The sequence below is a fragment of the candidate division WOR-3 bacterium genome, assembly GCA_039801085.1.
Lineage (GTDB): Bacteria > Hydrothermota > Tepidihabitantia > Tepidihabitantales > Tepidihabitantaceae > JAOABP01.
The window spans coordinates 230,686-286,683 of the sequence record JBDRTY010000002.1 but is presented as its reverse complement, the minus strand read 5'-3'; the positions used below and the strand labels follow the sequence as shown (position 1 = coordinate 286,683).

At 56.2% G+C, this 55,998-nt stretch carries 58 protein-coding genes and 1 riboswitch (2 of these 59 cut by a window edge); of the genes, 17 read left to right on the top strand and 41 right to left on the bottom strand.

Going from position 1 to position 55,998, the window contains the following annotated elements; genetic code table 11:
- The 13 genes from pilO to ABIK48_05580 all read right to left on the bottom strand — a co-directional run.
- Positions 1-465, bottom strand: partial view of a type 4a pilus biogenesis protein PilO gene (pilO, locus tag ABIK48_05640; GenBank protein ID MEO0021640.1) — the 5' portion only. 111 nt of this gene lie to the left of the window's left edge; 465 of the gene's 576 nt are visible here — the first part of the coding sequence; its start codon is at positions 463-465; its stop codon lies beyond the left edge, outside the window.
- A gap of 3 nt (positions 466-468) precedes the next feature.
- Positions 469-2,073: a type IV pilus assembly protein PilM gene (gene pilM / locus ABIK48_05635; GenBank protein MEO0021639.1), complete on the bottom strand. Its 1,605-nt coding sequence runs from the start codon at positions 2,071-2,073 to the stop codon at positions 469-471.
- Between the two features lie 23 nt (positions 2,074-2,096).
- Positions 2,097-3,227 (bottom strand): prepilin-type N-terminal cleavage/methylation domain-containing protein, encoded by a 1,131-nt coding sequence (locus ABIK48_05630; protein MEO0021638.1) that lies wholly within the window; start codon positions 3,225-3,227, stop codon positions 2,097-2,099.
- Between the two features lie 8 nt (positions 3,228-3,235).
- Positions 3,236-4,036, bottom strand: a complete 801-nt coding sequence (locus ABIK48_05625; protein ID MEO0021637.1) for a prepilin-type N-terminal cleavage/methylation domain-containing protein — start codon at positions 4,034-4,036, stop codon at positions 3,236-3,238.
- Between the two features lies 1 nt (position 4,037).
- The gene (locus tag ABIK48_05620; protein MEO0021636.1) at positions 4,038-4,580 is read right to left on the bottom strand and encodes a prepilin-type N-terminal cleavage/methylation domain-containing protein; all 543 of its coding nucleotides are present in this window, start codon (positions 4,578-4,580) and stop codon (positions 4,038-4,040) included.
- A gap of 67 nt (positions 4,581-4,647) precedes the next feature.
- Complete coding sequence (locus ABIK48_05615; GenBank protein ID MEO0021635.1) at positions 4,648-5,184, bottom strand: prepilin-type N-terminal cleavage/methylation domain-containing protein; 537 nt, start codon at positions 5,182-5,184, stop codon at positions 4,648-4,650.
- Between the two features lie 49 nt (positions 5,185-5,233).
- The gene (locus ABIK48_05610) at positions 5,234-6,130 is read right to left on the bottom strand and encodes a hypothetical protein (GenBank protein ID MEO0021634.1); all 897 of its coding nucleotides are present in this window, start codon (positions 6,128-6,130) and stop codon (positions 5,234-5,236) included.
- Positions 6,130-6,897: an ABC transporter permease subunit gene (locus tag ABIK48_05605; protein MEO0021633.1), complete on the bottom strand. Its 768-nt coding sequence runs from the start codon at positions 6,895-6,897 to the stop codon at positions 6,130-6,132. Before ABIK48_05605 ends, ABIK48_05610 begins: the two co-directional genes overlap by 1 nt.
- A complete protein-coding gene (locus ABIK48_05600; GenBank protein MEO0021632.1) occupies positions 6,890-7,852 on the bottom strand; it encodes an ABC transporter ATP-binding protein in 963 nt (320 codons plus the stop codon). The genes ABIK48_05605 and ABIK48_05600 overlap by 8 nt, the downstream gene beginning before the upstream one ends.
- An 87-nt stretch (positions 7,853-7,939) precedes the next feature.
- A complete protein-coding gene (locus ABIK48_05595) occupies positions 7,940-8,575 on the bottom strand; it encodes a prepilin-type N-terminal cleavage/methylation domain-containing protein (protein MEO0021631.1) in 636 nt (211 codons plus the stop codon).
- A gap of 164 nt (positions 8,576-8,739) precedes the next feature.
- Complete coding sequence (locus ABIK48_05590) at positions 8,740-10,035, bottom strand: biotin carboxylase N-terminal domain-containing protein (protein MEO0021630.1); 1,296 nt, start codon at positions 10,033-10,035, stop codon at positions 8,740-8,742.
- A gap of 6 nt (positions 10,036-10,041) precedes the next feature.
- Positions 10,042-10,599: an elongation factor P gene (efp, locus tag ABIK48_05585; protein MEO0021629.1), complete on the bottom strand. Its 558-nt coding sequence runs from the start codon at positions 10,597-10,599 to the stop codon at positions 10,042-10,044.
- 9 nt (positions 10,600-10,608) lie between these two features.
- The gene (locus ABIK48_05580) at positions 10,609-11,685 is read right to left on the bottom strand and encodes a Xaa-Pro peptidase family protein (protein ID MEO0021628.1); all 1,077 of its coding nucleotides are present in this window, start codon (positions 11,683-11,685) and stop codon (positions 10,609-10,611) included.
- 405 nt (positions 11,686-12,090) lie between these two features.
- Here ABIK48_05580 and ABIK48_05575 point away from each other — a divergent pair, with 405 nt between their 5' ends.
- The gene (locus ABIK48_05575) at positions 12,091-12,609 is read left to right on the top strand and encodes a nitroreductase family protein (GenBank protein MEO0021627.1); all 519 of its coding nucleotides are present in this window, start codon (positions 12,091-12,093) and stop codon (positions 12,607-12,609) included.
- Here the strand turns inward: ABIK48_05575 and rimI are convergent.
- Together rimI and ABIK48_05565 are read right to left on the bottom strand one after the other, a co-directional pair.
- Positions 12,600-13,022 (bottom strand): ribosomal protein S18-alanine N-acetyltransferase, encoded by a 423-nt coding sequence (gene rimI, locus ABIK48_05570; protein ID MEO0021626.1) that lies wholly within the window; start codon positions 13,020-13,022, stop codon positions 12,600-12,602. The genes ABIK48_05575 and rimI overlap by 10 nt on opposite strands.
- A 72-nt stretch (positions 13,023-13,094) precedes the next feature.
- A complete protein-coding gene (locus ABIK48_05565; protein ID MEO0021625.1) occupies positions 13,095-16,262 on the bottom strand; it encodes a S8 family serine peptidase in 3,168 nt (1,055 codons plus the stop codon).
- Between the two features lie 92 nt (positions 16,263-16,354).
- A riboswitch (cobalamin riboswitch) is annotated at positions 16,355-16,551 on the top strand.
- 26 nt (positions 16,552-16,577) lie between these two features.
- Here ABIK48_05565 and ABIK48_05560 point away from each other — a divergent pair.
- Positions 16,578-18,662 (top strand): TonB-dependent receptor, encoded by a 2,085-nt coding sequence (locus ABIK48_05560; protein MEO0021624.1) that lies wholly within the window; start codon positions 16,578-16,580, stop codon positions 18,660-18,662.
- On the opposite strand, the gene ABIK48_05555 is transcribed toward ABIK48_05560, so the two are convergent.
- Genes ABIK48_05555 through ABIK48_05545 form a run of 3 tightly spaced genes read right to left on the bottom strand, consistent with a single transcriptional unit; the run spans position 18,633 to position 21,191 of the window.
- Complete coding sequence (locus tag ABIK48_05555) at positions 18,633-19,937, bottom strand: peptidoglycan DD-metalloendopeptidase family protein (GenBank protein MEO0021623.1); 1,305 nt, start codon at positions 19,935-19,937, stop codon at positions 18,633-18,635. The genes ABIK48_05560 and ABIK48_05555 overlap by 30 nt on opposite strands.
- Before the next feature lie 2 nt (positions 19,938-19,939).
- Positions 19,940-20,770 (bottom strand): zinc transporter ZupT, encoded by an 831-nt coding sequence (gene zupT / locus ABIK48_05550; GenBank protein MEO0021622.1) that lies wholly within the window; start codon positions 20,768-20,770, stop codon positions 19,940-19,942.
- Entirely contained in the window at positions 20,763-21,191 is a 429-nt protein-coding gene (locus ABIK48_05545; protein MEO0021621.1) for a metal-dependent transcriptional regulator, read from the bottom strand. Before ABIK48_05545 ends, zupT begins: the two co-directional genes overlap by 8 nt.
- A gap of 80 nt (positions 21,192-21,271) precedes the next feature.
- Between ABIK48_05545 and ABIK48_05540 the strand changes: the two genes are divergently transcribed.
- The 3 genes from ABIK48_05540 (at position 21,272) to ABIK48_05530 (ending at position 23,211) form a co-directional block, all read left to right on the top strand.
- Complete coding sequence (locus tag ABIK48_05540; GenBank protein ID MEO0021620.1) at positions 21,272-21,697, top strand: formylmethanofuran dehydrogenase subunit E family protein; 426 nt, start codon at positions 21,272-21,274, stop codon at positions 21,695-21,697.
- 39 nt (positions 21,698-21,736) lie between these two features.
- The gene (locus ABIK48_05535; GenBank protein ID MEO0021619.1) at positions 21,737-22,186 is read left to right on the top strand and encodes an Hsp20/alpha crystallin family protein; all 450 of its coding nucleotides are present in this window, start codon (positions 21,737-21,739) and stop codon (positions 22,184-22,186) included.
- An 86-nt stretch (positions 22,187-22,272) separates the two neighbouring features.
- Positions 22,273-23,211: a PHB depolymerase family esterase gene (locus tag ABIK48_05530; protein ID MEO0021618.1), complete on the top strand. Its 939-nt coding sequence runs from the start codon at positions 22,273-22,275 to the stop codon at positions 23,209-23,211.
- Here the strand turns inward: ABIK48_05530 and ugpC are convergent.
- The 5 genes from ugpC to ABIK48_05505 form a co-directional block, all read right to left on the bottom strand.
- Positions 23,208-24,278 carry a sn-glycerol-3-phosphate ABC transporter ATP-binding protein UgpC gene (gene ugpC / locus ABIK48_05525; GenBank protein MEO0021617.1) on the bottom strand — a complete coding sequence of 357 codons (1,071 nt, stop codon included), beginning with the start codon at positions 24,276-24,278 and terminating at the stop codon, positions 23,208-23,210. The genes ABIK48_05530 and ugpC overlap by 4 nt on opposite strands.
- Complete coding sequence (accD, locus tag ABIK48_05520; GenBank protein ID MEO0021616.1) at positions 24,275-25,093, bottom strand: acetyl-CoA carboxylase, carboxyltransferase subunit beta; 819 nt, start codon at positions 25,091-25,093, stop codon at positions 24,275-24,277. The genes ugpC and accD overlap by 4 nt, the downstream gene beginning before the upstream one ends.
- Positions 25,094-25,171: 78 nt before the next feature.
- Entirely contained in the window at positions 25,172-25,447 is a 276-nt protein-coding gene (locus ABIK48_05515; GenBank protein ID MEO0021615.1) for an RNA-binding protein, read from the bottom strand.
- 207 nt (positions 25,448-25,654) lie between these two features.
- Positions 25,655-26,065 (bottom strand): large-conductance mechanosensitive channel protein MscL, encoded by a 411-nt coding sequence (gene mscL / locus ABIK48_05510; protein MEO0021614.1) that lies wholly within the window; start codon positions 26,063-26,065, stop codon positions 25,655-25,657.
- Positions 26,066-26,081: 16 nt separating this feature from the next.
- Complete coding sequence (locus ABIK48_05505) at positions 26,082-26,771, bottom strand: coenzyme F420-0:L-glutamate ligase (protein ID MEO0021613.1); 690 nt, start codon at positions 26,769-26,771, stop codon at positions 26,082-26,084.
- A gap of 85 nt (positions 26,772-26,856) precedes the next feature.
- Between ABIK48_05505 and murJ the strand changes: the two genes are divergently transcribed.
- Genes murJ through ABIK48_05485 form a run of 4 tightly spaced genes read left to right on the top strand, consistent with a single transcriptional unit; the run spans position 26,857 to position 31,153 of the window.
- Positions 26,857-28,434: a murein biosynthesis integral membrane protein MurJ gene (gene murJ, locus ABIK48_05500; GenBank protein ID MEO0021612.1), complete on the top strand. Its 1,578-nt coding sequence runs from the start codon at positions 26,857-26,859 to the stop codon at positions 28,432-28,434.
- Complete coding sequence (locus ABIK48_05495; protein ID MEO0021611.1) at positions 28,412-29,368, top strand: DUF5009 domain-containing protein; 957 nt, start codon at positions 28,412-28,414, stop codon at positions 29,366-29,368. The genes murJ and ABIK48_05495 overlap by 23 nt, the downstream gene beginning before the upstream one ends.
- A gap of 22 nt (positions 29,369-29,390) precedes the next feature.
- Positions 29,391-30,344 (top strand): PAC2 family protein, encoded by a 954-nt coding sequence (locus ABIK48_05490; protein MEO0021610.1) that lies wholly within the window; start codon positions 29,391-29,393, stop codon positions 30,342-30,344.
- A complete protein-coding gene (locus ABIK48_05485) occupies positions 30,344-31,153 on the top strand; it encodes a hypothetical protein (GenBank protein MEO0021609.1) in 810 nt (269 codons plus the stop codon). The genes ABIK48_05490 and ABIK48_05485 overlap by 1 nt, the downstream gene beginning before the upstream one ends.
- Here the strand turns inward: ABIK48_05485 and ABIK48_05480 are convergent.
- Positions 31,139-31,273: a hypothetical protein gene (locus ABIK48_05480; GenBank protein MEO0021608.1), complete on the bottom strand. Its 135-nt coding sequence runs from the start codon at positions 31,271-31,273 to the stop codon at positions 31,139-31,141. The genes ABIK48_05485 and ABIK48_05480 overlap by 15 nt on opposite strands.
- A 361-nt stretch (positions 31,274-31,634) precedes the next feature.
- Between ABIK48_05480 and ABIK48_05475 the strand changes: the two genes are divergently transcribed.
- From ABIK48_05475 to ABIK48_05450, 6 genes are all read left to right on the top strand, one after another.
- A complete protein-coding gene (locus ABIK48_05475; protein MEO0021607.1) occupies positions 31,635-32,546 on the top strand; it encodes a site-specific DNA-methyltransferase in 912 nt (303 codons plus the stop codon).
- Positions 32,530-33,603, top strand: a complete 1,074-nt coding sequence (locus ABIK48_05470) for a hypothetical protein (GenBank protein ID MEO0021606.1) — start codon at positions 32,530-32,532, stop codon at positions 33,601-33,603. The genes ABIK48_05475 and ABIK48_05470 overlap by 17 nt, the downstream gene beginning before the upstream one ends.
- A gap of 4 nt (positions 33,604-33,607) precedes the next feature.
- The gene (locus ABIK48_05465; GenBank protein ID MEO0021605.1) at positions 33,608-33,859 is read left to right on the top strand and encodes a hypothetical protein; all 252 of its coding nucleotides are present in this window, start codon (positions 33,608-33,610) and stop codon (positions 33,857-33,859) included.
- Positions 33,860-33,980: 121 nt separating this feature from the next.
- Positions 33,981-36,275 carry a glycosyltransferase family 39 protein gene (locus tag ABIK48_05460; GenBank protein ID MEO0021604.1) on the top strand — a complete coding sequence of 765 codons (2,295 nt, stop codon included), beginning with the start codon at positions 33,981-33,983 and terminating at the stop codon, positions 36,273-36,275.
- A 123-nt stretch (positions 36,276-36,398) separates the two neighbouring features.
- A complete protein-coding gene (locus ABIK48_05455; GenBank protein MEO0021603.1) occupies positions 36,399-38,858 on the top strand; it encodes a hypothetical protein in 2,460 nt (819 codons plus the stop codon).
- Between the two features lie 2 nt (positions 38,859-38,860).
- Positions 38,861-39,394, top strand: coding sequence for a FlgD immunoglobulin-like domain containing protein (locus ABIK48_05450; GenBank protein ID MEO0021602.1), 534 nt, complete (start codon positions 38,861-38,863; stop codon positions 39,392-39,394).
- A 53-nt stretch (positions 39,395-39,447) separates the two neighbouring features.
- On the opposite strand, the gene msrA is transcribed toward ABIK48_05450, so the two are convergent.
- Complete coding sequence (gene msrA, locus ABIK48_05445) at positions 39,448-40,449, bottom strand: peptide-methionine (S)-S-oxide reductase MsrA (GenBank protein ID MEO0021601.1); 1,002 nt, start codon at positions 40,447-40,449, stop codon at positions 39,448-39,450.
- 115 nt (positions 40,450-40,564) lie between these two features.
- Here msrA and ABIK48_05440 point away from each other — a divergent pair, with 115 nt between their 5' ends.
- Entirely contained in the window at positions 40,565-40,861 is a 297-nt protein-coding gene (locus ABIK48_05440) for a glutaredoxin domain-containing protein (protein MEO0021600.1), read from the top strand.
- A gap of 25 nt (positions 40,862-40,886) precedes the next feature.
- On the opposite strand, the gene ABIK48_05435 is transcribed toward ABIK48_05440, so the two are convergent.
- The 6 genes from ABIK48_05435 to ABIK48_05410 all read right to left on the bottom strand — a co-directional run bounded on the left by ABIK48_05435 (position 40,887) and on the right by ABIK48_05410 (position 46,416).
- On the bottom strand, positions 40,887-41,279 hold the full coding sequence (locus tag ABIK48_05435; GenBank protein ID MEO0021599.1) for a DUF5362 family protein: 393 nt from the start codon (positions 41,277-41,279) through the stop codon (positions 40,887-40,889).
- A gap of 104 nt (positions 41,280-41,383) precedes the next feature.
- Positions 41,384-43,342, bottom strand: a complete 1,959-nt coding sequence (locus ABIK48_05430; protein MEO0021598.1) for a carboxypeptidase regulatory-like domain-containing protein — start codon at positions 43,340-43,342, stop codon at positions 41,384-41,386.
- A gap of 49 nt (positions 43,343-43,391) precedes the next feature.
- On the bottom strand, positions 43,392-43,982 hold the full coding sequence (locus ABIK48_05425) for a hypothetical protein (protein ID MEO0021597.1): 591 nt from the start codon (positions 43,980-43,982) through the stop codon (positions 43,392-43,394).
- Positions 43,983-44,013: 31 nt separating this feature from the next.
- Positions 44,014-44,448, bottom strand: coding sequence for an OsmC family protein (locus ABIK48_05420; GenBank protein ID MEO0021596.1), 435 nt, complete (start codon positions 44,446-44,448; stop codon positions 44,014-44,016).
- 10 nt (positions 44,449-44,458) lie between these two features.
- A complete protein-coding gene (locus ABIK48_05415; GenBank protein ID MEO0021595.1) occupies positions 44,459-44,899 on the bottom strand; it encodes a c-type cytochrome domain-containing protein in 441 nt (146 codons plus the stop codon).
- A 47-nt stretch (positions 44,900-44,946) separates the two neighbouring features.
- Positions 44,947-46,416, bottom strand: coding sequence for a BPL-N domain-containing protein (locus tag ABIK48_05410; GenBank protein ID MEO0021594.1), 1,470 nt, complete (start codon positions 46,414-46,416; stop codon positions 44,947-44,949).
- An 80-nt stretch (positions 46,417-46,496) separates the two neighbouring features.
- Here ABIK48_05410 and mgtE point away from each other — a divergent pair, with 80 nt between their 5' ends.
- The gene (mgtE, locus tag ABIK48_05405; protein ID MEO0021593.1) at positions 46,497-47,888 is read left to right on the top strand and encodes a magnesium transporter; all 1,392 of its coding nucleotides are present in this window, start codon (positions 46,497-46,499) and stop codon (positions 47,886-47,888) included.
- A 39-nt stretch (positions 47,889-47,927) separates the two neighbouring features.
- Here the strand turns inward: mgtE and trmFO are convergent, their stop codons facing one another.
- The 10 genes in view from trmFO to ABIK48_05355 are tightly spaced (at most 50 nt apart) and all read right to left on the bottom strand, a layout consistent with a single transcriptional unit that may run on beyond the window.
- A complete protein-coding gene (gene trmFO / locus ABIK48_05400) occupies positions 47,928-49,214 on the bottom strand; it encodes a methylenetetrahydrofolate--tRNA-(uracil(54)-C(5))-methyltransferase (FADH(2)-oxidizing) TrmFO (protein MEO0021592.1) in 1,287 nt (428 codons plus the stop codon).
- On the bottom strand, positions 49,214-50,785 hold the full coding sequence (locus ABIK48_05395; GenBank protein ID MEO0021591.1) for a DUF4139 domain-containing protein: 1,572 nt from the start codon (positions 50,783-50,785) through the stop codon (positions 49,214-49,216). The genes trmFO and ABIK48_05395 overlap by 1 nt, the downstream gene beginning before the upstream one ends.
- 12 nt (positions 50,786-50,797) lie before the next feature.
- Positions 50,798-51,853 (bottom strand): tRNA 2-thiouridine(34) synthase MnmA, encoded by a 1,056-nt coding sequence (mnmA, locus tag ABIK48_05390; protein MEO0021590.1) that lies wholly within the window; start codon positions 51,851-51,853, stop codon positions 50,798-50,800.
- Between the two features lie 15 nt (positions 51,854-51,868).
- Complete coding sequence (locus ABIK48_05385; GenBank protein MEO0021589.1) at positions 51,869-52,162, bottom strand: zf-HC2 domain-containing protein; 294 nt, start codon at positions 52,160-52,162, stop codon at positions 51,869-51,871.
- Positions 52,163-52,191: 29 nt separating this feature from the next.
- The gene (locus ABIK48_05380) at positions 52,192-52,797 is read right to left on the bottom strand and encodes a sigma-70 family RNA polymerase sigma factor (GenBank protein MEO0021588.1); all 606 of its coding nucleotides are present in this window, start codon (positions 52,795-52,797) and stop codon (positions 52,192-52,194) included.
- 50 nt (positions 52,798-52,847) lie between these two features.
- On the bottom strand, positions 52,848-53,723 hold the full coding sequence (locus ABIK48_05375) for a hypothetical protein (protein MEO0021587.1): 876 nt from the start codon (positions 53,721-53,723) through the stop codon (positions 52,848-52,850).
- The gene (locus ABIK48_05370; protein MEO0021586.1) at positions 53,704-54,204 is read right to left on the bottom strand and encodes a SoxR reducing system RseC family protein; all 501 of its coding nucleotides are present in this window, start codon (positions 54,202-54,204) and stop codon (positions 53,704-53,706) included. The genes ABIK48_05375 and ABIK48_05370 overlap by 20 nt, the downstream gene beginning before the upstream one ends.
- Entirely contained in the window at positions 54,204-54,770 is a 567-nt protein-coding gene (locus ABIK48_05365) for a DUF4203 domain-containing protein (GenBank protein ID MEO0021585.1), read from the bottom strand. The genes ABIK48_05370 and ABIK48_05365 overlap by 1 nt, the downstream gene beginning before the upstream one ends.
- Positions 54,771-54,810: 40 nt before the next feature.
- Positions 54,811-55,440: a transaldolase family protein gene (locus ABIK48_05360; protein ID MEO0021584.1), complete on the bottom strand. Its 630-nt coding sequence runs from the start codon at positions 55,438-55,440 to the stop codon at positions 54,811-54,813.
- On the bottom strand, positions 55,437-55,998 hold the 3' portion of the coding sequence (locus ABIK48_05355) for a ribokinase (GenBank protein ID MEO0021583.1). It continues 362 nt past the right edge of the window; the window shows 562 of its 924 coding nt (coding positions 363-924); its start codon lies beyond the right edge, outside the window; the stop codon is at positions 55,437-55,439. The genes ABIK48_05360 and ABIK48_05355 overlap by 4 nt, the downstream gene beginning before the upstream one ends.

Below are 55,998 nucleotides of genomic sequence, written 5' to 3'. Positions count from 1 at the left end.
CACAAAATAGGGATAATCTCCCAGACCCTCAACAAACCTGCCGATATCCAGATACCGTCCCTGCACTGTTACCATAAACGGCACCGGCCTCACCTGGGCACTTGGACCCTCCTCTTGCAGCAATGTATCCAGTCCGGGCGGAGTTATCTCCAGAAAATGCACGCGCTTTGCCTCGGCTTCCCGGGCAAGGTCCCGGAAGAGGCTGAGCATCTGGGAACGGGGCACTACCCTTGCCCAGATTCCACTGATCTCGGTCTCCAGCTGCTCCTTGCGCTGCCGCAGTTTGGGCATCTGGGCAATTCGCGCCTTGGTCTCATCCAGCTGCTTCTGCAGCTCCCGGATTTCCGCCACGGTCTTCTGTCTTGCCCGAATCCGGGGTTGATAGAGCAGAAACCATGCTCCCACGCCGAGCAACACATAGATTATCAGACCGATCAGAACTACCCTTCTTTCAATTAGATTCATATGCTACTCCGTCACACATTGAATTTCAAACTCCAGCACCGTCTCACCCTGGAGACTGCTGCGGTTCTTGGAAACGAGCTGTACCTGTTTGAATGAGGGACTGCGCTCCAGGTCGATAAGAAACTGCGCCAGGTCAACATCCAGCAGATGGGGCTCACCGCTTACTACTCCGGTCAGTTTCACATTTGTCCGGTTGGTCAGGGTAAAGGTGTTCAGCTGGATGTTCTGAGGTACAATGGTGGAAATCTTCGCCATCACCGGCACCGCCGGCATCACCTCTCCCACAACACTGGTCAGCGCCTTCTGCCGGGCTTCCAGCTCCGAAATTTCCTTCTCCAGCTCAAAGTAACTTCGATTCTGCTCTTCAGTAGCCTTGATTTCATTCCTGAGTCGTGACACCTGTCCCTTGGAAATACCCGACCAGCCGGCAACGAGTATGTAACCGACGATCAGAACTCCCACCCAGAGAATTCCGCCCAGCGTCATCATCCTGATATCCCGGGCGACAAACTTGCCCGTCTTCATCTCCACCGGCAGCAGATCCACCGCGGTATGGTCATAATACAGACCGAGTGCCGCAACCAGCCGATGACCGATTTCCTCCTGAGGGGTTGTTCCGGGACGATAAAGACCGAAGTCCTTGAACGGATCAAAAATCTCCGTCGGAATCCCCAGGCTGGTCTGCAGATATTCCCGCAATCCCTTCAGTGCCGCTGTACCGCCACAGATGAGCAGCCGGTCCACCTTCTGTTCGCCGAATTCACGGCGGTAGAAATCAATCGAGCGGTTAATTTCCGCCACAAACCTCTCCAGCGCCGGACGCTGAAGCGTTGCCAGACGCTTGACCATGATTCCGGAAGGCAGCCGCTCAGTGGAATCCTCAGGTGGAATTCCGTACTTGCGCTTGAGCTCCTCCGCATCATAGGCGTCCAGCGCCAGCTGTCCTTCCTCGGTGGTAATTGCGACCGTCATTGCCTCGGTAATTGCATTGCCCGCGGTTGTCACCGTGCGTGCCAGATCCAGCCGTTCACCCTTCATAAAAATGATATCGGTAAACTCGGCACCGATATCCAGCAGACAGACAACCTCATCCGGACGGACCCGACCGTACTTCTTTACCGCCGCCTGCAGGGCAAACGGAATAACACTGATTGATGATGGTTCCAGCCCCGCTTTCCGCAGTGTCGAGATATGGTCGGAAACAATGTCCTTGCGCGCAGCGATGACCATCACATTGTCCTTGATCGCTCCTGCTTCCCGGACCGGACCGAGGGTCTTGAAGTCAAAAATGGCTTCGTCGAGCGTAAATGGCGAGTACTTGTCCAGCCGCAGTAGAATCGCATCCTTCAACTCCCGCCGGTTCATCTTCGGGAATGGCGCCTGACGAACACTCACCGAAGGACCGGATACAAAAGTGTAAACCTCACGCGGCTTGTAGTCCTTGATCAGTTCCCGCAGAATTGAGGGCACATCAAAGGCTTCGCCGATTTCCTTCAGTCCGTAATCGACGACCCGGCCACCCTCAACCTTGACAAATTTAACTGAATTCGAACCGATATCAATACAGAGGGTGCCCTTACCACCCCCGCCAAAGACTTTAGACGCCAATTTGCCTCCTTATGTCCAGAAAATTACCGCGGTCGGACACTGAACTCCGAACCATCGTTAAACCTCAACCGGAAAAGCTTGTTATAAATATTACTCGTATCCCCGCCAATCGGGGTCTTGGAAAAGTTATAAAAACTGAATTCGACCACTTCCTCCCCGTTGGGTGAAATCACAAACGGTCCGGGCATGATCATCAGTGAATCCCCCCTGCCGACACCCGGATTATATTCCCATTGCCGCTGTTCGTGATTGCGGATATAAAGCCAGCGCATATAGGCGCTGTCCGGCGCCTCAATGAAACTGATCGTCCGGACCGTATCCGGATTCTCACCCGGGTTCACAATCCAGATAGTAAATCCCGAACTGTCACCGGAAATTCTCGGCGTCCCGACCATCTGCAGATAATTCCGAAACAGACGGCTGAAACGGAAATCAACGACCGTCCGGCTCCGCGGCACGACGGTCACCCATTTGACAATGGAATCACCGCCGGGACGCCGGGCAATAATCTTGTGATTACCGATGGGAATGCCGCCATGGGTGCTGGCCGGGGTGAATTCGTAATAACCGCCGGCATCGGGCCGGGTAAAAAATGTCGTGCCGTTCGGCAGATAAAGGTAGATGCCGACCGTTGCCGCCTTATCGCCCGGCGGATTGTTATCGGCATCGGTAACAGTGCCGATAATACTGTTGTTGGTGAGATGAACAATTGAATCCACAATCCTGATGGTCATCGGATACTTGCCGTTGCCGACCGTGGCAATTGTACCGGTGGCGGGATTATAGGTATACGGGTTGCCCCAGGCATCGTAGCGGTAACCGACACTGTCCTGCAGAAACTCCCGGCGCAGATAAGGACCGCGCCAGTTGGGAGAATTACTCGTGTTTTCCACCAGCTCCCGCAGATCGTTGGGCAACCGCATCATATCACCATAAAATCCGAAATCAACCCGGTGACCATTCGCAGTTATCTCCGGATTGCCCACCATCGCATAGGACAGCTCCCGCATTTCCTTCAGCGTCTGGTCAAACAGCGACCGATCCCGGGTGGCATCGATCGTCCGGATTGCGACCGTGCTCAGAATTCCGATGATCAACAACACCACCAGCAACTCCATCAGGGTAAACCCCTGTGCCTTGGCTTGGCTTCTCATTTTCCACCTCACATGTTGTTCCAGTCCACATTCAACCGGACTTCAATTCCCCGCGCACCAACGCGTGGAAATACTGTCACCGCTCGGGTAACGGTATCACACCGCGGCGGTGGCGGATAATAGTGCCAGATCATCACCCTTAAAGTCTGGACCCCCTGCGGGACATCCCGGAACTCAAACAGACCGTTGGTTGCCGGTGTATAGCTGTCCCGGTACAGCACCCCCTGACGCGGGTACTCCAGCTGAACGGTAATCCTCGGCAGAATCGAATCCGGTGGTGGCACACCACGCTGGTCCACAATTGAACCGTCCACGATATTGTGCAGCAGGTCATTAACGCTGTAACCCAGCGGTTTGGTAATCCAGCGCTTTCGATCAACCAGTCCCCCGCCGCCGTAGCTGCGGAGAAACAGACTGTCCCGCTCAAATACAATCGTATCACCCCAGCCGTCAATCCGGTAGCCTTCCGGCGATTCATTAAAAGTTGACTTGATGTAAGGTCCGCGCCAGCGACTGCTTTCGGGCGGCGCAACCCAGCTGGGCGGATTCACCAGATCACTGAGCGTGCGGGGGAGCGCACCCATGTCGCCAACAAAACCGAAATCCGCCCGCACCCCTCCCACCACATAGTCCGGATCCCCGGTAATCACCTTTGCCAGCCGGTCCAGCTTCTGCCGGGTCTGCTCAAAACGGCCCCGCTCCAGCGTCACATCCCAGGTCTTGATTGCGGCGGTGAGAATCACGCTCAGAATCATAATTACTACCAGCAGTTCAATCAGGGTCACACCGCGATCAATTCTCCGCTTCATATCAGAACCTCACCCTGATATCGTCATTCTTGACCGCACCGGGCTGTCCCCAGAAAAGGCCGTCCGGACCGGCACTCATCAGACCGAGCGTCTCATTGTTTTCCACCCAGTAACGGTATTCGGTCCCCCAAGCGTCATACAGATAACCCATTTCGCCGTCTTCTCGGATATAAGGTCCGTTCCAGCCCTTCTGAATATAGGGGTCCCAGGCAGGCAGTGTTTCCTTGCCGACATACAACCGCTGGGCATAAATACCCTCAAACGGGTTACGGGTTGCCAGCTCAATCAGATCCCGCGGCAGTCTCCCCACATCCTGCTTGAAACCGTAACCGACCGCCTCACCGCCAATCCGGAGGTCCGGATTGCCCATGATCGCCTCGCGCAGAACATTCATTTCCTGTAAAGTGGCGGTACGCCGGGCATTGGTCGCCACCCGGGAGATCATTGTGGGAACAAAAAAGGCAAGGAGAATTCCAAGAACTGAAATAACGACCAGCAGTTCCACCAAGGTGAACCCGCGCCCTGAACTGTCTCTGGCGCTCACAAAAGTCATTATAGAAATCTCTCCTTCTCCTGTCAAGGACAAACACCTGTCCATTCTGCCCCCCTCATCAGTTGTGCAGCACAAAAATCACCGCATCGCCGTCGGCATCAAAATCCCGGATTGATGAACCGCTGTGGTCAATTCCCAACAGACCGTAATGTGTCGGATAGGCGGAACCGGGCGGGTCATAAACCTTGTAAACGATGTTGCCGGGGTCATAGCCGTAGACATCATTCGGACCGTATTCATCAGTATTACTGATTTCCGTGAGCTCATCATAATCCTCAGGATTGAACTCATCCGGATCCATCTCCTTGCCGCTGTAGGGATTGGTCGGCAGTTTGCCGATCCGGACATCATACTCTCCTCCGGGAAACACGCAGCCGTATCCATCCTCGTAAAAATCCTCGGCATAATAACCGAACTCCTGATGAAATACCTCAATGGCGGTCTGGACATTGTGCAGATTCATCTTCATTGCGGCAATCCGTGCCTGGTTGCGCAGTCCGGAAAATCTCGGCACTGACATTCCCATCAGCACACCCAGAATCATGATTACCACCAAAAGTTCCACAAGGGTAAAACCGCGGTTTTTGGGACACATAAAGTCTCCTTTGTTAAATAATAGTAATTCACATCATAGCTGTCAAGTTTTATCCTGAACCGCGCCGGCTGGGTGGTGTGGTTGTCCGGACCCTGTCACCGTCAAGATAAAACCGGCCGCCATAGGGCTCTTCGGGCAGGACCGGCAGGTAACCCCGCTGCTTCAACTCCTCAATACTGCCCGGCACCCGCTTTTCCTTTTCAATGAACTGGTTGACCGCGCGCTGAATTTCCGCCAGCCCCTCCTCCAGCTTCAGCCATTTCAGCTGCCGGACAATCAGCTCCTTCAGTTTTTTATTGTCCGTGCTGTAATACAGATCTTTCCACATCTCGCGGGCACTGGCATAATCACCGCTCCGGGCAGTAGCATAGGGAACCCAGCGTTCGATGATCGGCCAGGCATTTGGCAGCCGGGCAGCAACCTGAAACAGCCGGGCGGCCGCCTGATAGTCACCGATCAGGATGTAATTGATAAACCCGGCATCAAACGGCAGCTGCCAGTTGAGCGGATTTGCCTTCATGCCGTCGAGCAGAAAGCGCAGTGCCGCTGCCGGATTGTGGGCATCCCAGGCAAGGGTGATCGCCCCGAAGTGATAGGCGCCGATAAACCGCGGGTCGAGTGTGGTCAGAATCTCAAAGATATGACCCAGCCATTCGTAGCGCCGGTCAGTCTGCTGGTGCCGGCCGTAATAGTCAATTGCGGTCAGCCAGATGAAATCGGCAGCGAGCTCCTCATACTCAATCACCATCTCCCGCAGGGCAACTCCGGAGGGAAAATAGGCAAGCTCCTGCATCAGCCTTTCCCCGGCCCGGCGGCTGGTCGCATCAAGTGACAGCTGCAGCAGATAGATTCCGACAAACCCCCAGATCACCAGCACCACCGGCAGCAGGGAAACAAGCACACCGGGTCCCCGCGGCACCGGTCTGGTGATTTCAACCAGCTTCATCAGAAGTCCCGCCGGTTGAAGACAAAAATGGCAATCAGGAGCAGGGTGAAGGTGTAAACCAGCGCATAGGCAATCGACAGCCCCATTGCCAGCGGGTTGAGCGGTGCATTATGGACGACATCGCCCCGGATGTTGAAATTATTCAGATTGGGCAGGACATAATAGAGAAACATGCCGATGAACTTGACAATCGGTGCCGGACTGATTGCTGCCAGCTGGCGCAGCAGCTGCGTGCTGTGACCGATAAAGTAGACAACAAAGGTAAACACCGCACTGGCGATCGGTGTGACAAATGTGGAAAAGAGGACCGCAACTGCAGTCAGAATCGCCAGTTCAAAACCGGTCATCATCACCGCCCAGAGCAGACGCGGCTCCGGTTTGACTCCGGTCAGAAGCAGCACGAGATAAAATCCGGCAGTCATCAGCACCAGACTCACCCCGAGCACCAGCATCATCCCGCAGTATTTGCCGATGATGAACTCATAGCGCCGCACCGGCCGGGCAAGCAGCAGGTAAATCGTCCGCTTCTCCACCTCCCGGTAGACAATCCGGCCGCCGACGAGGATGGCAATCAGCACACAGAACAGCGTAATGGCGGAAAGCCCCAAATCCTTGATAATCTTTTCTGCCTCGCCCAGAGCCACCGGCTGGATCACCTTGGCGCTTGCCATCACAAGAATTGCAATCACAATCAGCGCCACCAGTACCCGATCCCGGACCGATTCCCGGAAGGTGTTAAAGGCGATACCCCAGATCCGGTTAAGCATTGCCCCCCCCGTTTCTGCCTGCGCCCCTCACCCGGGACATGAAAAACTCCTCCAGTGTCAGGGAACGGGGAATGATTGAGCGCACCTTCGCCTGTGCCTCGCGGGCAATCGCCAGTACCCGCTCCACATCCTCCTCACTCTTCACGGTCAAGAGCAGCAGTTCACCGGACTCAATTGAGCGCTCGGCGATCCTCTCCAGCCCCTTGCGGAATTTGCCACTGACGCCCTGCAGGGTAATCTCAATTGACTCCACCTCTCCGGTCAGAATCTCGCTCAGTCTGCCGATTTCCACCATCTTCCCGCCCACAATAATTCCCACCCGGTCGCAGATCATCTCCACATCCGCCAGAATGTGAGTTGAGAAAAATACGGTTTTCCCCTGTTCCCGCAGTCCGACAATTATATCCCGGAACTCCTTTCTGCCAATCGGGTCCAGTCCGCCCATCGGCTCATCAAGAATCACCACCTCCGGGTCATGAATCAGCGCCTGAGCAATCCCGATCCGCTGGAGCATTCCCCGGGAAAAACCGCGCATCTGCTGACTGGCCGCATGCTCCATCCGGACCAGCTTCAGCATCTGCCGGACCCGCCCCGGAATTTCACTGTAAGGAACACCGGAAAGCTGGGCGGTGAGGGTCAGAAATTCAACCGCGGTCAGATACTCATAGAAATAGGGTGACTCGGGCAGAAAACCGACCCGCCGTTTCACCCGGGGGTCACGCGGTGCCCGGCCCAGCACCGTGGCAAAACCGCTGCTGGGCTGTGCCAGGCCGATAAGGATTTTAATCGTAGTGGTCTTGCCTGCGCCGTTGGGACCCAAAAAACCGAAAATCTCGCCCTGTTCCACCTGCAGGTTAAGCTCGGAGAGTGCCTGCACCCGCTTCATCCGGAAACCGGTCCGGTAGGATTTGCTCAACCTGACGGTCTCAATTACCGGCTGATTAACCACCGCCACAGTCTGAGTATAAAAATTAATTCTGCTCAGGTCAAGAAAAAAGAAAAGCGGGGTGGATTCACCACCCCGCGCACTGCTCTTGGAGGATTAGTTGTGGAGCACGAAGAAGATGAAGTACTCCTCATCAGTCGGGTCATCGCACAGCGGGTCGAGGTCATACATCGGATAGGCGACATCGCGCCCGAATCCGTAGATGCCGTACTCCTGCGGAGCACCGAAACCGACATCCGGCACATAGGTGGCGATGCCGATTCCGCCCGGATACTCCGGTGTGCCACCGAAATCAAGGTACGGACACTCCTCATCATTGCCCCGGATCTGGGCGTTCTGGCCCGGCTCGAGCTCGCCGAAGAGGTCCAGGTAGACCAGGTCCTCCTCGTCCTTGTCCTCATCATTGTAGCGCCGGCCGTCATACGGGTTGACCGGGAAATTACCCGGCTTGGGCTCACCGTCGGTTCCAATCGGGTCACCACCCGGGAACCACAGACAGATCCCCGCCTCGTTGCCCGGATCCCATTCCACATCCTCACCCGGGTAGTTGCCGTAGTGGTCCACAGCATACGCCTCGAGCGCGGTCTGGATTACGTGCATGTTGTTCTTCACCGATGCACGACGGGCGCGCTCCTGGAACAGGACGAAGTTCGGGATGATCAGTGCCAGCAGGATACCGATAATCAGGATGACCACGAGCAGCTCAATCAGTGTAAAGCCGCGATTCTTCATGGTATTTGGCACCTCCTTTCTTTTTAGGAATAAACGAGACCGCAAGCCGCTACCGTTTATCTCTTTATAATAAAAAGAAGGTAAACACATAGCAGCTCGCCGTCTCAATTACATTATAACAAACTTATGATCCTCTGTCAAGCAGAATTTTTTCATCCCGCCGATCAGGAGATAACCAGACTGCCCGGCGTTCCGAAAGCCGGGCGCCGGAGCACCGCATTCAACAGATCGGTATTCGTCCGGATACCGCCGAAGTTCAGTTCCGCAAATCCCCGGAGCAGACGGCGGACCGCAGTTTCGAGATCCGCCCCCCAGGAAAAGAGATTGACAAGGAGCAAGTCATATTCACCCGGAATTTCATATCCGGGATATATGCAAGACTCCACCCGCAGGTGCGGACCGCCCGGCAGTAACAGCTCACGAACAATTCCGGTTGAAGGTTCGAAATCAGCATCCGGGTCCTCCGCCCGGATACCCGCTGCCAGTGCCCTGACCCCTTTGCCCGCGGAAATGGTCCTGTCCTTTTCGCCCGCCGCCACTTTTAACTGCGCGGCAACAATATCCATCCCGGTGATGATCTCTGCGAGTGGATGCCAGGGGCTGAGCTCACTGCTCAGCTGAAAAAAATAGGGGGTATTGTCCTCATCAATCAGAAACCGGGCCACAAGCGCACCCTGAAACTGCAACCGTTCTGCCAGCAGTTTTGACCAGCGGTACAGCCGGTTGCGCAGATTTCCGGGCAGATTCGCCGGGGAGAAAACAAGCAGGTCCTGCTCCCGGTGATAAAAACCGACCTCCCAGTCTGCCACCGCCTGAGAGAAAATTACCAGCACCTCGACCGGCCGGGTCCGGGACAGATGCCTCTCCAGATAAACCTGCTCAGTGCTGCTATGTGCCCGGACCTCGGCCTGGCACATCCGCACCTGATACTCAATATCCTTTTCCTTGACAATCAGGCGGCTGGAGCGCAGACTGCTGGCAACAGGTCTGACCACAACCGGCAGACCCAGCTGTTGGGCTGCGGTCACCGCCTGCGCCGGACTGCTGACCGGCTCCTCGGTTCCGGGCACAACCGGAATTTTCAGCTCCTGAGCCAGCCGGCGCTGTGCCAGCCGGTCCGCTAACAGCTGGAGCGTATCCGGACCCGGTCCGATAAACGCAATTCCCGAACTGATAGTAGCATCGGCAAACTCCGGATCCGCTCCGAGAAAACCCCAGCCCGGATGGAGCGCATCACAGCGGGTGATCTCCGCCGCTGCCAGGAGCCTTGATACATTGAGATAGGAATCCCGGAGCGGCGCCGGTCCGATGCATACCGTCTCATCGGCTAAAAGCACCGGCAGTGCGGTCCGGTCCGCCTCCGAGCAGGGAACAACACTCCTGATGCCGAGCTCCCGGCAGGTGCGGATGATCCGCAGTGCCGGAATTCCCCGGCAGGCTACAAGAACCTTCCTGAACACACCCCGTTATGCCCGCTCAACATAGGTGTTGGTGCGGGTATCAATCCGCACCCGGTCGCCGACCTTGATGAAAAACGGCACATCCACTACCAGTCCGGTTGACAATTTTGCCGGCTTGCCCCCGCCGGTTGCGGTATCACCCCGGTAATTGGGCTCGGTCTCCACCACCTCCAGCACAATGAAAATCGGCGGCTCAATCAGCATCGGCACCCCTTCAATATAGCCAATCTCCACCTCCACCCCTTCAGTCAGATAAAACACCTTGTCACCGAGCACCTCCCGCTTCAGGGCAAACTGGTCATAGGTCTCCATATCCATGAAGTGGTAACCGGTATCATCAGCATAAAGAAACTGACCCTTGCGCCGTTCCATCTCCACCGTTTCCAGCTTGATTTCCGATTCAAAACTCTCCTCAATCAGCGCTCCGGTGCGGATGTTGCGCATCTTGGTCAGCACCCGTGCCCGGCGCTGTGCGGTCCTGGTCCGGGCATAGGAAAGAACTTCATAGATTTCATTGTTGTATTTAATTAACAGACCGGTTCTGAAATCGTTTGGTGTTACCATTGCCACTCCTTAAATTATCATTAACTCCTTGTCTGCCTTGGTAAAATTGCGAATCCCGGTACTGGTAACCAGCACCATATCTTCAATTCTCACCCCGCCTTTTCCAGGCAGATAAACACCCGGCTCCACCGTTACCACATCCCCCGGCTCCAGTGTCTGCCGGCTGGTCCGGGCAAGAGCCGGCTGCTCGTGCACCTCCAGCCCGACACCATGGCCCAGGCTGTGGCCAAAAAACTGACCCAGTTGCTGCTGATTAAGATATTCTCTTGCTGCCAGATCCACAAACTTGCACGGCACGCCGGGTTTCATAACTCCGAGCGCCTCCTGCTGCGCCTGCAGTACCGCCTCATATATCCGTCTCAGCTCGGGGTCCGGTCTGCCCAGAAATACTGTGCGGGTCATATCGGCACAGTAGCCCTGATACCGGCAACCGATGTCAAATGTGATCGCATCACCTTTTTTCAACCGGCGCAGCCCGGCACGGGCATGAGGCTTGGCGCCATTCTCCCCCGATGCCACAATCGAAGGAAATGCGGGCTCGCCAAACCGCCGGAAATAAAACTCAATCTCCAGTGCCAAGTCCTGTTCAGTAATTCCCGATTTCACCAGCTTGAGCGCCCGGTTAAACGCCTGCTCGGTAATCTCCTGTGCCCGCTGCATTCGTGCCAGTTCGGGACGGCTCTTGCTGCGCCTCAGTTCCAAGACCAGATCCCGGACCGGAATCAGCCTGACCCCCTTGAGCTGGCGGCGCAGCATCCGGAACCTTGCCAGACTCAGATTACCCTCCTCCACCCCGATGCGCGGACTGGGTTTTGACCCCAGCATCCGCTTTAACTCAGCAACCGGAAACGAGCTGTAAAGATCCCGTTCCAGAATTTTTTTGTCACAGCCCCGGACCTCGGTTTTAATCTGCTCCTGATAACGGAAATCGGTATAAAAAACGGCAGCACGCCGGGTCACAATCATCATCCCGTTACTGCCAGTATAACCGCAGAGATAGCGGATGTTGTTCAAACCGGAAATTATGATTCCGTCCAGCCTTTCCCGGACGAGCTGTTTCTGGAGCTGGGCAATCCTTTTCTCCATCGGCTCAAATTTTATAACCCTGCCCGAAAATGTCAAATCCCTGCCTTGAGCTCAGGCAATTAATAACCTATTTAATATATAATGAGTTTCCTGCTTCCGCTCCATAATTCCATTTCGCCAAGATAAATTTTATCAATGAGTTGCAGAATTACACCCATTAAATGCCTGTCCACCCCGCAGTTCCCCCTACCGTTGACTCCGGGCTGTCTTTCAGCCCGGACTGTTAAGCGGTTAAATTTCCTCGACTTACGACCTTGCCCCTGCTGACCATTATCCTGTCACCAAACCACTGTTTCATCTTTCTGTCTCAGCAGTCTTTTACCCCTGACCCCTGATAACAGTTGACTTTAAGCCCGCCACTGTTAAATTTCACTCAGAGCAGGCACAACTCTGAAAGGAGGCGGTATGGAGTTTTATGAGGTAATTCGGAGACGGCTCAGTGTCCGTGCCTACAAACCCGACCCGGTGCCCGAGGAGGTTCTCAACCGGATTCTTGATGCGGGCCGGCTCGCACCATCAGCCAAAAACCTTCAGCCCTGGAAGTTCATCATTGTCCGGGATGAAAAAGTCCGGCAGGCGCTCGTGCCCGCCTGTCGCAATCAGAGCTTCATCGCTCAGGCGCCGGTGGTGATCTGTGCCTGCGCACTGCTCGAGCAGGCATGGAAGGGCATGGGCGGGTACTGGTCCGCCGCTGAGATTGATGTCACGATCGCGCTGGAGCATATCATTCTTGCTGCTGCCAGCGAAGGGCTGGGCACCTGCTGGATCGGTGCCTTCATTGAGGATGAGGTGAAAAAGGTGCTGGCAATACCTGAAGGGGTGAAACCGGTGGCACTCACTCCGCTCGGGCATCCGGCGCAGGAGCCCAGGCCCAGACCCAGAAAGGAACTGAAGGAGATTGTCTGCTATGAGCGCTACTCGTGAAGCAGCGCCAGCTCCATGATCAGCGCATCCTCGCCGTTCTCATAATAGCCCCGGCGGACATAGGTGGGTACAAAACCGAACCGGCGGTAGAAACGCTGGGCACCGGTATTGGAAATCCGCACCTCCAGAAACACACTTTCCGCCTGCTGACCGGTGGCAAACTCCAGTGCCCGCCTCATCAGCTCAGTCCCGATCCCATGATTCCGCCATTCGGCGGCAACCGCAATGTTGGCGATATGAACCTCGATCCTGCCCCAGGCAATCAGATAGCCTACAACCCGGTTCTCATTTTCCGCCACAATGCACAGACCATCCGGGCGGTGAATATCTGAAAGGAAAAAAGAGCGCCGCCAAGGGTTGGGAAATGTGGCATGCTCAATCTGCAGGACCTGATCCAGATCCCGCTCCTCCATGCACCGGATGGATATCATAAAAAATACCGGCGGGCAGGAACTGGGCGCCCCTGCCCGCCGGTCTTGTCAACCCTACTTCAGATAAACCGCCTTGGTCGTCATGATCTGCGCTTCGCTCTCCAGTCGCACCAGATAGACACCCTGCGCCACCCGGTTACCCGCATCATCCCTGCCATCCCAGAGCAGCTCATATCCGCCCGGCTCAAGCCGGCGGTCAATCAGCGTGCGGACCCGGCGTCCGGCTTTGTCATAAACCGCAACCCGGACCGCTGAGCCCTGATTCAGAAGGAAGTGAATCTGCAGCCGGCTGCGGAATGCGGTCGGCAGCATCCTGACACCGGTGAGAACCGGACCGGACATGCTTTTGGCTTCTGCCAGCCCGACCGAGGGTGCATCGGTAGTCAGCTTGATCGCCCGGCCCGGAACGAGCGGTCCGGCAGCCCGGTGGAAGGTATCGTTATAAACCACCTGAATCGCAATCGTCAGACTCGGATCCTGTTCCCCCACTGTAGCGCTTGAGTTCCAGTTCGCAGTCAGGTACTGATAGATCACCTCGGTATTACCGTCAGCAGCCGCCAGCGTGGTATCATAGAAGATGATCTGCATCTTGTCCCAGGAGTCGCGCGGGTTGTAGTAATGGACCGAATCCCACTCAACAATGAACCGGTGGTTTGCCGCATCATGATAATACCACACACCATTTCCGGTTGGCGGATACAGGTCATCCCACTTCAGACAGAACATCGGCGGCATCTGGCTGTTGGGCAGCGGGGTGTTGCTCCAGGTGGTTACGGTTGAATAACCCGGTGCGACCCAGCCGTTGGAGCAGATCGAGATCTGGGTGTAGCGCTGGCCGTAGAACTTGATCGGCCCGAATGCGGGCGGCAGGGTGATCTGGACCGTCTGATCATCAGAGAGGGTCAGCCGGGTACCCAGATTCCGGATTTCGACCCAGGAGAAGGTCGGCCGCTCCGCATACTCCGCATCAATGTCATCATAGGCATAGTAGAGCGCGGGCTGACGCGGTCCGTCCGGGATCGGGTCAATGGCGGTCAGCCGGCCAACTTCAATCCCGAAATAAACGGTCCGGTCCGGATAACCGGCCTGACTGATCCGCAGACTGCACGGAATCACAAACTCCCGCGGAATGGCTGCGCTTGCCCGCACCCGGAAATGATCCGCCTCATTCATAACCCACGAATCTGCCGGTACCAGACCGTAAACCGCGCTTGAATCCAGGACCTCAAACCGGGAATCAAATGACCGGAGCACCACCTGCACATCATAGGCGTTTCCCAGCCCTGAATTCACGAGCTGAATCGCAATGTCGCACTCCTCACCGGGATCAAGCTTGCCATTACCGCCGTCATAGGCATACACCGAATCGCCCGCCAGCACCGGTGTACCCACCTTCAGTTTCAGCGGTGAGGTCCAGATTGAATCCTGATCATCCCGGACCACCAGTTCAAAGTTGAGCGTATAACCGTTAACACAGGAGGTGTCCACCGTAAACTGGAATCCGGGCAGTCCGGAAAATGCGGTGTCGCCCGCAGGAATGGTGCCGAAGTTCTTGATCGAATCGGTAATCGTGATATGACTCGGGTCTGAGGTCCGCAGGATGCCGGTCACGCCACTTGTCGTATAGGTACACTGATTCTTCACCCAGACCGGCAGATTGATCGTCTCGCCCGGGTTGATAATCCGGTCATTATTGCCGCCGGCCGAATCATCCACAACCGCCCGGTGCAACCTGACCCCGAACGGCAGCGGTGTGTTCTCAATGCAAAGTTTGGCATCAATTCTGCCTGTGCCGTAGGTATTGTTCTTCGGCGGGGTTCCTCTGGGTACAACCGAGTACTGCATGATCGAATCGATCTGCTCCGGCAAGAGCAGCGGGTTCTTCTCCAGCATCAGCGCCGCCACCCCGGCAGCACACGGTGTTGCCATTGAGGTCCCGGACATCGCGACATAACCGCCGCCCAGCCGGCAGGAGATCACATCCACGCCCGGTGCGGAAAAGTCCGGTTTCAGCAGCCCGGGCGGATAGGCATAGTCATTATACGGCGGTACAGTTGACCAGGAGACCGGACCCCAGGAGGTGAAATAGGCATAGTTGTCCGTCGAGTCGGTGGCGCCGATCGAAATCGCACCGCCCAGACCGCCTGCCATCTCCGCCGGATGCTTCCAGGGACCGGGCACATCACCCGGTGTCCGGACATTGTCCGGCGGACTGCTCGAACCCTCATTACCGGCAGCGATGAAGTAGGGAAGCCCGGCAGCCGCGACATTGGTCACCGCCTGACGCCAGAGGGCGCGCCGCGGGTTCCAGGAGTGCTGCCAGCCCAGACTCATCGAAAGCAGGTGGGCATGATTCTCCGGCGAAAGCGGTGGCGCGACGCAGAACTCCATTGAGCGGAAGACCGTATTTTCCGCGATTGTATCCGGCAGTGGTGAACTGAGGCTGGTCTTGGTCCGGCAGCTCATGATTCTGGCACCCGGCGCAATGCCGGTCGTATCACCACCGCTGCCGTCACCGGCGTTGATCCCGCAGGTATGGGTGCCGTGACCATGGGAGTCCATCGGGTCGTTGTCGTTGTTCTCAAAGTCCCAGCCGTGATAGGGGTAGTTCGGGTCGGTCCACATCCGGTTTGCCAGATCTGAATGATTGTAATCACAGCCGGTGTCAATATTGCCGATCACCACCCCCTGTCCGGTATAGCCGTAGCTGTACCAGACGCTGTCCGCCTTGACCTTGCGCACATGCCACTCCCGGCTGTCAGTCCCGCCGGTAACATCAGCCGCGGGCTGCTGCGGTGCGAGCCCGAGCGCATTTTCGGTCGGAATCAGGTCCCACTGGACAAACCAGACATCAGCCCGCTCTGCCACCTTCAGAATCGCCTCGGAAACCAGTTCGCAGTAAACCGCATTCACAATCCAGAGCGGCGTGATGTTGCGTGCCTTGCCTTCGCGCTCCAACCTGGTCAGCTCCTGCAGCAGACCCTGCTGGGTCCGGGCGGCCAGCTCCTGCAAACCGCTGACCGTCACCCGCCAGCGTTCATCCTTGACCTTGATCGTCCGGATGATCTCCTCGCCATTAAACTGCTCCTTGAGGGCGATCACCACCGGCAGATATTCATTCTTGCTGGTGATGCTCATCCGCTCCAGCAGCAGCGGCTCAATCGGTGCTCCAGCCACGATTGTGACCGCCAGCACCAGCAGACTCACAAATCTACCGCACACTGTGCCTCCTTTTGATGTTTACTAACATCTTATTTAAAAAATTCCAACAATCAAGCATGCAACTGAATATTGACACTCCTGTTAACCCGGTTATAATGACCGCCGATCGTGGTCGACCCGGAAAACGGGTTGCCCGGGATCGGGCACAGGGAACGCCGTGAAAATCGGCGGCGGTCTCGCCCACTGTAAGCGGCACTTTAACTGCCCCATCAACGCCACTGGCTCCGGCTGGGAAGGCGATGGGTGCTGCCGTAAGCCAGGAGACCTGGCCACGGTCACAGATTCGGTTTAACTTGCGCAGAAAGGAGAACCGGAATGAACATCCTGTCCCTGATTTTAATCCTCACCGGCGTCAACCTTGACAGCCGGGTTATTGATGCGGTCACCGGTGAACCGGTGCCCTATGTCCAGATCACCGTCCTGCCTGAGGGCAGAACCCTTCTTACTGACAGCAGTGGATACTTCTCCCTGGAATTCGGCCCGCCCTCAGAATTGCTGACCCTGCAACTGGAACGCATCGGCTACCGCACCCGGGTATGGACCGGTGCTGCTGACGGTCTACCCGAACTGCTGTCACTTTTCCCGGTGGCAATTCCTGTCAGCGGTGTGACGAGCACCGCCACCCGGCTCAGAACCGCATTGCCCCTTGCCGTCCCGGTACAGAACCGGAAAATTGACCCGGTGCTGGCACCGGTAATGAACAGCCCGGCATTCCTGCTCAGTCGGGCAACCGGCATCCTCGTTAATGAATACGGCAACCTGACAACTCTGAATTTACGCGGTGCCGGTCCGGAACAGACACTCGTCCTCTGGGACCGCATCCGGCTCAATTCCAGTCTCAACAGTCTCACCGACCTCACCCTGCTGCCTCCAAGCCAGCTGGAACGGATTGAGATTGCGCGGGGCGGTACTTCCGCCCTCTATGGCACCTCAGCGCTGGGCGGCGTAATCAACCTGATAACTCCGGAACCGCGGCAGCGCCGGCTCGACCTTGATGCCGGACTTGCCTCATTCGGCACCCGCACCACCGCACTTACCGCTTCCTTTCCCGGTCCTGTCAGCTGGCTCACCTCCGGCGAATACTTTCACAGTGATAACCGCTTTCCCTACCCTGACACCACCGATTCAATCCGCCTCCGCACCAATGCCCAGCTCAGCCGCGCCACCCTGCTCGTCAAATCCCAGGCGGCACTGCAGGCAGGTCAGTCGCTGACGCTGGAAACCAATTTGGGTATCTGCCGCCGCGGTTCCCCCGGACCTGTCACCTTTCCCAGCGACAGCGCCCGGCTCGATGATGAACAGCTGCTGGTCATCGCCGGATATGACCTGCTCGAAAGTCCGGCAGGAAGAATCAGTGCACGACTTTACCACGGCCGGCGTAATGAACGCTATCACAACCCGGACCCGTATTTCACCGCCAGCGACACCCATAAACTGTGGAATACCGGAATAAATCTTAATCACGAATTCGATCGGGCATTCGGACCCGTCACCTGCGATCTGCTGACCGGCGTTGAAGCCGGTCAGGAACAGGCGCAGAGCACTACCGTGGGGAGTCCCACCCGGCTTAACGCCGCCGGTTATATTGAAAGCGGTCTCAGGAGCGCACTGTTTCAGCTCTCACCCGCACTCCGCTACGAAATCCTGCAGAACCGGCATCCGGATGCGGTTGCCACCATCGGTGCCCTCAGTCCCCGTCTGGCGGTGACGCTGACCCCGCACCCGCTCCTGAGCTTCTACTCTGGCGTCAACCGCTCCTTCCGCGCTCCCAGCTTCAACGAACTGTTCTGGCCCGAAGACCCGTGGACCCGCGGTAATCCCCATCTCAAACCGGAATGGGGAACCGGCTACGATGCCGGCATTGGTATCAAACTGCCCGGCGGCGCTCTCCGGCTTACCGCCTTTTACTCCCGAATTCAGGACCTGATTCAATGGGTTGCCGATACCAGCTTTGTCTGGCAGCCGGTCAACATCGCCCGGGTGCGGATTCGGGGTTTGGAACTGGAACCGGGCATTGAGTTTTCTCGCTTCGGCCTTGATGGCAATCTGACACTTCAGGAGTGCCGGGCAGAGAGCACCCTGATACCTTACCGCCCACCGCTGACTGGCAGCGCCAGTATCTGGCTGGAACCGCTGCGTTTACCGAAGACTGCGCTCCGGCTGCAGCTGAGCACAACCGGTGCCACAGCCCGCTTTGCCAATTCGACCAACACCGATACGCTGCCCGGTTACCTGATCCTTGATCTCGGCATCAGCCTGAATCATAAAATCAACCCGGTTTCCCTTGCCATCAGCGCCGGGGTTCAGAATCTGCTTGACCGGCACTACGAACTGATCCGTAATTATCCCCTGCCGGGCAGAAGTTTCTATCTAAAAACCCGGCTGACCGTGGCTCAATGAGGCTGAAGTATCGGCAGGAGACCGGCCGGCAGTGCGTATAATCGCAAGATAGCGATCGCGCACCGCCTGAAAATCGGCAAGGTAACGGGCGGGTACCGGCTCGGCGCGCGGGGGAATCACCTTGAGCGGATTAACTGGCTTGCCGTTCTGCCGGATTTCAAAGTGGAGATGAGGTCCGGTCGCCAGCCCGGTTGCACCGACATAGCCCACTGTTGCCCCCTGCCGGATGAATCTTCCCACCTTAATCCCTGATCCGTAGCCCGAAAGATGTCCGTATCGGGACACCAGGCCACCACTGTGCTTTATCTCCACCATCTTGCCATAACCGCCATTCCAGCGCGCCATGGTAACCACGCCATCAGCAATCGCACTCACCGGCGTCCCGCGCGGTGCCACATAGTCAACCCCGTGATGCGGCCTGACCACCCGCAGAATCGGATGAAACCGCATCCCGAAATAGGATGACACCCGGGCAAAAGACAGCGGAGACCTCAGTACTGTCTTGCGCAGCGACTGTCCCTTTTCATTATAGTAATCCCACCGTCCTGTGGGATCCTGGTAGTAGAAACCGTAGACATTGTCGGTCCGGCTCCGGTAATGCACCGCATAAACCCGGCCGAACCGGTAAAAACGGCCATCCACTTCCAGCCGGTCGGCAAGCAGTTCAAAGGTATCACCATTATTGCATTCGGTAAAGAAGTCAATGTCATAACGCAGGATCTCGGCAAACTCCACCACCAGCTCGGGCGTCCCACCCAGCTTCAGCAGTGAATTCCAGAGCGAATTTTCTATTGTCCCGCGGATCACACACTTGACCGTGTCCACCGGCCTGATAACCTTCTCGGCTGATACAGCACCGGTACTGTCAAACCGGACCGCATAACTCACCACCGGACTGGAGTGGTAATCAATCCCGCTGAGTTCCAGCCCCTGATAAATCAGCGTCACCGAATCGCCCGGTGTCATCCTGCGGAAATTGAAATCCGCCTTCCCCAGCGCATGATAAATCGCATTAATCCGCCCGGAGTCGATACACCACCGGCTCAAAAGTCCGGCGAGCACTTCCCCTTTCTGCAACCGGTCACCGCCATAGTAAGTGGATTCCGGGAAAGGAAGCAGCGGGGCACATACCGTTTGCACTCCGTCGTGCCGTTTCCAATTCTGTAATTTCAGTCCCGCAATAACGGCTAAAAACAGAACCACACCGCCGACGAGAAGAAAAATTACCCCGCGTCTGGGGGGATTTGACTTGGGCACCTGCTCGAAACCTTCCATAACTACTTGAACACAACCAGACTTGCCGCCATCAGCATCATCCCCGAAATAACGCCGGCGACACTCAGATGCTCATGACCGTAGGCGTAAGAACCGGGAATCAGCTCATCAAAGGCAATGAACACCATCAGCCCACCCACGCCGGCAAGCAGCAGATTCAGCAGCGCTTCGTTAAGAAATGGCATAAGCATTCCCGCCGCTACCAGGGCACCCGCCAGCTCGGCGGTTCCGGAAAGTGCCGACCAGAGCAGACTCCGCCGCCGGGAACCGGTAGCGCAGAACACCGGCACTGCCACGGAAAGCCCTTCGGGGATGTTGTGCAGAGCAATTGCTGCTGCGATCGCAATTCCCAGCTTGCGGTTCCTGATCGCCCCCGCAAAGGTCGCCATCCCCTCCGGGAAATTGTGGAGTCCGATTCCCAGCGCAACCAGCAGACCCAGCCTCAATAACCGTGTGGGCTCTAATGCCGGCTGCTGACCGTGACGATAACGCCAGCCTTTTCCGGGTGGTGCCGTTGCCATTTCCGGACAAGTCCTGGAATCGATCTTGTGCTCACTGATAAACTCATGCGGCACCGCCAGATCAATGAGAAACATCAGCAGGATACCGGCAAAAAATGCCGCAGTTGCAGGCACAAACCCGCAGTTGCTGATTCCTGTGCTCAGCAACTCGGCAAACGAGACAAACATCATTACACCGGCGGAAAACCCAAGGCTGAATCCCATGAATCCGCCTCCCGGTCGGCGCACCACCAGACCGATCAGACTTCCCAAAAATGTACTTACCGCTGCCAGCGCACTCAGAACTACCGCAAAAACGAAATTCTCACTCATCTTTCGTCCCGGGGCGACTGACATTCATTCTCGATATCAGCACCCTCAGCCGGTTAAGTGTCACCGGCGAAAGGCTGTGTTCCAGACGGCAGGCATCAGCTTCAGCGACAGCAGCGCTTACCCCTACGATCCGGCGCAGGAATGTCACCAGCAGCTGATGGCGCTGATAGACCGTTTCCGCCACCTTTCTCCCCGTCGGTGTCAGTTCCACGCCGCCGTAATGCTCGTGTCTGATCAGCCCCTTGCCGGCAAGGGCGGCAAGTGCCACCACCACTGAGGGACGACTCACCCCCAGCAATCCGGCAATATCCTTGACCCTTACGGTCCGGTGGTCCTTCTCCAGAATCAGAATCGCCTCCAGATAATCCTCCTGACTTTCTCCCAGAGACGAGGACCGGTTAATGTTAGGTGTATTAAACATTGTTAAAGCAGGCTAATTTTAACTGAATACCAGTTGAGGTCAACAGTTGCCTGTTACGGAAATCAAATTATAATCCATTAGTGATTAATACCCTGCTGCTGAAAAATGCCGCCCGGTTCCACGGCCATCTCGGACCCTGGCTGATCATCGGTCTCCGTGCCGGCATTTATGCCCGGCGCCGGTTCAAGTGCTCTCCATTTCATATCTGCGCTACCGTATTCTGCCCTCCGAAACCTCCGGTCCGGTGTGTAATTGATGGCGTCCAGCTCGGTGCCGGTTGCACGATGGGCAAAGGCAACATCCGGCATCAGACCGCCCGGCGGTTCTGCCGGATTCATTTCTCTGCTCCGCACGGCCGGCAGGTGAAACTTTCCGTGCGACCGGAAATTTTCAATTCAATGGTCAATCCCCATCCCGATCAGGTAAAACAACTGGCACTCGAGGTTGCCCGTATGCCCCTTGAGCAGATTTTTACTGTGAAACCATATTCAAAACCGGCGGTCTAAATAGGTGAAAGCAGAAACTAAAATAAGGAGGTGATGAAAATGGCAAAGCATCTGACGACTTGGGATCCGTTCCGGGAGATGGTGTCACTCCGGGATGAGCTGGACCGGCTCTTTGACTCGGTATTCGGACGCCTGCCGCGGGAGCGGGGAGAAACCTACTGGGCTCCGCCCTTGGATATTGAGGAAACTGAGGATGCCATCGTCGTCCGCGCCGAACTGCCGGGAATGAATAAGGAGGATATCAAGGTCAGTCTTTCCGGCGACACCCTGACGATCAGCGGTGAACGGAAATTTGAGAGTGAGAAAAAGAGCCGGACCTACTACCGTCAGGAGCGGGTCTACGGCAAATTCCAGCGCACGGTGACGCTCCCGGCAGAGGTCGAGGGCGACAAGGCAAAGGCATCCTACAAGGCAGGTGTCCTGGAGCTGGTCTTGCCGAAGTCCGAGAAGTCCAAGGCAAAGGAGATCACTATCGTTGCCGAGGACTGATTTCCCGGAACTGCAATCTAAAAGACGCCCTCACGGGCGTCTTTTTATTTCTTGATTACCGTCACAAAAGATAGTAAAGTGAATTAATGAACAGCGGTATATATATAACGATTTTTACCCTCCTGGTTCTGCTTTTACTTGCAGGTATCGGCCTGGCGGAAAGAACTAAAACCCCGCTGCTGTCAGGTGATACCCGGGATTCAATAATCCATAATGGCATCAGACGCCGGTTCCTGGTGCACCTTCCGGGAAACCTTTCTCCCAACCGGCCGTTACCTCTGGTATTTGTCCTGCATGGCGGTGGTGGCACGCCCGCTTCGGTTGCCCGGCTGACCGGCTTCAACCGGCTGGCAGATTCTGCCGGATTCATCGTTGTCTATCCGGAGGCGGTTAATCGTCACTGGAATGACGGCCGGGATGTGCCTAAATACCGCTCCCAGCGCGAAAACATTGACGACGCCGGCTTCATTGCTGCATTGATTGACACCATCGGCGGCAGGCTGCCGATCGACCGCTCCAGAATCTATGCCTGCGGCATCTCCAATGGCGGTATGATGTGCCACCGGCTCGGCTGTGAAATTGCCGACCGGCTGGCTGCCATCGCCACCGTTGCCGCTGCCCTGCCCGAAAACCTTGCCCACCGGTTTCCGTTATCCACGCCCCTGCCGGTACTGATGTTCAACGGCACTGCCGATCCATTTGTACCCTATGATGGTGGTCAGGTGGGAATTGCCGGACCCCGTGGTCGGGTACTGGGTGTGGAGGCAACCGTCCGGTTATGGTCAGAAACAAACCGCGCTACCAGGATTCGAATCGAAAGCCTGCCAGCGACTGAGGACGATAAACCGGGAATAATTTGCCTAACCTATACCGGCGGTGCCGAAGTCATTCTTTATAAAATAATCGGTGGTGGTCATGTCTGGCCCGGCGGCAAGAAGCGGTCCCGCCATTATGGTCCCCACATTAACCGTCTCAATGCCACTGCGCTCATCTGGGAATTCTTTTCCCGCCACCGCCGGGACTAATTCAGCCGGCTGCCGGAATCGGCATCAAACAGATGGATTTTTCCAGGATCAAAATTCAGCTGCACCCGGATTCCGGGACCCGGTGCTGCGTGCGGGCTGGTGCGCACAATAAAACTTTCCCTTTTCAGCTTCAGATAAACCAGCGCCTCATTCCCCAGCTGCTCATTCACCTCAACGATCGCCGACACCGGACCGGACTGGTCGATCCGCACATCCTCCGGTCTGATTCCCAGGACTACCGCCTGCTCCGGCTTAACCGCCCCTGCCACCGCTGCGGGCAGTTCGATCGTAAAACCGGGACTCACAAACCGCAGGGGAGAGGACTGAATTACACCGGTAACCAGATTCATCGGCGGTGAACCGATAAATCCGGCAACAAACCGGTTCACCGGCCGGTTGTAAAGGGTAAGCGGGTCCGCAACCTGTACCATTCGCCCCGCATTCATTACCCCGATCCGCTGTCCGAGTGTCATCGCCTCCACCTGATCATGGGTGACATAGATAATGGTTGTCTGCAACCGCTGATGCAGCCGGGCAAGCTCTGCCCGCATTCCAACCCGCAGCTTGGCATCCAGGTTGGAAAGCGGTTCATCAAACAGAAACACCTGCGGCTGCCGGACAATCGCCCGCCCTACTGCCACCCGCTGCCGCTGACCGCCGGAAAGCTCTGCGGGTTTGCGACTCAGCAGCTCCTCGATGCCGAGAATTGCTGCCGCCTCCTCTACCCGGCGTCGGATTTCGTCTTTCGGTAACTTTCTGAGCTGCAGGGCAAACGCCATATTCTCATACACGGTCATATGCGGATACAGCGCATAGTTCTGAAACACCATGGCGATATCCCGTTCCTTGGGCGCGAGATCGTTCACCCGTCGCTCCCCGATATAAATCTCACCTGAATCCGGATCCTCCAGCCCGGCGATGATCCTCAAGAGCGTCGTCTTGCCACAGCCTGAAGGTCCGAGGATAACGAAAAACTCCCGGTCATTGATTTCCAGATCAACTCCATCAACCGCCACCATACCGCGCCGGAATGTTTTTGTAACCCCCTTTAACAAAACCCGGCTCATAGACCTTTACGCCGGTGCCACAGAACCGAAAGAATCCGCACCACCGTCTCTTTCAGATTCCGGCGGGGGACCACAATATCCACCAGCCCGTGCCGGAGCATGAACTCCGCCCGCTGAAAACCCGGCGGCAGTTTTTCGCCGATCGTATCCTCAATCACCCGCTGACCCGCAAATCCCAAGAGGGCATTCGGCTCAGAAATGATCACATCCCCGAGCGAGGCAAATGATGCCATCACCCCGGCAGTGCATGGGTCAACCGGAATCGCAATGTAGGGCACCCGGGCCTGACGCAGCAGTCCCAGCTCGGCTGAAGTCTTTGCCATCTGCATCAGCGAGATGATCCCTTCCTGCATCCGGGCACCGCCCGAAGTGGCAACGATGATCAGCGGCCGGGCATCATTTCTTGCAAGCCGGATCGCCCTTGCTACCTTCTCGCCGACCACCGAACCCATACTGCCGCCGATAAAGCCGAAGTCCATCACTCCGAACACCACCGGGATTCTGCCGCACATGCCCCGGCCATAACTGAACGCATCATTCCTGCCGGTCTTCTGCCTTGCCTTCCGGAGCTTTTCCGGATACTTCGGAAACCGCAGCGGATCCCCGGCAATCAGCTCCGCATCCAGCTCCTCCCAGGAGTTCTCATCAAGAATAATCCGGATGTACTCCTCCGGGCCGATCCGGAAATGATAGCCGCAGCGGTTACAGACATGAAAATTGGACTCCAGGGTCCTGCGGTAGATAATTTCACCGCACCCGTTACAACGCTGCCACAGGGTGTCGGCCGGTTTTACCTTGGATTCACCTTCGGGCATGGATTAGTATAAAAACGGGGTTCCCGCCAGTCAAGGGAGAACCCCGTCTACTCTGCGACCTGCGCAGCAGTTCGCTGACTACCTTGAGCCGCGCGGCGGACGCTCAGTCCGGGCGCGTGCCTCATTGACCGTCAGCTGCCGGCCGTCCATTTCCGTCTGATTCAGAGCGGCAATGGCGGCAGCAGCCTGTTCGTCGGTAGCCATTTCCACAAAGGCAAATCCCCGAGAACGCTCGGTAAATTTGTCTTTGATGATCTCGACCGAAGTCACCTCGCCATGCTGACCAAAAAGGTCGCGCAGCCGGTCTTCGGTAGCGCTGAATGGGAGATTTCCCACAAACACGCGCTTACCCATTTACATACCTCCAGTAAGGTTTGCGCTTGGGAAGCGTTACAGGCTACGCACAAACTCGCCGTTTATGGCGGGAACCGACGCAGACCCTAACGGACCACAAGCATAATCTCGGGCACTAACCTCGGACCGGTTTTAGCCCGTATCAAACCGGTCAATTACTATAGTAACAGAAAAAAGCCGGCTGTCAATAAAAATTATTTGCCGGTTTCATCCGGTCCGGGATTTAAGCAGGTCCCGGATCTCAGCCAGCAGTCGTTCCTCGGCTGACGGCGCCGGTGGCGAAGGCGGAGCGGCCGGCTGCCGCTTTTTCAGCATATTCACCGGTTTGACGATCATCAGAAAGATTGCCAGCGCAATGATCACAAAGTCAACCACTGTCTGAAGGAACCGGCCATAGCCGAGCACCACTGCCGGTTTGTCCCCGCCTGCTGCCTTGAGTGTAACCGCCAGGCTGGAAAAATCCACTCCACCGAGCAGGAGCCCGATTGGCGGCAGAATCACATCCCCGACCAGCGAAGATACGATCTTCCCGAACGCCGCACCGACGATGATACCGACCGCCATATCGATCACATTGCCCCGCAGGGCGAATTCCCTGAACTCGCGAAAAAAGTTCATACTACCCCCCTCTGTTTTACTTTTTACCTTCGGGCCGCAGAATCACAATCGGAGTGAGCTCATTCCCCTGACCGGCCGGATTGTCCCGCATTACCTCCTCAACCAGACCGGCATCCAGACCGGCGGATGCGCCCACCACCGTGCAGCCGAAGATATCATTGGCATCCACAATTGCGACCGGACAGCCGAGCGCAGTCGCCAGTTCCTGCGCCACCCGGTCCGGCTCCTTCGGACCGAGTATGACGCACTCATAAAATTCCGGCACGCCCGAGGTATGGGCGGCATCAATCATCGCCACCTGCCTGCCCGCCACCCGGTAGAAATCACCGCTTCTGCCCCGCAGTTTCCCCCAGAAACCGGCAGCTGCCGCCCGCAGGATCCTTGCCAGCCCGACCTCATCAATGGCACACTGCATTGACCAGGGCGAGCGCAGTCCGATCCCGTAAGGCACCTTCTTGACAAACCGCCACAGCAGCTTCGCCCAGAAACCGGGTCTGATTTCGGTAATCGGAATCGCCCGGCCCTGGACTGCGGCGACCGGACTCTCAGCAATCGTCAGGATATCGCCCGGCTGAAGCAGCGGGCCCGCATAACGCCGGACCTCGGCAACCAGATCATCACCCTTATTCAGCACCCTGGTCTTCACCGGAATCCGCTCCACCCGGCCCCGGCTTGTCTCAATTACTCTCGGCTTCTCTCTGGGCATGGTTCAATATAATATAATTCTAACCGGATGCAACCGCCGCATTCCCGATTTGCCTTTCCGTGCCCGGCAAATTATACTCCACAATATGCCGGAACAGTCAACTCCGGATAGCCGGAAATTCACCCGCCGCGTCGGGCTGTTCACGCTCGGCACACTCATCTCCCGGCTCGGCGGTCTTGTCCGGGAATCGGTCTTTGCCTGGCTCTTCGGTGCCGGGCTGGCAACCGATGCCTTCAATGTCGCCTTCCGGATTCCAAACTTCTTCCGCGACCTGTTTGCCGAAAGCGCCCTTTCCGCCGCCTTTGTGCCGACACTGGTTCAGACCAGGCGCGACCGTGGTGCTGATCACGCCCGCCGGCTTGCCGCCAGCCTCTTCAACACAATCACCATTCTGCTTACTCTGATTGTCCTTGCCGGCATTATCCTGGCACCTCAGATTGTCAAACTCATCGCCTGGGGCTTCAGGCCGGAACCGCAGAAACTCCAGCTGACCATCAGTCTGACCCGGATCATGTTCCCCTTTCTGCTCTTTGTCGCCCTCGCCGCCTGGGCGATGGGTATCCTCAACGCCTCCGGCTCATTTTTCGTCCCGGCGGTTGCACCTGCCGTCTTCAACCTGATTTCAATTGCCATTCCGCTGGCTGGTTGGCAACTGCTTACCCGGCTCGGCATCCATCCGATCACCGGCATGGCATACGGCGTCATGCTCGGCGCCCTGTTTCAGCTTCTGATTCAGGTCCCGAAACTCCACGCCCTCGGCTACCGCTGGCAGCCGGCACTTGATTTCCGCGATCCGGCACTGCACCAGGTTTTCCGGCGCTGGGTGCCGATGGTCCTTGGTCTGGCAACCTGGCAGATCAACTTTCTCGTCAATACCTTTCTCTTGACATTTCTCCCTCAGGGTTCGGTAACCTGGGTCAGCTATGCCTACCGGATCCAGCACCTGCCTGCCGGCCTGTTCGGAGTTGCCATCGGCACCGTTGCCCTGGCCCAGCTCTCCCAGACCGCCACCAGCCGGCTGGATGAGAAACAGTTCAGCCACGGCCTCAACCTCGTCTCGGTTCTGACCCTGCCCGCCGCCGTCCTCCTTTTTGTCCTGGCGGTCCCGGTTGTCCGGCTCATTTACCAGCACGGCCGGTTCACCCCGCAGGACACAACCTGCACCGCTCAGGCGCTCGCCCTCTACGCCCTCGGCATCTGGCCCGCGGCGGCGGTGCGCAACTGTGCTGCCGGCTTCTATGCGCTGGGCAACACCCGCACCCCGGCACTCATTGCCCTGCTTGTCGTTACGGTCAACATCCTCTTCAACCTCATCTTCATGCGTTTCATCGGCTTTCGCTCCTTTCCCCTTGCCGCCTCCTGCACTCAGCTTTTGAACTTCAGCCTGCTCCTCTATCTTCTGCAGCGGCGCCAGCCCGGTCTGATCCAGCCCCGGGTTTATACCGTATTTCTCCGCACCCTGGGCGCTGCCCTTCCTGCCGGCATCGCCTCCCTGCTCGTCGTCCGGCTGCCTGCCAGCACCATCCGCGCCGGCATAACCGGACAGCTGGTTGAAGTTCTGCTTGCCGGCACCGTGGGCGTCATCATCTTCTATCTCCTCACCCGGCTTCTCCGGCTCTCGGAGGTCCAGGATGCTCTCAATGCCTTCATTCACCGCCGCTGACCGGACCTGCCGCAACCAGGCGATTGACGCCTTCCGCGGCACCCTGCTCGCCCTGATGATCATCTTTAACTATATCAACCAGTTCACCGGTCTGCCCCGTTTCCTCTGCCATGCCCCGCCCCTTTGCGGCATCACCCTGCCCGACCTCGGCTTTCCGATGTTCCTCTTCATCCTCGGCCTGGTCATCCCCGGCACGCTCTGCCGGCGCCGGCAGACCTGCTCCTCACCCCGGCTTGTGCTCCGCTTCCTGAGGCGCTATCTGCTCTTCATCCTCTTCGGCATCGCCGGCAACCTGCTCCTGCGTCAACCCCTCCTCACCCACTGGTCGGTTCTCCAGGCGATCGGCACCGCCGGCATCATCTCCCTGCCCTTCATCTTCCTCAGACCGGCAGTCCGGCTCGTTGCCGCCCTCCTGCTGCTCCTTACCTTTCGTCTCCTCACCCTTGCCGGCTACGGGCAGTGGCTGCTGGCAAACGAGACCGGCGGGCTGGGCGGTATTCTCGGCGGAATCGCCTGGTCCGGCGCAATCCTCTTCGGCACCTTCATCGGTGAAAAACCGGACGACAACCGCCGCACCCTGCTCGCCGGCATCACCCTGGTTCTTGCCGGACTGCTGCTCACAGCCCGCATCCCCCTCTCGAAACCGCTCATCACCCCCTCCTATCTCCTCTTCACCACCGGCATCAGCGCGCTCGGCTTTCTCCTTTTCTCGCTCCTCGACTGCCACCTCCGCATCCGCCCCCGGCCGCTCATCATCCTTGGTGTCAATCCCCTGCTTGTCTTCATGCTCTCCGGTGTCCTGTCAACCCTTGCCGCCGGCATCCTGCCCTCACCCTCTCCAATCGGCCTGGCGCTCATCACCGCCACCATCCTGCTCCTCACCTGGCTTCCCGCCCTCTTGCTCTACCGGAAAAACTGGTTGATAAGACTGTAATTTCCTGTTAAAATATTATAGTATGCCGGTAAAGTTCTATTCCGAAAAAAGGGTGCACGCACCACTGCTCATTGCCTGCTGGCCCGGCATGGGCCATGTCGGCATCCTCGCTGCCAGCTATTTGCGGGTCAAGCTCGGCGGTGAACCCTATGCCGAGATTGACGCCACCCCCTACTTCCTGCCCGACTCAATTGAGGTCCGGGACGGCATCGGCACCATCCTCCCGCCCCCGCGCCAGACCCTCTTCTATGTTGCCGAACCGCCGCTATTGATTTTTGAAGGTGAAGCCCAGATCGCCGGCGAAGCCGGAATCAGAATTGCCAGCGAACTCCTCGATGTTGCCCAGCAGGCGGGCATCGGCACCGTCTTCACCGGTGCCGCCTTTGCCACCGCCATGAGCTACCGCCAGCCCTCAAAGGTTTTCGGCGTTGCCACCGATGAAACGATGCGCCAGCGCTTCATCAGCCTCGGCATTGAACCGCTCAAGGAGGGCAGAATCTCCGGCCTCAACGGACTCCTGCTCGGCCTGGCAAAATCGCGCGAAATCCCTGCCGCCTCCTTCCTCGCCACCATGCCCCAGTATGCGATTGAAGCGCCCAACCCCAAAGCCTCCAAGGCGATCATCGAAGTCTTCCTCAGAATCCTCAACACCACGATCGACATGACCGAACTGGATGAGCGCATCCGCGAAACCGACCGGATGCTCGGCGAATTTGAACGCCGGGTCGCCGCTGCCCTTGAAGCACTGCGCCGTAACGAGGAACCGGAAGATGAGGGCGAACCGGGCGAAAGAACCGAACCGGCAGAAAAACCCGAACCCCACGAACTGATGGCACACATCGAACAGCTCTTTGAAGAAGCACAGCGCGACCGCTCCAAGGCCAGGGAACTCAAGGAGGAACTGGACCGCTGGGGACTCTTCCATTTATACGAAGACCGTTTCCTTGACCTCTTCCGCAGAAAAACTGATGAATAATGTCTGAAACGGTCCGTCCCCTCCTCGACCGCTTCTTCTCCCTTTACCTGGAATGTGACCTTGCCAAAGTCACTCCGGGCCGGGCACTGGTCATACCCTCCAACCGCCGCGAACTCCCCGAACCCCACTACGAAAACCCCTTTGCCCTCTGGCTGATTGCAACCGGCAGCCGCTGTGTCATCTCAGTCCAGCCGGCACTGGAAACACCGCTCAGAAAACTGTTCGCCCGCATGCCCCTCACCATCTTCCACCTTCCCGAAGGCAGAAGGATGATTCTGGAGACGGTTGCCCGCGCCCTCAATGCCTCCGGCCGGGTCAGCGCCTTCTCCGGACCGATCCTCTTTGCCACCCGCGCCACCTTCCGTGCGGTCGAACTCTACCCCTGCCGCCCGCTCACCACCGCCGACATACCGGCGCTCCGGAACGCCGGACTGTACGACACCTGCCTTGACAAAAGCATCGCCGAGGGCACCTGCTATGCGGTCTTTGAAGGGGACCTTCCGGTCTCGGTTGCCGGCACCTGGGAGGTTCCTCACCTCCAGGACCAGATTGCGGAGATGCTTGTTCCGGGAACGATTCCGGCAAAACGGCGCGAAGGCTACGGCAAAACCTGCCTCTCCTTTGCCACCAGGGCGGTGATTAAGTCCGGCAGGATACCGGTCTATCTGACCTCTGACCTCAACCCCGCATCGATTGCCACCGCCCGTGCGGTCGGCTACCAGCCCTATGGCCGACAGTTCCGGCTCGAGATCGCCACCACCGAACCACCACCACCCGCATCCAGCCTTCCACCATCACCAATATTTTAAATCATCATCACCACCAAAGCTGTTATAAACGGTTATAAAGCTCATATCATCCCCACAAATACCACAAATATAAAAAAATAAACGATACAAACAACCACCATAACCGGAAACAGATGCCATTTCCCGGCATAATCTAAAACATAACCGCTAATAAAAACAGCAACTTACATTCCCAACCCCTCTGCCGTCCCCACCGCAACTAAACCCCTGACCTCCACCGTATAGGGAACTGCCGGGGGGATACCCCAAAAATGAGAAGACCAATTTTGTAATATATTCATATTAAAAATCTTAAATCAATTTTCCCGCTAGAATCGTTGCTCAACTGTTAAATTTATCATGATTGCTGACTCTAATAATTTAATGGCGCAATTAAAACAGCCTGTTTTACACTGCCCCATTCATGCTCTTGCCCAAATTTTAACTGTGGGCAGATTGACATCTGTAAAACAGACTTGTATAATCCCAATAACAATCAAAGATGGACATTAAAACTAAGAATAATACCGTTTCCCCAAAGTTTGAGTTTGATCACATTTACCCCAAAACCCATCATAAACTAATCATCGGCAACTGTATGGCAATGCCCGAAATCCCCGACCAAAGTGTGCATCTAATGGTTACATCGCCACCTTATTTCAATGCTCCATTTGATTACAAAGGGTTATTTAAAAACTATGGCCAGTATTTGGGGGTACTCAGAAGAATGGCCAAAGAAACTTTTCGCGTACTCCAAGAAGGTCGGATTGCGGTGTTAAACATTGATGACATGCTTGTTAACGGCGAAAAATTTCCCATTGTCGCTGATGCAATTAAAATATTCCAAAGCGTTGGTTTCCGATACCGAGACCGGATCATTTGGAAAAAACCTGACGGCTATTTGCGAATTAGCCGAAGAAGTGGCGTAATACTGCAAAATCCATACCCCATGTATTTTTATCCCGACAACCTGCTTGAAAGCATTATTATATTTCAAAAAGGGAAATTTAATTATCAAACAATACCTCGTGAAATCAGAGAAGCATCGCGGATCAATTTAAAAGAATTTTCTGATAACAAGTGGTACATGACTCTCTGGGAAATGGTAAATGTCCTCCCCGGCTCTCCCCTTGAAAAGGAAATTGCCGCCTTCCCAGAGGAACTGCCCTACCGAATTATCAAACTCTTCTCTTATGTTGGTGAAACCGTGCTTGACCCATTTGTCGGCAGTGGAACAACAATGAAGGTTGCACGGCAGTTGGGTCGTAATAGCATTGGAATTGAAATCAAGAAATCGCTTTTACCGATAATATCAAAAAAGTTAGGTTTTTCAGGACAAATGACAATGGACCATCATGGTGATACATTTGAAATAATAATACGCAAAGGCGGAAAGTATGGATGTATCAGCTGAAATCACCGGACTTAAATATAAACCTTATCTTACCCGTGAATTGAAATCTTACTTGTTTCAGAGTATTGGCGAAGCGTTAAAACAGCAGGGCGCTTTCCTCATTACATTCAAAAGCCAGAACCAATTAGCGGTCAGCTGGTGGGTTTCACCAAAACGAACCCGCTCTTATCCTTATGCTCGCGTATATGATACATTAAGTTTCCCGGGTCGCAAGATTACCATAATCCCGGTTTACAAGGATGAGGGTGCTGATGGTGACCGGGATTTTCTCCAGTGGGATACCGTTTCCTTGATGAGTCTTTTAGGGGTTTATGTTATAATCTCCTACTATGATAATGCAGAACGCAATATAAATTACAAAAATAAAATTACAAACCAGCGTTTTGCAATAAACCACATCCTCCGAGAAATTAACAAACTTCTATCATATCAGTCCGATGCCTTGCACTGGAATTTAGAACAGCTGGAGCAGGTTGGCATAATTGCACACCGCGCATTAAGAGCATATAAAACAATATCTGAACAAACTGGGGTGCAGATGCACTCAACAGAAAGCGCGCAAAAAATAATTAGTGAATTAAGTAGGGGACGGGAAAATTTCATCGCTGCATCACGGACCAAGGCTCAGCATGCTCAATATCGAGAAAGCGTAACTATTCAACCCAAAGAATCAGTTTCTGGCAAAAAGGCAACATTGACTATTAGAAATTACCTTGGGGGGATGTATTATTTCACCTGTGATGAAGTTGAACTCCGTGACAGAAAAATACGGTTGATTGAATGCAAGCACAGCCGTAATAACGTTATTCCATCTATTGACGACATCAAGGATGGGTTATTGAAGATGATTCTTCTTGTGAATCTTAAAAATGTGCGGATCGGGGATCAAAAATATCTACCGTCCCCTATGCTTAAACTAACAAGCGGTTGTCAATTCAAACCTCAAGCACTTAAGCCGCATCAGCGCGATATTTTAAAATTACTAAAACAAGAGGCACAATCTAATAACTTTAGCATATTGTTAAATGGCAAAAATCTCAGCCATCTCGCAATTTAAAAAAATGAAAACCTTTCAGGTCCTCTTTTTTGACCCCGAACAGCCGGTTCCATGTTATTATCTGATTGGTGAGGTCAAGGCCGATTCGACCCAATCGGTGATCAACAACCATCTTGACGAGCTCACCGCCGCAGTCCGGCTTCAGCTGCGCCTCGGTCCGGATTTTCCGGACAGCCGGATTCGCTGCGCACTCTATCTGGTGGATTTTGAGAATCTGACTCCGGTTCCGGCGGTCATCCCGGTTTCCGGCTCCTGATTTGATTCTGACCGGCTGCCGGCTATAATTCCCCATCGCACGCCATCAGGAGAAAAAAAGACAGATTGCGCCGGCGGGAAGCACCGCACCAACCCGGCTTTCTCGCGCACTGACCGTCGTATTGCGGATACCAGCCGGCATCCTGGGCGGTATCTTTATCTTTCTTGCCGGACTGAACAACTACACCGGCAAACGCTGGCTCTGGGGTGACCACTGGCAGCTGACCGGACTGCCGAGCGTCTTCTTCCGCCTGCCCGGAATGAAACCGGATGAGGCATACTACTTCCCGGTGCTCTGGCTCGTTGCCGGACTGCTGGTACTTCTGCTCCTGTTCGGACTGGCTTTCCCCGGTTTCCGCCGGGCGCTCATTGCTCCATTCCGCCGGCTCGACACCGCCCTGCCGTTTGTCCTTGCCCTTGCCCTGCTCCTTTTCAGCCTCTACCCGTTTGACTTTGATACCGCCAAACAGCATGAGACCGGCGCCCAGCTGGTGCTCTACCTTTCACTTGCCAGCGCCGGCTTTGCGCTCCTGCTCTTTGCCCTGTATCCCGGACTGCGGTTTGCCGACACACCCCTCAACCGGCTCTACCGCGGGCTGATGAACCTGCCTGCCCGCCGGTTTCTCCTGCTGGTTTGCCTGCTTTTTTTGGTCCTGACCGGTCTGATCTCCTGGTTTGTCTTTGAACATTTGCCCCATGTTCAGGATTCAATCTCCCAGCTGTTCCAGGCGCGAATCTTTGCCACCGGCCGAATCCATCTGACCTCACCACCCTTTCCCGACTTCTTTGACTACACCCACATCATCAACAACGGCCGGTGGTACTCCCAGTATCCCTGGCTCCACTCCTTTCTGCTGATGCTCTTTGTCTTTCTGAAAGCGCCCTGGCTACTCAATCCGCTCCTCGGCACCTTGACCCTGCCGGTGATCTATCTTCTGGGAAAGGAGCTTTATGACGAACGCACCGGCAGGCTGGGCGCGCTGCTGGGCCTCGCCTCGCCCTTCATCTTCAACATGTCCTCGGAGTACATGAACCACGCCTCAGCCCTGCTCTTTGCCAGCCTGTTTCTGCTGTTTTTCTTCCGGACGCTCCGTCAGTCCTCGCCCCTCAATCCGCTCCTTGCCGGCAGCTGTCTCGGGCTGGTTGCCAATATCCGGCCCTATACCGCACTGGCGCTCGGCGTGCCGTTTGCGATTTACAGCCTGATAATCTTTTTCCGCGCACCCCGACGGTATTTCCTCCGGTTGCTGATTCTACTTCTCGCCACCTTTGCCCTGACCAGCCTGGTGTTTGTCTACAACTGGCTTGCCAATGGCAGTCCGACGCTCTTCGGCTATGTGGTCAAGTGGGGTCCGGGGCATGAGATCGGCTTCGGCCATTCGGGCTGGGGTCCGCCGCACACCCCTTACCAGGGACTGATGAATACCGGCAACAATCTGAACCTTTTGAACAAGTTTCTCTTTGAACTGCCCTTTCCTGCCCTGCTGCTCATCCTCATCCCACTTGCCCGTGGCACAAAGAACAGAAATGACCGACTCCTTTTTGCCACCTTCCTTTCCCTGCTTGTCGCCTACTTCTTCTACTGGTTTCACAACCTCTGCTTCGGACCGCGCTTTCTTTATGAGTCCTCAGCCGCACTCCTCCTGCTTGGAGCCCGCGGGCTGATAACCCTGCCCGAACTGCTGCACCGGACCTTCGGTCTGCCGGCAGAAAGAACCGCCCTGCACCGGTTCTTTCCCCGCGCGCTGGTGCTGTGCCTGCTCTTTCTTGCGGGAATTGCCCTGCCGCCGCTCTGGCGCGAGTATCATACCTACGGCGGGGTGAGCGCGACGGTGCACAAAACGGTGAAGCGGGCGGGCCTGAACAACGCACTGGTCTTCTGTGATCATTTCGGCAACGGATTTTCCTATAACCGGCTGACTCTTGACGGACCGGTGGTCTACTGCCGGAACCTCGGCATCTTCAATCCCGCCCTGACCCTGCGCTATCCGGACCGGCGCTGCTACTTTGCTAGACATGACACCCTGATTGAGCTCAAGGGGCTGAAGTATGAAGGTTCTCCGCTGCATCAGACCCTGCTCCAGCTCTGCCGGCTGCTCGAGGACCCGGAACTGGTCCGGCGCTATAAGACGATTATTATCCCGTTTGCTGACCTGCCTCTGCCAGTGGACACCGCCGGCTTCGGCGACAGGATCACCGACTTCCGGACCGTGTCCCGGGAAATCTTCCAGCAGCGGAAAACGCTCCGGGATTATACACCGGCGCTGGCGCTCTGGATCTTCAATGACGAGCGGGAGCATCTGCAGATTTTCTCGATGATGGATGATCCCGAGCATTTCATCGCCGGTGGGCTGAAATTCACCCTCAAGGGTGTCGCCGCCACCAACCTCGGTGCGGTCTACGACATCCGGGAGTAACGCCCCCCCAAAAAATATTGACAACCGATTTTAGAAAGATATATTTCCATGGTTTGGTCAGACTCCCCCCTGACCAGAGGTGAGTAAGGTAAACCTTAAAACTAAAAACCAAAAGGAGGTGCTATGCACATAAAAATGATGCTGGCACTCATGCTCACCCTGATCGCGGGTATCGTCCAGGCGGGTGAGCCTTCGGCAGTAGTGCCCGGTTCTCAGGCTACCGTGGGCAGAGAGCCGCTGATCGCTAACACCGATGCGATCACCATTCCCCGCCTGCTCTCCTATCAGGGCCGGCTGACCGACAGTCTGGGCAATCCGGTCCCGGATGGCAACTACCAGCTCACCTTCCGGCTCTACACCCAGGAGACCGGCGGCACACCGTTCTGGACCGAGGCACAGACCGTGCTGGTCCGCAACGGGCTGTTCTCGGTGCTGCTGGGTTCAATCACCCCGATTACCTCTCTTCCGGATGCGGGAGTGCTCTATCTCTCGCTCCAGGTGGGTGCGGGTGCCGAGCTGACGCCGCGGCTGCGGATCGTCTCCTCTGCCTATGCCTTTCTGACCGAGCGGGCGGCCAACGCCGATCTCTTTCAGGGCCGGGACACGACCTACTTTGCCCGGGCGAATCACACCCATACCTATGTTGACAGTGCGGGTGGTGCGCAGCGGGTTGGCGGTTACACCGTTACCGGTCTGGATGGCCGGTATGTGAACGAGGGACAGGCAAACTCGGTGACGAGCGGGATGATCACCGACGGTCAGGTGCAGACTGCGGATCTGGCGGACAATGCCGTTACCTCAGCAAAGATTCAGGATGGCACGATCACCGGTGCCGACATCAACCAGATGGGTGCCACCGTCGGGCAGGTACTGAAGTGGACCGGCTCGGCCTGGGCACCGAGAAATGACAGTGTCGGGACCGGCACTGGTGATCAGGACTGGGTCCGCGAATCTCAGGACTCGGTGCTCTTCACCATCCGGTATCTGGGCATTGCCCGGGGTGGTGCCGGAAATGTCCTGCATGGCTTGGCCCGCAACACCCACATCAACTTCGGCGTCTACTGCACAACCGGGACGAGCGGCTACAATATGATGTACTCCACCGTTCTGGGCGGTATCAATAACGCCGCCAAGGGCAACCACGCTCTAATCGGCAACGGCCTCATGAATTCAGCCCGGAACACCATGTCCACGGTGGTCAATGGTAACCGCAATATTGTCAACTCGATGTACGGCTTCGTCGGCAACGGCTATGGTGATACCGTCACCGGCTATCTGGGCGGTATCCTCGCCGGTCAGGGCAACGTCGCCGGAAACGATGACGTTGACACCGCGGTAATTGTGGCTGGTGGTTACCGTAACATCGCAACCGCTCCCTACGCATCGATTCTCGGAGGCCAGAACAATGTTGCCAGCAATACGGGCGCAACCGTATGTGGTGGCAGTAACAACACTGCCAGCAATATTGGGGCATTCGTCGGCGGCGGTGGGAACAATTCGGCACAGGGCTTGAACTCCACTGTTGCTGGCGGCGGTGCAAACATTGCCTCTGCCGTAAATTCAGCCGTCTGTGGCGGATACCGAAATACCGCCAGCGGTGGTGATGCCTTTATCGGCGGCGGTCGTTGGAATACCGCTAGTGGCACCGAGGCGGTGGTTGCCGGTGGCGACAGCAACTCCGCCCCTGGTTCCTGGTCCGCAATCGGTGGTGGATATAACAACAGAACTAACAACAACTATGCCTGTATTACCGGCGGTGCCAACAACAACGCCTTCGGCTCGTATTCAGCCGTATTGGGGGGCAGTTCCAATCTCGCCAGCGGCAGCTGGTCGGTGGTTGCCGGCGAGCGCAATACTGCCAGTGGTATGAACTCGGCGGCTCTGTGCGGTTTCGCGTCAGTTGCAAGTGCCTCAGGTGCCGTTACCTGCGGCTGGTGTGACACCTCGGCAGCTCCTTACAGCTTTACCACCAACTACGGTTCCGTAGTGCCTTTCGGCTACAACAACTCCGCCGCCTTCAACGGCCAGACCGCCACCGCCTCCAACCAGCTCCGCTGCGGCACCCTGTCCAAGGCAGGCGGCAGCTTTACGATCGACCATCCGCTTGACCCCTACGGCAAGATCCTCAACCATTACTTCGTTGAGGGTCCGGAGATGCTCAACATCTACCGGGGTGTGGTGACCCTTGATGCCTCGGGCAGAGCCGAGGTCAACCTGCCCGACTACTTCTCCGCACTCAACCGCAACCCCCATGTCCAGCTCACCGGCGTCGGCACCTCAGAGGTCTATCTCCTTGAGGATGTAAAGGGCAACCGGTTTGTCATCGGCGGCAGACCGGGCACCAGGGTCTACTGGCTCGTGACCGGTGAGCGGGCTGATGTCTCAGCCGAGGTGATCAGAAGGCTGATGCCGGTGGAGCAGAAAAAGACCGGTGCGCTCGCCGGCCGGATGCTGGATGATGAGTTCCTCTCCGGCTGTATGGACCAGCTGGAGCGGGAGGGGAAGGCGGACGGCATCAACTTCCGCACCGCTGCCGGCAGAACCCGGTATGAGCAGATGAAAGCTCCGAAAACTGTGAGGTAAAGATGAAACGGCTGCTTTTGGCACTGGCGCTGGGGGCAGCGTTCCTCTCAGCCCAGCCTTACCGGTGTGACTGGCAGGTGGTGGCAGGTAGTGGCGGAATTATGAGCGGTAATTACCGCTGTGGTGCCACCATCGCTCAGACCGCTACCGGCAGGATGACCGGTACGAACCTGCTGGCGCTTGTCGGCTTCTGGCAGCCGGAGCCGGCGGTCGGGCTGGAGGAGCACCGCGAACCGGAGCAGCAGACGGTGACACCGCTTGTAACCCGGCTCGATCCGCCGAAACCCAACCCCTTCCAGCGCCGAACTGTGCTCCGCTACTCGCTGGCAACACCCGGACCGGTCAGTCTGCAGATCGTTGACCTCTCCGGCCGGGTGGTGCGGACACTGGTCAACTCGGTACAGATGCCGGGGGTCTACCGGCTGACCTGGGATGGGGCGGATCAGACGGGTCGGGTCCTTGCCGGCGGTGTCTACTTCTGCCGGTTCCGTGCCGGTGAGCACCGCCAGACGGTGAAGCTCCTCCTCGGGCGCTGAGGCGTCAAAAGGATAAAAACCAGACGGGGCGGTTTTTCTCCGCCCCGTCTTCTTTATTTGTTGCCGGAACTGAAGGCGGAATAGCCGTAGAGTGCCAGCTGCTCCTCGGGAATGAAGCGCAGGGCTGCCGAGTTCAGACAGTAGCGTCTGCCGGTGGGGGGCGGACCGTCATCAAAAAGATGACCGAGATGGGAGTCGGCATAACGGGACCGGACCTCCGTCCGGAGCAGATTATGACTCCGATCCTCACGGGTGACGATATTTTCCGCAACCAGCGGCTGATAGAAGCTGGGCCAGCCGGTGCCGGAATCAAACTTGTGCCGGGAAGAAAAGAGCGGCTCGCCCGAAACCACATCCACATAGATGCCGGCCCGCTTCTCGTTCCAGAACTCATTATTAAACGGCGGTTCAGTTCCCTGCTCCTGGGTCACCCGGAACTGAAGCGGGGTAAGAATCTCTTTCAGTATCTCAGGTGCCGGTTTGCGGTAACCGCGCCAGTAACCGGAACGCTCGGGAAAAAGCCGGAAATAGGGATGCTTCTCCCAGACTCTGTCCACATAAACCGGTCTGCCTGAACTCTGATGATAGGAGTGAAACCGCGCCGGACATTTGCGGTAGAAATCCTGATGATACTCCTCCGCCGGATAGAATTCACCCGCCTGCTGAATCCGGGTGACAATCCGCTTGCGGAAGATCTTCGCCGCCTCCAGGCGCCTTACCGCCTCCTCTGCCAGCTGGCGCTGGAGTGAATCCTGATAAAATATCGCGGTCCGGTACTGGGGACCGCGGTCGGCAAACTGCCCGTCATCATCGGTCGGATCAACATTCTGAAAGAATATCTCAAGCAGCCGTTCATAGCCGATCTGTTCCGGATCATATTCAATCCGCACCGCCTCGTAGTGACCGGTTCTGCCCGAGCATACCTGATCGTAAGTGGGATTGCGGATTGAACCGCCGGTATAGCCGGATGTCACCTGGAGCACTCCGGGGAGTGATTCAAACACATACTCCAGACACCAGAAACAGCCGCCGGCAAACAGCGCAATACCGCTCATCATATTTTATTAGACCGGCAACCGAATTGTTCAGGTTCCGAAAATCAATTTTATCTTGACTTGGGTCACCTCGTGGTTAATTTTGAACAAAATATCCTGAGCAAAAGGAGGTAAAATGGAGTTTCACATCTTTGCCCGTGAAGGCTGTAAACTTTGCAGCAAGGCACAGCAGGTTCTCGCCCGGCTGGGACTGCCCTATCAGGTGCGCTATGTTGACGGACCGAACGCTACTGTGGAAAATCTTGCCGACTTTGCCTATTACGACTGGACCGACAGCCCGCCGCTGGTCGTGGCAATTGAAGGCGACCGGGTTCTTGCCCGCTGGGACGGTGAGACCATCGGCGATGAGACAAAATCCTGGCACCTGACGCTCGAACGCTGGCTCGCCGAACAGCGCTCCTCTGCTGAATAAAGCCGGTTCCGACAGTTCCCGGATTCTAATCCCGGAAACGTTCTATCAGGCTGGGAAGGCTGATCACCCCCAGAATTGCCAGCAGACCAAGCACCATCAGCGCCAGCGCCACCACCGCCAGCGAGATGATCATCATCACCCCGTTGATGATAAAATAGAGTTTCAGCTTACTGGTAAACTCCGCCAGCGCCTGCTCATCACCCTTTTCCCCATACTCACCCGCCCTGTTCGCTGCACCGTTAAGAATAATGCCCAGCCAGATCGGCAGCCATGCCCAGAAGATGCCGAAAAGCGTCAGCGCCTGCAGAATCCCGGCAACAATCTGCACGATCCCCAGGAGCTTGAGCCAGCCTTTCATCCCCTGGATGTTGGATTTTATCCGGTCCGCACCGGTAATCGAACTGATACTCGCTTCCATTAACCTCCTTTCAGTTCAGCATAGGTAATTTCCCCTGACTGTCAAACTTGGCATAAAATTAAAAGGGGGCTCAATATGAGCCCCCGTGATCCTGCACGGCAGTATTACTTACCCAGTTCCCCGATAACAACAAACTCCACCCGGCGGTTAAGCGCCCGGCCTTCGGGAGTGTCATTCGGTGCCTTGGGCATGCTCTCGCCATACCCCTTGGCAATCAACCGGGCCGGATCCACTCCCATCTGCTGGACGAGATAATTGACCACCGCCCAGGCGCGCTGTTCGGAAAGCCGCTGGTTGTATTCATCCGAACCGACATTGTCGGTATGTCCCTGAATCTCCACCCTGATCGTCGGATTTTCCTTCAGGATGTTGTAGGCAGCCTGCAGCGCCTCCTGCGATTCTGGGAATCTGATCGTCGCCTTGTTGAAGTCGAAGTATATCCCCTTGAGCGTTACCGTTGTTCCCACCTTGACGAGTGCGAAGTTGTGGGTCGCCGGTTTGCCCTCCTGGAGCACAACTGCTGCGGACTGATCAATGTAGCCCTCCGCCTGGGCAGTAACCGAATAGGCGCCGACCGGCGCTTCAATGACATAAACACCGGTACCCGGTTCACTGTTCACCTCAGTAATCGTGTTACCGGTCGTTGCATCCCGAAGGATGATTCTGGCGGCGAGCGGCTGTTCGCTGCCCCGGTCGATCACTGTGCCGGTCAGAACCGACTTGACCGTCAGCGGATTAAGGGCAAATGTCTGACTGGTGATCTGATTTTCCCGGATCTGGATCGTAACCGTAGACGGGAAATAGCCTTCCGCACTGGCGGTGATCGTATAGGTGCCCACTGGAATGTTGTCCTTGCGGAACGCTCCGGTGCCGGGATTACTGCTCACCGGCTCAATACCGCCCTCAGCAAATGCGATTGTTGCTGCCAGCGGCTTTCCGGTCTTGGCATCGGTAACCGCACCGGCAAGCGTGCCGTAGGTCACCAGCGGATAAAGTTCAAAGAGCACCGGCTCTTTCGGTTTCGTTTCAACATTGACGAAAGTCTCAAGCTGTCGGTAACCATCGGCGGTCACCCGGACCTTGAGGACACCGGTGGGCAGTTTCTTCAGCAGGAACAGCCCGCTGGCATCAACGGTCAGCGGCTTCAGCTTCGGATTGTCCGGAAATTCCACCAGCGCTGCCAGCGGGGCACGGGTTGACGCGTCAATCACCTTGCCCGAAAACTCGCCGTAAACCACCGGCGCCCTGCGGAAGAACGGCGTGGCAACATTAAGACCGAAGATCACCTCATTCGGAACACCTGAGCTCAGACTGAAGGTATAGCCCAGCGAAAGTGCCAGACCGCGCCGGCTGCCGAATGATACCCCAGGCGTCAACCGGACCAGTCCGTTATCGGTATCAAGGATACCGTTCGAGTTCGGTCCCTGCCGGGAGGTCATTTCGGCAAAGATCGCCAGCCCCTCAGCTGCCAGTTCCAGCCCGGCACCATAATTGGTCCAGGAGCCGGATTTGCCATAGTTCAGATGAAGATTGGGCAGCGAGGAAACAAAATCCTGAAACCGCAGGGTTGCCAGACCTGCCCAGCTGAAGGTATCAGCTGAAATCGCCTGCGGGTCGATCCAGTTTCTGGTCTGATCCCGGAAGATGAAAGTGTAAGATGCCATACCTCCAAGTTTCAGCACCGGCAGATAAGGGATAGAAAGTTTGGCACCCGCCTTCAGATCGTGCAATCCCATATCATAAGGCAGGTCACCGGAAAACCCGGGTGCGTACTGGAAAATTCCGCCCCAGGTGGCAAAAATTTCTGCTCCCACATACCGGGATGAAATCGGAGTATAATGCAGGGTCGGTGCCAGCAGGTCCCCAATATAACCTTTCTTTGAATCTCCGACAGTGTCAATATAGGACGGATTCCTGCCCAGAAGATGCAGCGCCACATTCAGGCCCGCCTCTTCGGTCTGGGCATCCTGAACCCGGAAAAGGCCTCTGCCACCGCCAAATCCGGTATAGGCAAAAGCAGAGACCGCCAGCAAAATTAAAGGTAATACTGTCAGACGGCGCATCCAACCTCCTTTGAGTTTGATTTAACTGCTGCGACTGATAAAAAACTTCTTACTGTCCGATTCGGGTCGGGTCGTCGTAGAAATCCGCAACCGAAACTTCCATCTTGTTTACCGCCTCGATCGGCTTGCCCGAGGCATCATCATAGCCGGAGAATTTAAGCGTTGCCTCCAGAACCAGATAATCGTATCCGGAAAGATATTCTTCCTTATACCAGGCGGAGAAAAGCTCAAACGAACCGCTGACGATTTTCTTCCCGGTCGGATCAGCCTGCACTACCACCTTGCACGGCACGGTAATATTAGGCAGCGGCTGGTAAAGTTCATCCCCACCGATGCGCTTGAAGGATATGGTTACCTTCTCCACATGTGCCTGATAGGGTGTCCAGGTCGGCAATCCCGGCCCGATTTCCACATACTGGAATTTCACTCCCACAACATCAATCGGCGTAACTTCAATTTCGGTTATAGTACCTTCCTCATCCCGCTCCTGTCCGTAATCTACCAGATCGGCATAATATGGTGAATCCACTGAAACAACCCGCAACGCATTCTCCCGCTGACAGGCTGGCAGCAGCACAAGTGCCAGCAGACCGAGCGCAAGAACAAAAAATGTTCGACGCAAGGCAGTCCTCCTTTTCATTTTAATTATTTTAGACTTTTGTAAACTGTTGTCAAGCATTGGACTCTCCGGCGTTCTCAATAATCTCTACTCTGAACCTGACCGGACAGTCAGAACGGAGCATTGCCCGCACCGAGCAGTACTTCTCCTGCGAGAGCTCAACCGCCCGCTGGACCGCTGCCCGGTCAACGCCGTTACCGTAAACCACATATTCCAGTTCAATACTGGTGAAGATGCGCGGGTGCTCATCCCTGCGCTCCCCCTTTGCTTTTATCTCCAGACCGGTAAAATTGACCCGCATTTTTTTCAGCAGTGAAACCACATCCATTCCGGTGCAGCCGGCAAGGGCAGTCAGCAGCAGTTCCATCGGTGTTGCCGCCGTATCGGCTCCACCGTGATCCGGTCCGGTATCCAGAACCACCGCGTGGCTGGAACCGGAGATACCCACAAACTGCATCATACCGGTCCAGCGCACAGTTGCTTCCATCAGCCCTCCTTCAATTGTTCTTCGCGCCCTGAAGAATCCACTGCCGGATCACCTCAAGCTGCTCCGGTGCCGGTTTTCTGCCGAAGGGATGACCTTTCTGCAGATAAATAAAAAGGAGACTGGAATCCGGCTTGCCCGGGACTACATTCGGGACCGAATCGGTGCCTCCTGCCATCACCGCCTCATAGGAGTCCAGCGCATAATTACCCGCCATATCCTCCTTTGTATGACAATCACCTGCCAGCTCCCTGAGAATCGGCAGCACATCCCGCTGGAAGGAAACGCTCGGCGCCGGTGGTGAAGACTCATCAGCAGTTTGGTGCGCCGGGACGGTTGTCAGCGGTGCCTGACTCTCAGCCGGTACGGTCTCCCGCACCTGAGTCTTATTCTTCGCCGGACAGAAAAGCAGAAAGGCAGCGCTGAGAGGTAAAAGCAGAATCAGAAACCTCATTAACATAAAAATTTAACCGCTTTCCACCCGGGTGTCAAGCAAAACCCTCAGCGCAGCAGTACCAGCGGTTTCCGGAATCCACCCGGTCCGGTAATCAGATAAACTCCGGCTGGCAATGAACGGGCAAACCGGAGATGGTAAACGCCGGAACCGCAAGAAGTGATTACAGCCAGTTCATTCTGCACCTTCCTGCCCATCCGGTCAAATACGGCAATCTCCCCTTTACCAGCTGGCAGATACAGATTGCAAAAACCCCTTGCCGGATTGGGACTTAAACCCGGCTGCTTCTTAAGCGTTATCCAGCGGTCTTCGGCAATTCCGATTCCTCCCCACCAGGCATTAACACTGTACGGCACACCGTTCAGCACTTCCATTCTGCCGAAATAAACCGGAAAACTGTCGTTAACGCAGTTTACGGTAGTAGCACATTCAACTCCGATATACCACATGCCTCCGGCAGGAGACCGGACCGTCATCAATTTACCGGCTCCGGGCGCAGTATCCGCAAAATCACAGCTGGAGCGAAAGGCAAATCCATTCCATTTCAGATAAAGGTTGAGCTGAAATGAATCCGCTCCCTGAACCAGCACGCAGAGCGATTCAGCCCCTGGCGGTACATCAATCGCAAAATGATGATACTGCCGGTCACCGATCCGGGCAAACTCAGGCGCCTCCATACCCCGATCCATAATGCGCGGAACCCCGGACTGAAGAACTGCTTTCAAGCGTGGCAACCCGACCCCATCCAGCGCATACCTGAGCACTGTCATCATCAGATGGAGCCGCTCACCAGAACTGAAACCCTCAGGATGGGTGCCAATCACTACCACCCGCCCGCTGGTATCTGCGCCCTTCCAGGCCCAGCCCGCACAACGGTTGTGCGCCGGATGTCCGAGAGTGTCGTAACGCAAAAGCACCTCGGTTCCCGCCGGCCAGTCCAGCGATTCATTGGCGTAGGGACCGCCGTTGAGATAGAGACCGCTGATATAGAAATCGCCCCCGAATGAGTCGTAAGCCAGCAGCGGTGAATTCTGAGGGATAAAATTCCCTACCCAAGCACTGCTGATAGCGGTATTTTTTGTCCTGCCGGGCCAGAGGTGATAGAAATACGGGGAGATACCGGAATCCTGATTGGACAGCGAAGCCAGATAGGCACCGGCACAGGCACCGGTGTAACTGCCGCCTGCGGCAAAGAACTGCCGGATACGCTGCCGGCCCGAATCACCCAGCGCCCGGCTGTGGGTTACCGCATCTCCGCCATTGGTGAAAATCACCCGGAACCGGGGAGCGCCATCCGGATAGAGCAGATAACCGTTATCATCGAGCGAACAGCCGGTGATCACCCGGCGCAGCAGGATTGAATCCTGTGCGGAGATAAACTCAAGACTCAACCCCAGACTTTCCGCCGCATAGAGCCGGGTGCGACCGGTGAGTCCGGTTCCGCCATCCATAAAGACATCCTTGTAAAACCCCTCCGCTCTGGATAACAGCAGCACGAACAGCAGAATGCCGCTCATCGGATTAAAATAACCGCCGACTGCGCTTTTGTCAAGTGATCAAACTTGCAATCAACCGATAATCAATTATTATAACAGTTATGCCGGAAAGAAAGCGCGTCAACATCCTCCGCCAGCTGCTGGAACCGGAAATCATCGAACTCATCAGACAGAAGAACTGGCATGCGCTCAAGGATGTGCTTTCCTTCTGGCCCGCCCCGGACATCGCCGATCTGATTTCCACACTCAGGGAACCGGATGTAGTTATCCTTTTCCGGCTCCTACCTCGCCACCTCCAGTCCGAGGTGTTTGCGGAATTTGACCCTGACACCCAGCTTACCCTGATCCGCAATCTCACCGACGAACAGGTCAAGGCGCTGATGGCAGAACTGGCTCCGGATGACCGCACTGAACTGTTTGAGGACCTGCCGCCGGAACTGATCCAGCGCGCACTCAACCTGCTCTCACCGGAGGACCGCCGTGAGACCCTCCTGAGCCTCGGCTTCCCGGAAAACAGTGTCGGCCGGCTCCTGACACCCGACTATGTTGCGGTTCGTTCACACTGGACCGTGCGGCAGGCACTGGAACACATCCGCAAAAACGGGGTGGATGCGGAAACCATCAATACAGTTTATGTCGTCGATGATCAGAACCGGCTCATTGACGACATCCCCCTGCGCAAACTGATCCTTGCCGCTCCTGAAGAGAATATTGAGACCCTGATGGACAATCAGGTCATTTCCGCTGAAGCCAACACCGATCAGGAGGAGGCGGCGAGAATCATGCAGCGTTATGACCTGCTCGCCCTGCCGGTAGTCAATAGCGAAGGCGTACTGCTCGGGATTGTCACCATTGACGATATCCTGGACATCCTGCGTGAGGAACAGACTGAGGACATCACCAAAATCTCCGGTATTCACCCGGGCAAGATTGACCTGACCTTCATCACCAAACTGCGCGAGGTCCCGTTAAAACTTCTGTATCGCAGCCGGGTGGTCTGGCTGCTCGCCCTTCTGGTAATGGACCTGATCACCGGCGGTATCATTCAGGGATTTTCCGAACTGCTGGCAAGGTATGTTGTCCTCGTAACATTTCTGCCGGTACTTGTCGATACTGCCGGCAATGCCGGCTCCCAGTCCGCTACCCTGGTGATCCGGGCGCTGGCGGTCGGCACAGTTCGGATGCGCGACTGGATTTATCTGCTGGGTAAAGAAATTCTGCTGGCAGCTGCACTCGGACTGACCATGGGTCTGGGCATCTCAATTATGGGCATCATTCGGGGCGGTATCAGAATTGCACCGGTAGTTGTACTTGCGATGGTAATTAATGTTATTGTGGGCAGTGCAGTCGGCATCAGCCTGCCGTTCATCTTTACGAAACTTAAGAAAGACCCGGCAACTGCCAGTACCCCCCTGATTACCACCATTGCCGATATCTTCGGCACCGCAATCTATCTGGCGCTCGCCTGGCTCCTTTTGGGCAAACCGGCCTGAAATCGGAACCGCCTTTAAGCGACAAACCCGTACCCCAGACTAACTTTCTTTATGTATCTCCTGAATCAGCTTCAGAGAACGGTGTGCCAGCATCATTTTTTTCCTCATGCCACGAACCGGCTGGTTCAAACCGGGCAGCAGTCCGAAATTGGCATTCATCGGCTGAAAATCGGAGTTGGGGCTGGTAATATACTTGAGCAGCGCACCCAGCATTGTCATTTCCGGCAGAGTAAGCGGAGTTTTGCCCGTAACCACTCGGACAGCGTTGATGCCGGCAACCAGACCGGTGCCGATCGACTCCACATAACCCTCAACCCCGGCAAGCTGACCGGCGATGAAAAGGTCCTGCCTGATTTTCGTCTGCAATGCCGGCAAAAGTATTTCCGGGCTGTTGAGAAATGTGTTGCGGTGAATGCTGCCGTAACGCAGAAACTCCGCCCGCTCCAGCCCGGGAATCATCCGGAAGACCCGCTCCTGCTCCGGTCTTTTCAACCGGGTCTGAAACCCGACCAGATTAAACATTGTCCCCGCCTGGTTCTCACGCCGCAGCTGAACTACCGCAAAGGGCTGTCGGCCGGTGCGGGGGTCAACCAGACCGACCGGCTTCATCGGTCCGAATGCCAGTGCCAGCCGGTCGCGCCGCGCCAGCTCCTCCACCGGCAGACAGCCCTCAAAAAACTGAATGTTTTCAAATTCGTGTCCGGGGTAAACCTCAGCTCCTGCCAGTTCCTGCACAAACCGGTTGTACTCCTCTTCACTCAACGGACAGTTCAGGTAATCATCTCCCCTGCCATAGCGTGAGGCACGGAAGATCCTCTCCATATTCAGAGAATCAGCAGCGACAATCGGTGCAATCGCATCATAGAAGTAAAGCCGGTGGTCACCGAAGATGCTTATCAGAGCCTGCGTCAACCCATCAGAGGTCAGCGGACCGGTGGCGACGATCGTCAACCCTGCCGGAATTCGTGTGATCTCCTCCCGGATCAGCTCCACTCCGAGTTTCTGGAGCTCAACTGCCACCTCCTGAGAGAAGAGTTTCCGATCCACCACCAGCGCCTTACCGCCCGGCACCCGGGCACGCTCCGCACACTCCAGGAGAACCGAACCTAAAATTTTCAGCTCCGCCTTCAGCAGTCCATGGGCATTGGTCGGCTCCTCCGATTTCAGAGAGTTAGAACAGACCAGTTCGGCCACATCTCCGGTCTGATGAGCCGGGGTCATCTTAACCGGTCGCATCTCATACAGCCGAACCCGGACTCCGCGGCGCGCACATTGCAGTGCCGCCTCACAGCCGGCAAGCCCGGCACCGATGATGGTTATCACCATCAGAACAGCCCGCTTACCCGCCGGCCTGCCGGATATTCAACCTGATATTCAAGGTTGATCTCAAACCGCTCTCCGCTCCTGATCTCCGGCTCAAAGACATAAAAACCCCGGCTCTCATCCTGCCCGGAATACCGGGGCTCAATTTTTGTCACTATAACCTTTATTTCCCGCTGCTGGGAAACCGGTACCTGTTCAATAATCCTGATTTTCACTGGTTTCGGGTGATAATTTTCCACCACGGTCCGGTAGACAAACTGCACCCGCTCAGTTTTACCGCCCAGGCCGACCCGGGACTTGAATGTCTTTACCAGCTCCCGCCGGACCTTCACCCGCTCATCAACGCCGAAACCGAGCACCACCGACTCCTGTGGCGCCACCGCCGGCATCTGGATTGAACCGGTAAATTCATCACCAACATAGGTGTTCCCCTCTCCGGCAAGCAGGACAAAATCGGTGGAGTTCAGCACCCTGCCGGTAAGAAATACCTGCTCTCTTATCCGCGGCAGGGTGTAGTATGCAAACTCTGCGGGCAGTGAAATCTGAGTCAGGCTCAACTTTCTTGCCTCCTCGCCCGATTTCAGACTTACCTTTCCCGGGATCACATACCGCAGTGAAATTCCGGTTTCAACCGGTATAACTTCAGGAGGTGCTCCTGCTCTCAATTCAGTCTCAGCATCATAATATGCCGCCGCTTCTGCCTGAGCACCCGGTGCCGGCAGTGCCTTTGCCCGGAAGGTTTCCTCAATCAAATAGAGACTCCAGGGTTCAGGCTCGGGCGGAGTAATTGCTGCCGATGGTGCCGCAGTGGAAAGTATCACCTTGACATCCTCCCAATCCTCGCCGGTGCGCTGACTGAGCCGGGCGTAATAACTCATACTAACCATGCCCTTTCCCGGGTCGGCGCGAAGTTCATAATACGGACGCCATTCTGCCGCCCGGGGCAGAACATAGGAGAAGGTTATCCGGTAAGAACCCGGTTCACCCTCAACCGTAAATCGCAGCTCCTTGCGGTTTTCAACCAGCGCGCGGGCTGAATTGAGCTCCTGCCTTGCCGCCTCCAGCCGCTTTTGGACCGCTTCCTGCTCCCGTTTCAGGCTCAGTTGCCGGGTTTTGATCCGGGTCAGTTCATCAGCCAGAAAACCCAACGCCCCGCGCCAGGATTCCGGCGCCACCCGCCCCTGCTGGAGTTCCTTGGAGATAATTTCCGGTGCACCCAGCTTCACCGAATTCAGGAACTCCTCCTTTGCCTTGAGCACCGCTCCTTCATCCTCCATCATCTTCAAACTGTCCTCCAGTGACCGAACCCTCTGTTCCAGACGGCGAACATCGGGTGTCGGCTCGGCCAGATATCCCTTTTTAATCTGAACCTCACCGATCCGCAATCCTGGTGCCCGGACCCGGACCGAATTATCCACCAGACCGCCTGGCAAACCGGCAAATACCAGCTCACCGGTACCGCCGAGCTCAACCTGAGCACTGCGGAATACAACCACTTGGTTCGGATAGACAACCACGGTATCAATCCGGGATGAAACGGTCATCCCCAAGAACAGGGAAATTAATAGTGCCATAAAACCTCCTGGTCAGGGCTTACTCTGTTCAATTGTACCGCCGCCCAGCACCTCATCTCCATCCCAGAAAACAACCGCCTGTCCGGGGGTCGGTGCCCATTGCGGCTGGTCAAATTTTACATAAACCCGGTCTCCGGGTAAAGGCTCAACCAGCGCAGAACCTCCAGCACCCTGATACCGCACCTTCGCCCAGACCCGCACCGTTCCGACCGGTGGCCTGCCGGCAACCCAGTGAACATTCTCTGACCAGACCCGGGTCTGGTAAACCTCTGCCTCGCCACCGAGATAAATCGCATGCTGCCGGGCATCAATTTTCACCACATACCGGCGGTCACCAAACGCCATTCTCAACCCCTTACGCTGACCGATGGTGAAATTCACAATCCCTTTGTGCTCGCCCAGCAGTCTGCCTGCAGTATCATAGACCGGACCCGGCTGGAAAAGTTCCGGCTGTCTTTTTCTCAGAAAGCCCGCATAATCGTTGTCCGGGATAAAGCAGATTTCCTGACTCTCCTTTTGCTCCGCATTGGGCAGACCCAGCTCCCGCGCCCGCTGCCGCACCTCCTGCTTCTCATACTCTCCCAGTGGCAGCAGCAGACCTGCCAGCTGCTCCTGATTCAAAGTATAAAGGAAATAGGACTGGTCTTTGCTGTGATCAGCTCCTTTCCGGAGATGAAAAACCCCGTTTTCATCCCTGTTGATTCGGGCATAGTGACCTGTAGCAATCAAACCGGCACCCAGCTGGGCTGCCCGGTGGCGGAGAATGTCAAACTTGATCCGCCGGTTACACTCAATACAGGGGTTGGGCGTTCTGCCTCTTCCGTACTCGGCAATGAAGGGCTCGACCACCATCCGCTGAAATTCGGCTTTCAGATTCAACACATAGAAGGGAATATTCAATGCTGCCGCTACCCGCCGGGCATTGAGTGCACCCGCACTGCCGCAACACAGGGAATCACACTCTGCCAGGAGCAGGTGAATCCCGATCACCTCATATCCCTGTGCCTTCAAAAGTGCAGCGGCAACCGCGGAATCAACACCTCCAGAAAGTGCAGCTACCACCCGCATTGATAAGCTGGCCCGTTACTCTGATTTCCCCGGTTTACTGGACTTAAGCATCTCCCGCAGACGCTGCCACAGCTGCCGGTGGGCGGTTTCGGGGACCTCCGGTCCGGTCTCGAGATGACAGTAATGAACGGTCCTCTTCAAGCTCCGCACCATGCGGGCACACCGATAGCAGGTCTGGATGTGAATCAGCAGCCGCTGGCGCTGCTCATCCTCAAGCTCACCGTCGACAAACAGGAGCGCCAGCGTCTCAAGTTCGGCACAATCACAACCCTGTTCAATCGTGGTTTTGTCTCGCTTTTTTCTACCCATAACACTCCCTTTCCTCTGCCCCCATGACTTCAGATATATCCCGCCAGTTTTTCCCGAAGTGCCAGACGCGCCCGGTGCAACCTGGACTTCACCGCCGGCACCGATAGCTTGAGAATCCGGCTCACCTCCTCATTGCTCAGACCCTGCAGATCCCGCAGCACCACCACTTTACGGTATTCCTCGGGTAACTCCCGAACCGCCTGATCCAGTTTCTCGCGCAGCCGTTTCTGCGCAAATGCCTCCTCAGGGGTCTTGGCGGTATCCGGCAGGTCAAATTTCAGATCATCGGTATCCGGGACCGGTGCGTCCAGTGATACGACCTCGACATTCTTGCGCCGGCGCAACCGGGTCAGGCTCACATTGGTCGCAATCCGGTAAAGCCAGGTGTAAAATGAGGACTTGAACTGAAACTTGGACATAAACCGGTAGGCACGCAGAAAGGTGTCCTGCAGCGCCTCAGTGGCATCCTGCTCATTACCCAGCAGCCGGTAGGTGATGTTGTAAACCTTGCGCTCATAGCGCCGCACCAGCTCCTCAAATGCCTCCATATTGCCCTGCTGAACCCGCCGCACCAGCTCCTCATCAGAAACCGGCAACCCCGGAACCGCAACCTGAAGACCCTTACTCTCCGGCATCATTATAAGGATATTGACATTTTCAAAACTGTCAACCGCTGGATTGCCTTTTAATTCTCCTTCGGCGGCATAATCCGCTGTCCGCGCCACCTGCCCGGCGAATTGTCAAACACCTGCACAATGTGATAGATGACACCGATCGATTTCCGCGGCGACTCACCGTGAAAGTAGTCATGGACCAGATTGATGTACTCCACCACCTGTCTTTCATACTCACTCAGCTGCGGATCATCCGGATGCAGCATCTGGGCGATTGCCCGCAGTTCATAGGACTTCGGCAGATCCAGAAACACAATCGCCACACCGGGGTCGCTCATCTGATTAAGGAAGGTATGGGTTTCAAAATTGGGCTGGGAATAAAGTTCCAGTGAGGTCTGTTTCGTCAGGTCAAAAATCTCCTGCCCGTGCTGATACAGACTTTCCAGCACCGCCAGCTTCCGCTCAGTGGAATCGTTCCAGGTTTTCTTCAGCAACTGAATCAGCTCCGCCAGCTTCTCCTGCTTCGGCAGCCAGCCCATTCCCTTGACCGCATTATTGATCGTAAAATACGAATCCTGCCGCTTCATGCCGTGGCTGGCGACAATTCCGTTGTGCGGACCGGCAATCTCGGGCATACTCATACTGCGGTTTTTCATCATCTCCCGGATCTCTCCCAGCTGGGCAAGCCGGCGGTCAAAATTCCATTTGAGAAAATCGGCCGGAAGCTCCACCACCCGGAACTCCTGCCAGCGACCCTCAACCTTCGCCCGGATGAGCCCCTGGTTCAGTTTTGAAACATCAACATTGTCCTGATGAAACCAGCCTTTCCAGACACCCTTTTTCCCCGTGGAATCTCCCGGATCAGGGACAAACCGGACATCCTGCCAGAAGTTTGCGGTCCCGTGTTCCGGATTCTTGAACTCCGGCTTATTCTGATCTGCACCCATGGTCAATCCCGTTATTGTTATGAATAATAGCATTGCTCTCGTCATCCTGTCCTCCTTGTTTTGATTCTGCTATTCTGCTGACAATCACCGGCAGCTTTGCTCTCCGGTGCCGGTCAAGCAGGATTAAAATCCCCCCGCCTGCCAGCAATCCGGCACCGGCGAATATCACCGCCAGCCATTCACTTCCCAATAACGAACCCAGCACAACTCCCGTAACCATCAGAATCGCCGGCAGACCGAAAATCAAGAGCGCTGAACCAAGACTTTCCCCCTGCCGGCGCCTGAGCACCACCAGTTCACCGCTCCGGGCACCTGCCAGATTCCGGGCGAGCACTACCCGTTCCCGCTTCCCGGTCCAGTTGCAGATTCCGGCAGCCCCGCAGTGTTCACAGCCACCGGTTGGTACTACTGCCACCTCTGCCCGATCACCCTCTACCTTCAGCACTCTGCCCGTCTCCTGAAAATCACTGTCATCCGCCATCAACCGGACTTCTCCTTCTTTTTACCGGTCTTCAGCAACTGGACCAGAAACCCGAGCCCGCCCAGGCCCAGCCACAGGATCGCCAGAAGCGGCATCTCCAGACCTTGACCGAGCCGGATCCGGGTTTTACCGAAAAGACTGAAAACCCCGGCAACCATTCCCCAGGCACCCACAAAAGCGGTCAACAGCGACAGAACCGGCCGCTGAATCAGCAGCGCCAGAATCCCCCCGGTGAGCGCTCCGACAAGCACGATCAGCAGCTGGTGCCAGCCCGTTGTCCCGGAGATTATCAGCGTCAACAGTATCCCGGCAACCGCACCCAGCAGAAATACGCTCACCTTGAACAGCCACACTGTGAGCAGCGCACCCAGAACCCCGAGCCCGATGCCGGCAAGCACAACCAGCCACTTGACCGCGCCGATTCTTATTCCCAGCAGCCAGCCGAGATAAACCCCCAGCCCGAAACCGAACACGACGAGCGTGAACTTCAGCAGCCGGTAACCGAAAAAGGTAACAACCAGTCCCAGAAGAAAGATCACAATTCCCGGGAACCACTGAATGCTCATACTTCAGTATAACTCCGGAACTCCTCTGGTCAAACCGGTTTCAGCGCCGATATTTTTCAAAATCGGCGATCGCCGCATCGGAAAACTGATGATTTCCCAGACCAGCAATCACCTCAAGCGGCAGGGTCAGATGATGAGCACCGGCTAAATAGGCTGCTCCTGCCTCCTCGGGTGTCTTGATGCTTGCCGCCACAATCTCCACCGGCCGGCCGCTCGCCCGCACCACCTCAAGCATCTCCCTTACCAGCTTCAGCCCATCCCCCAGCAGCCTGGTTGCCCGGTTGACATAGGGAATAACATAGCTGCAGCCCGCCTCAATCGCCAAAAGCGTCTGATAGCCACTGAAAACCGCAGTAGCCGCACAGGGAATCTCCGGCGTCAGTCTGGTAACCAGCGCCATATTCTCAGTGGTCATCGGCACCTTGAGCACGATCTTGTCCGGTGCCAGCTGATAAAACTCATGCGCCTCCTGCTCCCGTTCCTCTCTGGTTCTGCCGGTCAGCTGATAAAAAACCGGGCCCGGAACCAGCCGGCAGATCTCCGCAATCACCGCCTTCGGCTCCTGATTTACCTTTGCTAAAAGTGCAGGATTGGTGGTACAGCCCCGGACAAAACCCAGACCTACCGCCTGCTCCACCTCACTGCTCACCGCACTGTCAATGAAAATCATCTGTACTCCTGACTCTTTAAAAACCTTTCCACATCATCCCGTCTGGGCATTGACGGCTCCGCGCCAAGCACGGTGCAGGCAAGCGCTCCACAGGCGTTGGCAAACCGCACCGCCTGCTCAATTCCCTTCCCCTCGGCAAGACTCACCGCCAGTCCGGCACGGAAGGCATCACCCGCCCCGGTGGAATCAACCGGCTGCACCGGAAACGCCGGAAAGTGGCGCCGTCCCTGCTGATCAAAAACCAGTGCACCCTCTGCTCCGAGGGAAATGATCACCCCGCTCCTGCCAGCCTTGACTTCCGCTTCAGCCCAGACCTCAGCCGGCTGTGTCCGCGCCAGCGCCGCCGCCTCAATCTCATTGGGCACAATATAATCCACCTCCTCGTTGATCAGCACCCCGGCGTTGTGAATCGGCGCCGGATCGAGAAGCACAAGCGCACCCGAGGCTTTTGCAATCTGCGCCGCCCGCCGGGAAACCGGATAGGGAATCTCAAACTGCAGCATCAGCACATCTGCGGACTCAATCTCCTCCCGCGCCGCCTCCACCTGGCGCAGGTCA

What these genes read in the sequence shown, in the direction of transcription:
- ABIK48_05630 (MEO0021638.1), bottom strand. Translation starts at nt 3,227, where the DNA reads ATGAGAAGCCAAGCCAAGGCACAGGGGTTTACCCTGATGGAGTTGCTG.
- ABIK48_05625 (MEO0021637.1), bottom strand. Translation starts at nt 4,036, where the DNA reads ATGAAGCGGAGAATTGATCGCGGTGTGACCCTGATTGAACTGCTGGTA.
- ABIK48_05615 (MEO0021635.1), bottom strand. Translation starts at nt 5,184, where the DNA reads ATGTGTCCCAAAAACCGCGGTTTTACCCTTGTGGAACTTTTGGTGGTA.
- ABIK48_05610 (MEO0021634.1), bottom strand. Translation starts at nt 6,130, where the DNA reads ATGAAGCTGGTTGAAATCACCAGACCGGTGCCGCGGGGACCCGGTGTG.
- ABIK48_05605 (MEO0021633.1), bottom strand. Translation starts at nt 6,897, where the DNA reads ATGCTTAACCGGATCTGGGGTATCGCCTTTAACACCTTCCGGGAATCG.
- ABIK48_05595 (MEO0021631.1), bottom strand. Translation starts at nt 8,575, where the DNA reads ATGAAGAATCGCGGCTTTACACTGATTGAGCTGCTCGTGGTCATCCTG.
- efp (MEO0021629.1), bottom strand. Translation starts at nt 10,599, where the DNA reads ATGGTAACACCAAACGATTTCAGAACCGGTCTGTTAATTAAATACAAC.
- ABIK48_05580 (MEO0021628.1), bottom strand. Translation starts at nt 11,685, where the DNA reads ATGGAGAAAAGGATTGCCCAGCTCCAGAAACAGCTCGTCCGGGAAAGG.
- ABIK48_05575 (MEO0021627.1), top strand. Translation starts at nt 12,091, where the DNA reads ATGGAGTTTTATGAGGTAATTCGGAGACGGCTCAGTGTCCGTGCCTAC.
- rimI (MEO0021626.1), bottom strand. Translation starts at nt 13,022, where the DNA reads ATGGAGGAGCGGGATCTGGATCAGGTCCTGCAGATTGAGCATGCCACA.
- ABIK48_05560 (MEO0021624.1), top strand. Translation starts at nt 16,578, where the DNA reads ATGAACATCCTGTCCCTGATTTTAATCCTCACCGGCGTCAACCTTGAC.
- ABIK48_05555 (MEO0021623.1), bottom strand. Translation starts at nt 19,937, where the DNA reads ATGGAAGGTTTCGAGCAGGTGCCCAAGTCAAATCCCCCCAGACGCGGG.
- zupT (MEO0021622.1), bottom strand. Translation starts at nt 20,770, where the DNA reads ATGAGTGAGAATTTCGTTTTTGCGGTAGTTCTGAGTGCGCTGGCAGCG.
- ABIK48_05545 (MEO0021621.1), bottom strand. Translation starts at nt 21,191, where the DNA reads ATGTTTAATACACCTAACATTAACCGGTCCTCGTCTCTGGGAGAAAGT.
- ABIK48_05535 (MEO0021619.1), top strand. Translation starts at nt 21,737, where the DNA reads ATGGCAAAGCATCTGACGACTTGGGATCCGTTCCGGGAGATGGTGTCA.
- ABIK48_05530 (MEO0021618.1), top strand. Translation starts at nt 22,273, where the DNA reads ATGAACAGCGGTATATATATAACGATTTTTACCCTCCTGGTTCTGCTT.
- ugpC (MEO0021617.1), bottom strand. Translation starts at nt 24,278, where the DNA reads ATGAGCCGGGTTTTGTTAAAGGGGGTTACAAAAACATTCCGGCGCGGT.
- accD (MEO0021616.1), bottom strand. Translation starts at nt 25,093, where the DNA reads ATGCCCGAAGGTGAATCCAAGGTAAAACCGGCCGACACCCTGTGGCAG.
- ABIK48_05515 (MEO0021615.1), bottom strand. Translation starts at nt 25,447, where the DNA reads ATGGGTAAGCGCGTGTTTGTGGGAAATCTCCCATTCAGCGCTACCGAA.
- mscL (MEO0021614.1), bottom strand. Translation starts at nt 26,065, where the DNA reads ATGAACTTTTTTCGCGAGTTCAGGGAATTCGCCCTGCGGGGCAATGTG.
- ABIK48_05505 (MEO0021613.1), bottom strand. Translation starts at nt 26,771, where the DNA reads ATGCCCAGAGAGAAGCCGAGAGTAATTGAGACAAGCCGGGGCCGGGTG.
- murJ (MEO0021612.1), top strand. Translation starts at nt 26,857, where the DNA reads ATGCCGGAACAGTCAACTCCGGATAGCCGGAAATTCACCCGCCGCGTC.
- ABIK48_05495 (MEO0021611.1), top strand. Translation starts at nt 28,412, where the DNA reads ATGCCTTCATTCACCGCCGCTGACCGGACCTGCCGCAACCAGGCGATT.
- ABIK48_05490 (MEO0021610.1), top strand. Translation starts at nt 29,391, where the DNA reads ATGCCGGTAAAGTTCTATTCCGAAAAAAGGGTGCACGCACCACTGCTC.
- ABIK48_05485 (MEO0021609.1), top strand. Translation starts at nt 30,344, where the DNA reads ATGTCTGAAACGGTCCGTCCCCTCCTCGACCGCTTCTTCTCCCTTTAC.
- ABIK48_05480 (MEO0021608.1), bottom strand. Translation starts at nt 31,273, where the DNA reads ATGGCATCTGTTTCCGGTTATGGTGGTTGTTTGTATCGTTTATTTTTT.
- ABIK48_05475 (MEO0021607.1), top strand. Translation starts at nt 31,635, where the DNA reads ATGGACATTAAAACTAAGAATAATACCGTTTCCCCAAAGTTTGAGTTT.
- ABIK48_05470 (MEO0021606.1), top strand. Translation starts at nt 32,530, where the DNA reads ATGGATGTATCAGCTGAAATCACCGGACTTAAATATAAACCTTATCTT.
- ABIK48_05465 (MEO0021605.1), top strand. Translation starts at nt 33,608, where the DNA reads ATGAAAACCTTTCAGGTCCTCTTTTTTGACCCCGAACAGCCGGTTCCA.
- ABIK48_05455 (MEO0021603.1), top strand. Translation starts at nt 36,399, where the DNA reads ATGCACATAAAAATGATGCTGGCACTCATGCTCACCCTGATCGCGGGT.
- ABIK48_05450 (MEO0021602.1), top strand. Translation starts at nt 38,861, where the DNA reads ATGAAACGGCTGCTTTTGGCACTGGCGCTGGGGGCAGCGTTCCTCTCA.
- msrA (MEO0021601.1), bottom strand. Translation starts at nt 40,449, where the DNA reads ATGAGCGGTATTGCGCTGTTTGCCGGCGGCTGTTTCTGGTGTCTGGAG.
- ABIK48_05440 (MEO0021600.1), top strand. Translation starts at nt 40,565, where the DNA reads ATGGAGTTTCACATCTTTGCCCGTGAAGGCTGTAAACTTTGCAGCAAG.
- ABIK48_05435 (MEO0021599.1), bottom strand. Translation starts at nt 41,279, where the DNA reads ATGGAAGCGAGTATCAGTTCGATTACCGGTGCGGACCGGATAAAATCC.
- ABIK48_05430 (MEO0021598.1), bottom strand. Translation starts at nt 43,342, where the DNA reads ATGCGCCGTCTGACAGTATTACCTTTAATTTTGCTGGCGGTCTCTGCT.
- ABIK48_05425 (MEO0021597.1), bottom strand. Translation starts at nt 43,982, where the DNA reads ATGAAAAGGAGGACTGCCTTGCGTCGAACATTTTTTGTTCTTGCGCTC.
- ABIK48_05420 (MEO0021596.1), bottom strand. Translation starts at nt 44,448, where the DNA reads ATGGAAGCAACTGTGCGCTGGACCGGTATGATGCAGTTTGTGGGTATC.
- ABIK48_05415 (MEO0021595.1), bottom strand. Translation starts at nt 44,899, where the DNA reads ATGAGGTTTCTGATTCTGCTTTTACCTCTCAGCGCTGCCTTTCTGCTT.
- ABIK48_05410 (MEO0021594.1), bottom strand. Translation starts at nt 46,416, where the DNA reads ATGAGCGGCATTCTGCTGTTCGTGCTGCTGTTATCCAGAGCGGAGGGG.
- mgtE (MEO0021593.1), top strand. Translation starts at nt 46,497, where the DNA reads ATGCCGGAAAGAAAGCGCGTCAACATCCTCCGCCAGCTGCTGGAACCG.
- trmFO (MEO0021592.1), bottom strand. Translation starts at nt 49,214, where the DNA reads ATGGTGATAACCATCATCGGTGCCGGGCTTGCCGGCTGTGAGGCGGCA.
- ABIK48_05395 (MEO0021591.1), bottom strand. Translation starts at nt 50,785, where the DNA reads ATGGCACTATTAATTTCCCTGTTCTTGGGGATGACCGTTTCATCCCGG.
- mnmA (MEO0021590.1), bottom strand. Translation starts at nt 51,853, where the DNA reads ATGCGGGTGGTAGCTGCACTTTCTGGAGGTGTTGATTCCGCGGTTGCC.
- ABIK48_05385 (MEO0021589.1), bottom strand. Translation starts at nt 52,162, where the DNA reads ATGGGTAGAAAAAAGCGAGACAAAACCACGATTGAACAGGGTTGTGAT.
- ABIK48_05380 (MEO0021588.1), bottom strand. Translation starts at nt 52,797, where the DNA reads ATGCCGGAGAGTAAGGGTCTTCAGGTTGCGGTTCCGGGGTTGCCGGTT.
- ABIK48_05375 (MEO0021587.1), bottom strand. Translation starts at nt 53,723, where the DNA reads ATGGGTGCAGATCAGAATAAGCCGGAGTTCAAGAATCCGGAACACGGG.
- ABIK48_05370 (MEO0021586.1), bottom strand. Translation starts at nt 54,204, where the DNA reads ATGGCGGATGACAGTGATTTTCAGGAGACGGGCAGAGTGCTGAAGGTA.
- ABIK48_05365 (MEO0021585.1), bottom strand. Translation starts at nt 54,770, where the DNA reads ATGAGCATTCAGTGGTTCCCGGGAATTGTGATCTTTCTTCTGGGACTG.
- ABIK48_05360 (MEO0021584.1), bottom strand. Translation starts at nt 55,440, where the DNA reads ATGATTTTCATTGACAGTGCGGTGAGCAGTGAGGTGGAGCAGGCGGTA.